Genomic DNA, 57,671 nt, shown 5'->3' with positions numbered 1-57,671 from the left:
GATACCGCAATGACCATGTTGGCAGAGCCAGCCGGGGTGAATTTTACCCTCCGTGCGGTCGCGCGGCGCGCCGGCGTGAGCCATTCGGCCCCTTATAAACATTTTGAGGATAAGGCTGCGCTCCTTACAGAAATGGCACTTGTTGGGTTTGATCAATTGACGGCGGCGCTCGACAATAGTGTGCAAGTTGCGCCCGAAGGTTTTAGATCAAAGTTCTTTGCAGCGGCGGCGGCTTATATCGACTTTGCGCGGCAAAATCCGTCACTTTACCGTCTCATGTTTGGCGGGGAATTCGGCACAATTTCGGCCCACCTTGATCCTCGGGCGCTGAAAACATTCGACTTTGCAGTCAAATTAATCGAACAGGGCCAACAAGAGGGTCAAGTACGAGAGCGACCTTTAAAGGGTCAAGCCACAGCTTGTTGGGCACAAATTCATGGTTTGACGATGCTCGAATTAAACAGTTTGCTCCAACCAGAGAAGGTCGGCGAGAACGTTATTGAACAGGCAATAGTCGCGCTCCATGAAGGTCTGAATATTTAAACTAGGCTTTTCGCGGTGTCGTTAATAAACGCCCCTAAAATAAACCAATTTTACATCAAGCGTGGCGGCAATATTTTGACCAAAATTTTACATAATCTACATTATAAAATAAATCTGAATGGCTAAGGGTGCGGTGACACAGATGTGATGTTGCCGTAGCGTCGTTGGTCAGTTTGACATCGTGACTTCTAAACTGACAGGTTTAGTTTCCAGCGAAATAAATTTCGTCATAGGACTAAACAATGGCCACTACTGGAAAACAACTTTTTACCACTTTGGAAGCGAACGGCACTTTGACTGTTGAATTGGAGGATGTGCAGTTTGCGGATCCTGTCGGTAATCAGGTGCTGGTTCGGATGGAGGCAGCGCCGATTAATCCGTCTGACCTTGCGATCCTTGTTGGTGGCGCGGATATGGAATCTGCGGTTTACACACCGGGCAAGTTCGTTGCGCAAATGCCTGCGCCCGTGAATGCGGCAATGAAATCGCGTCATGGTCTAAAATTGCCCGCGGGTAACGAAGGTGCGGGCACTGTTATTGCGGCGGGTGAAAGTGATGCTGCGCAGGCGTTAGTTGGAACGCGAGTGTCTTGTGTGCCAGGCAATGCGTATAGCCAATACTGTCTGGTTGATGCACAGATGTGTTTGCCGCTGGGTGACTATACTGCTGAGCAAGGTGCCAGCGCCTTTGTGAATCCGATGACGGCCCTAGGCTTTGTCGAGAATGCAAAGGCCGACGGTCAAAGCGCGATATTGCATACGGTTGGCGCCTCGAACCTAGGTCAAATGCTGACCCGCATTTGCAAAGAGGATGATATCGGGCTGGTGAATATCGTCCGCAATGATGAACACGTTGATCTGCTCAAGGGGCTGGGCGCGACACATGTGGTCAACTCTGCTGGTGATAATTTCATGGGGCAATTGACCGAAGCGATCCGCGAAACTGGCGCCTTTTATGGGTTTGATCCCATTGGCGGCGGGCAATCCGTTGATACAGCTTTCAAAGCTATGGAGCGCGTCGCAATCGAACAAATGACCGAGTTTTCGCGCTATGGATCGAACCAGCAAAAACGCATGTTCATTTATGGACGACTTGATACTGGCGCGACGATTTTGACGCCCAGCTATGGGTTCGGTTGGACCCTGTCCGGCTGGCTGTTGTTCCCATTCCTTCAGTCAGTGGGTCAGGAAACGGTCATGCGGATGCGTCAACGCGTACGCGATGGCCTAACAACCACTTTTGCGAGCCATTACAAAGAACGTGTTAACCTTGAGGAAATGCTCAGTAAGGATGCGGTGATGGATTACAAAACCATGCGCACCGGTGAAAAATACCTCGTTACGCCATGGGATTGAGCATAGTTCAGGGAACCGCCCTACCCTGATTTCATTGAGCTTTTAGAACGTGAACACCCGCCGTCTTGGTGTGGTGTTCACTATTTTCTTGCCAACTGGGATACTAGTCGACAATTATCAGCTCTGGAGAGGAACATCAGGGAGGATGTTGAGTTGAAGTTGTATCCACTTTTGGGGGCTGTGCTGGGTTGTACCATCGCGTCCCCGTCATTTGCGCAAAGCTGCGACAACGTTAGAAATCTGACGATCGTGTCCGCGACTGACGAAGGTTTCTACGAAGAAACCCATGGTCCAGAGAACACTATAGATGGTGATTTCGATCCGGATTCCCGCTGGTCAAGTGAATCACAGGGGGCGCCAAGATCGATCGTATTGGACCTAGGCGCGCAGCAGACTGTATCCGCATTGGACGTGGCTTGGTACAAAGGGGACAGCCGCAAAAGCACGTTTTCTATCGAAATGTCCGAAGATGGACAAAGCTATACTGCTGTACGCCCTTTTGGGGAAACAAGCGGTCAGACCTTGGAATTTGAACGTTACGATCTGTCCCCGATGGTCGCGCAATATGTGCGCATATTGGGCGACGGAAATGAATCCAACGCGTGGAATTCGATTGTTGAAATCAATGTGGTTGGCTGTGGAGAATCCGTTGAAGCACCCATTACACCAGTTCTGACACCGCGCCGCAGTGCAGGCGGTATGTTCGGCCTAGACCCTACTGTTGCGCCTGCAATGAATTTTGATCTGACAGGTTGGTATGTCACCACACCCGCAGATGATAACGCCGATGGAAAATCGGACAGTGTCTATGAAAACGAACTGGCCGCTGGTTGGACGGATCCGCGCTATTTCTTTACGGACCCTGCGACGGGCGGAATGGTTTTTATTTCAACGACAAACGGCGCGAAAACATCGGCGAACACAAACTATTCCCGAACGGAACTGCGCGGTATGCTGCGCGCTGGCGACGAAACGATCGCAACCCGTGTCGATGGGGGCTATCCAAATCAAAACAACTGGGTTTTCTCTTCTGCTCCGATCGAAGCGCAGGCTGCAGCGGGCGGTGTTGATGGCGTGATGAGAGCGACTTTGTCCGTTAATCAAGTTACCCGTCAGGGCATCGATAGCCAAATTGGACGGGTGATTATCGGCCAGATCCACGCAAAAGACGATGAACCCATTCGGTTGTACTATCGCAAGCTGCCTCAGAATAAATTTGGTTCGATTTACTTTGCGCATGAACCTGCAACTGGGCCAGAACAGTGGGTGGAAATCATCGGGTCGCGTGCAAATTGGGCCCCAAATCCAGATGACGGAATCGCGCTGGATGAAGTGTTCTCTTATGAAATCAAAGTTGACGGCTTAGCCGAAGGCGATGCCATTATTCCGATGCTATACGTGAAAATCATCCGCGATGACGGGTCGGTTGTTGAATCCGAGCCGTTCGATATGCGCAACAGTGGGTTTAGCGTCGCTGATGAGTTCATGTTCTTTAAGGCCGGTGCCTATTCGCAAAACAACTCGAGCCCCGATCCGGCACGTGATTTTGATCGGGTGACGTTCTTTGCGCTGGACTACGAACACGACGAACCACCTGCACATGAAGGTGGGGCTGAACCGATCAATAGCGCACCAGTTGACGTGCCGATGGCGACGGCTGGGGTCATTTTTGACGATAGCTTTACGGATGGCGGCCGCGACGATGGTGCCGATGCAACTGATGTGAATTGGTGGACAACGACGACCAGCGCTGCAATCGAAGTTGGGCAAGACAGTCTGGGTTTGGTGTCTGGTACGTCGGGGCGCGGCATTCGAACGGTGTTTGAACCTCAAAGACTGGCCGTTGGGCAAACACTTCAATCCCGTTTTGATTTTGTGACACCAGAAACAATAGGCACCGACCGCGACTCTGCGTTTCGTATTGGATTGTTTGATACCTTGGGGCGCGAGCAACTGCGCGCGGATTTGTCGGCGTCGTCCAGCCGACCCCAACCATTATACGATGGTTTGCCTGGCTACATGATCGCGTTCGATGTTGGCATGACCGATGCGACGCAATCAGCAATTTCTGTGCTGCGACACAACGTGGATACCCAAGGTCGGCTTTTGGGTACGACCAAAGGCTATAGTAAAATTGGACGCGGTGGTGATCCATACGAGTTCCGTCCCAATACCGCCTACACAGGGGTCATTTCGGTGACGCGCGATGATGATGGCCTGACGGTCGCTGGTGAACTGTACCAAGATGGCGTTTTGGTATCGACCTTTGCGGTCGCTGACCCTGATACCGGTTTGGAAAATATCGGAATGCTGGCGTTCCATGTGAATTCCAAAACCTTTGGTTCGTCCAAGGATCCCAATACTGCGGACAACGGGATTGATTTTACAAATGTCCGCATCGACGTGATCGAAAATTAACAAAACCTGCCCGCGCATGTTGGTGTGAGGGCAGGTTTTTTGGTTTTTTCAATTTAGGAACTGAAGATGAAACAAACGTGGCGTTGGTTCGGTCCGAACGATCCCGTTTCGATCGACGATATGGTGCAAGCGGGCGTTCAGGGCGTTGTGACCGCCCTGCACCATTTGCCACCCGGAGCGACGTGGCCGATTGATGAAATTCGCAAACGACAACAGCAGATCGCAGTGATGCAAAATGGCGATCCGTCTGGATTGTCTTGGGATGTAGTCGAAAGCCTGCCTGTATCCGAAGATATCAAAAGACAGTCAGGCAATTTTCGCGCCCATATTCGTGCGTATTGTGAAAGCCTTCAGAACTTGAAAACCGCAGGGATCGAAACGGTCTGTTATAATTTCATGCCGGTTTTGGATTGGACCCGTACGGATCTGAATTACCGCCTAAAAACCGGTGCGACCTGCATGCGGTTTGATTTGATCGATTTCGCTGCGTTCGATCTGTTTATCTTGCAGCGCGACGCGGCGACCGACGATTTCGATGATACGGTCTATCATCAGGCCGGCGAACGGTTTCAATCAATGTCCGACGTGCAACGCAAACAGCTCTCCTCTAGCATTGTGACTGGCCTGCCTGGGGCGGCAGAAAACCTGACGTTGGATGATGTTCGTGAACGGCTAGCGACCTACGACGGGATTTCTGCGGATAAACTCCGTTCGCACTTGATCGATTTCCTGTCCGAGGTCGCGCCATTCGCCAAAAAGGTCGGCGTGCGTTTGTGCTGTCATCCTGATGATCCACCGTTTCCGCTGCTGGGATTGCCTCGTGTCATGTCGACCGAGGCAGACTATGCACATATTATGAATGCGGTTGATCTGCGGTCCAATGGAATAACGTTATGTTCTGGGTCGTTGGGCGCGCGTTCAGACAATGATGTGATTGGAATGATGGACCGATGGGGCGATCGGGTTCATTTCCTACATCTGCGAAATGTCCAATTGGAAACGACGGACATCGTCGGCAGTTTTCATGAGGCAGAACATTTGACCGGCGGCACTGATATGGTCGGATTAATGGCGGCCGTCGCAAGGCAGGAAAGTCAACGTATCGCTGCTGGCCGTTGTGATTGGTCAATTCCGTATCGGCCTGATCATGGGCAGAACATTTTGGATGATCATGGTCGCCCTACTCAGCCGGGTTATCCCGCAATCGGTCGACTAAAAGGGTTGGCAGAGTTGCGCGGGATACAGGCCGCGCTGACACATTCGCAATTTGGGAAAATGGGGTGATCATTCGATCACCCCACCTTGTTCCGATGCGGCTAGACAATTCGCATCGAAACAATTCAGCGTTTGGATACGGGTGTCCAATTGAACTTTTGCATCACTTCATCGACGGGTGTTTGGGCCACATGATTGGTGTAGTTGCTCATGACCTTTTGAGCGAGGCCCAGAATAATATCCAACACATGGCGTTGTTCGTAACCCGCAGCAAAAAACGCATCAAACGCGGCTTCGGTCGGGTTTCCGCGGGTGTCCAGCATTGCCAACGTAAAGGTGCGCAGCGCTTCTAGTTTTTCAGTCGGCAAAGGTGTTTCATCACGCAGTGCGTTGGAAATTTCATCGCTAACGCCCATCATCTTTGCGATTCCGGTATGGGCAGGCACGCAGTAGTGGCATTCGTGATAAACGTTAATTGTCTGCCAAACGACGGTCTTTTCGTCTGCATCGAATGCGGTTTTTTCCGCAAACAGACCATGCAGCACTTGATAGCCTTCTAGTAGGGCTGGCGATCCGGCCATCACGGCGTGCAGACCAGGTAGTCGGCCAAAGGCTTTTTCTGATTTCTCAATCAAAGGTAGCGCGTCGGCTGGTGCGGTCGTTGCGTCAAAGCGTTCGAATTTTGTCATCTGTATGGTCCTTTGAAAACAGTGTTCGGACTTCATATGACAATTATTGAGTGATCACTCAAATAATAAAAAAGTGATCGCTCAAAAATGCATTGAGCTTTGCATTAGAGTGGAGGATGCCGATATATGTCCTATGGCTCGGACGGTAGAATATGATCGTGATGCTGCGTTGGATGCGGCGATGACCTTGTTTTGGGTCAAAGGGTATCACGCGACATCGTTAAAGGATTTAGAGAACGCGCTGCAGATGCGCCCGGGCTCCATCTATGCGGCCTTTCGCAGCAAAGAGGCGTTGTTCAACGAGGCGCTAGATCAATACGCGACACGTATGGCTGCAGATTTGCGGAAACGGATCGATACTGCGGCATCGCCTCTTGGTGCTTTGGCGGACTATATTAATGAACTGTCCGATTTGGCGCCCTGTGATCGGCCTTCGACGGCCTGCATGCTGGTCAAATCGGTATTAGAGCTGCCCGCCAACACCGAAATCCGTAATGTGGTCGTCGCACATCTGGGCGAAATTGAACAACAACTGGTTTACGCACTGGGGCGCGCAGTCGAAAAATCAGAACTGCCAGCGAACACCGATACCGCGCGGATCGCCCGCCGTTTGCAGACATATATTTTTGGTTTAAAAATTCAGGCTCAGCGTATGACAAACGCAGATCATATGCGCGAACTTTGCAGTGATCTAGCCGCGGATATTCGGGCGCTAGCGGCCTAAAGTAGTCGGCCCGAACGCCAGTCACTATATAGAAACCGTCTGTGAAACAGCGGAAATTTCATCACCTCTTCGATCAGTTGGATCGACAGTACCCACACGGCGTTTAAATCCCAAACTAGTATAAACAGCGCCGTCGCGGGCACGCGAAATAACCATTGCGACCAGACAAAGATGTGCATGACCGCGATCGTATCGCCCGCTGCGCGCAGCGTGTTGCCGCACATCGCGTTTGAACCTTTGGGAAACGGTAGCAGGACTAGAATTGGTAGAAAGGCGATCAGCAGACGGAGCGTTTCTTCGGTCAGACTGGGGTAAAAAACGTCTACCAACAGACACATACCCCCAAACGTAAGCGCCACAAAGATTGCACACCCCGCAGCGCCAAACCATGCCTGTTTCAAGAAACGGTTCAGGTCATCGGCATCTGCGCCCTGCCCCAACATATGCGCGACAATTATGCCAGAAGCTTGGGCCCATTGCATCCCGATGGTGCCCGCGACCATGATCCAAGGTGAAATGATGGCAAGAGCGGCGAAATCATTCAGGGCCATTTTTGCATATATCAGCGTGCAAATATGAGTGGCAAAGGCGGCGCTGACAAAGGTTACGACAATCGGCAAAGCAAATTTCATGTGTCGCGATAATGCGTTGGCGACGCTACCGTGATGCCAAACATCTGGCAGAGAAGTCTGAGATCTATAGGCGCAGATTGCTAAAAATATGGCTTGGGCGCTGACCGCGATTGCACTGCCGATTGCCGCGCCCTTGATCCCGAATTCAGGTACAAACCCGACCCCGTGAATGAAAATCAGGCTTGCGATGATGTTCACGGGCACAGACAATAAATAGCTGAACATTGGCAATCGAGTGTTGCCCAGCCCGTTGAAATAACTGGACAGCGCTTGCCCTAATGCTTCGCCTAGGATCACGATGACGAAGATCGATAGGTAGTCGTTCGCCATGGCGTTCAAATCTGGGACTTGCGCCATGATATGTATAACGTCGTCGCCAAATATCAGAATGGTGAGGAGGCCGGATAGGCCGACGCAGATATTGATGCCAATCCCAATCCAGAATGTGCTTCTGATGAAATTCTGATCGGCCGTTCCTTTCGCCTGCGCAACGCGAATTTGTAGTGCATTCGCGATCGCAAGGATGATGCCCAGAACAAACCCTGCCACGGCGGTGGCTAGGGCCATCGCGGCCAATGCAGCTTCGCCCAAAGGCGCGACAAGCAAAGTATCAATGACAACAGTGCCATGTAGCATGATGGCTTTGACCGTCATGGGCCATGCCAAGTTTAAAACATCTTTGTTTTTCGGGGTCTGATTTGGACCGGCCATAGGGACACCATCACGGCAAAATCAGCCGTTCCTGCAGCCCATTGAGACTGCGAATTTAAGAAATACAAAAAGCTGAAATTGACGTTTATTCGTAAGGTTCGAAATAATTTGCGTTCTTTTTCTGGATGGCCTCGATGGTTTCATCCAAACGCGACAGGTGTTTCATGCCGAACTCTACCGCACGATCAGGATCGTTGGCTTTGATGGCCTCGGCTATGGAGGAATGATCGCTCAACAGTTCTGGCATTCTGTCTTCTTTCGACAAACCTAGAACGCATAGGCGATCAACTTTGGATTTTTCCGCTTGGATCACATCAAAGGCAAAATCAGCGTTTGCGATATCGCAGATCAATTTGTGGAAATCGTAATCCAACTGGCCAAATTTATCAAAATCACCGCCATCCATGCAGCGTGTCTGTTCGGCGATTGCAGCATCTAACTGGTCCGCGTGTGTAGCATTGCACAAAGCGGCCGCACGGCGAAGCACCTCTTTTTCAATGGCGGACCGGACAAAGCGCGATTTCGTAATTTCACGTACGGAAAACCGTTTGACCACAGTGGCACGTTGCGGACGAACGACGATCAAATCTTTAATCGCCAAACGGCTAAAGGCATCGCGCACAGGTTGACGCGAAACGCCGAAACTGGCGGCGACTTCAGCTTCGGACAGTTTGTCCCCTGGTAGCAGTCGCAGCGACAGAATTTCGTCGTTCAGATAATCAAAAATTTCGTCAACGCTGGTTCGTCGTTCACTCATCTGATGTTGCTGGGCCATTTGCGTCGTCCTCCTCGACATGCGCGCAAGTGGCATCGCGGCATGTTTTTAACTGATCCGGTGCAGGGCTAACCTTGGCCCATTCCGGATCAATCAATGGTTTATTTTCTGAATCTGACCCTGGGTCAAGAACTCCTCGGATATGCAATAGCATAATTTAAACTGGTATACCAGATATATTACTAGTATACCAGTTTGCGGGAGAAACGAATCAATCAAACATTTTGCAGCCGCTATCGCGCCTGCGCATTTGGGGAGGGGCCATGTCGGGCGTAAATCTCGAGGGCATTACGAAAGCTTATGGTGGTTTTCAGGTTGTCCACGGCATTGATCTAGAGGTTCAAGAAAAAGAATTTGTCGTTCTAGTCGGCCCATCGGGCTGCGGAAAATCGACAACCTTGCGGATGATCGCAGGACTAGAGGAAATCTCTGGTGGGTCGCTGAAAATCGACGACCGCGTCGTAAACCGCATTGCGCCAAAAGACCGCGATGTGGCGATGGTTTTCCAAAACTACGCGCTGTATCCGCATTTGAACGTCGAAGATAACATTGGTTTTGGTCTGCGCATTCGGAAAGAAAGCAAAGAAAAAATCGCATCTTCGGTCGAAGAAGTCGCAGGCATCTTGGGTCTGACCGATTATCTAAAGCGCCGTCCAGCGGATTTGTCGGGTGGCCAACGCCAACGTGTCGCAATGGGCCGCGCGATTGTGCGTCAGCCAAAGGTTTTCCTATTCGACGAACCGTTGTCGAACCTAGACGCTAAATTGCGCACGCAAATGCGCGCTGAAATCAAACGTTTGCACAAACGTTTGGGCGTAACCTCTATCTACGTGACCCACGATCAAGTCGAGGCGATGACGCTGGCGGACCGGATTGTTGTTATGCACGACGGCCGTATCGAACAGGTCGGCACCCCGATGGAGCTGTTCCAATATCCTGCAAATACATTCGTGGCCGAATTTTTGGGATCGCCCCCAATGAATATGGTCGAGGCGACAGTAGGTGCCTCTGACTCTGGTCCGATTGCTATTGTTGGGTCTGCGCAGGTTCCGCTGCGACGACTGCCTGAGCTGCAAAACTGTGTCGGTGAAAAAATTATCATTGGCATCCGTCCTGAATTTGCGGTTCCACAGCCAACAGGCACCAAAGGCGCAGTGCCGATCACTGTTGATTTGATCGAAACTTTGGGGTCGGAGGCGTTGTTACACGCCACGCTACAAGACAAGCCATTTGTCATTCGCACTGAGACGATGACGTCGTCCAACCGTTTGGAAAATGTCGGCGCGTTTACGGTCCCACCTGAAATGATCCGTGTGTTCGACGCAGAATCCGGCCGCGCGTTGTTAGGCCAGGGCAAAGCCCAATGAGCAGCGATTTCGACACCGCCGGATCGCCTGCAACAGAAACACTGGTTGTAAACGCGAAAGAGTCTGTGCGCGAACGTCGCGCCGCACAAATCCAGCGCGTTGGTGATCACCTGAAACGCGAATGGCAGCTGTATATCATGCTGCTGCCAATGGTCGTTTGGCTGATCGTGTTTCTGTACAAACCTATGTACGGCCTGCAGATAGCGTTCAAAGACTATTCGATTTTCAAAGGCGTCGCGAACAGCCCTTGGATCGGCTTTGAACATTTCCAGACGCTTTTCAGCAATGATCAATTCCTACGTGCGGTGAAAAACACGCTGATCATTAGTGCCTATGGGCTGTTGTTTGGATTTCCGGTGCCCATTTTGCTGGCGCTAATGTTCAACGAAGTCTTGAGCCAAAAGTTCAAAAAGACCACGCAGACGATCGTGTATCTGCCGCATTTCATCTCTTCGGTGATTATCGCAGGTATCGTCATAACCGCATTTTCGCCGTCGGCAGGTATCGTGAATACGATCCTTGGATGGTTCGGCGTGGATTCCGTGTATTTCCTAACGCGCCCCGAATGGTTCCGTCCGATCTTTATCGGAACAGGCATTTGGCAAGAGGCAGGTTTCCAATCAATCGTCTATCTGGCCGCGATCGCGGGCGTTTCGCCCACGCTGTATGAAAGCGCTGTCGTCGATGGTGCGTCTCGTTGGCAAATGATGTGGAAAATCACGCTGCCGTCGATCCTGCCGACCATCATCATCATGCTGATCATCCGCATCGGTAACATCCTAGAGGTGTCGTTCGAGATGATCATCCTGCTGTACCAGCCAGCGACCTATTCGACCGCAGATGTCGTGAACACCTTTATCTACCGCCAAGGTCTGCAAGGTGGCCAATACGATTTCGCAGCTGCCGCAGGTCTATTCAATGCTGTCGTTGCTTTCATTCTGGTTATGACCGCCAACGCAATTTCCAAACGCTTCTCGCGTACGTCGCTTTGGTAAGGGGGGCACATCATGGCAAACATGAATCTGTATTCGCGCGGTGACAAACTATTCGTCATCACCAACATGGTCCTGATCGGATTGTTCGCACTGTCGACGCTCTATCCGTTCATCTACATCACTTCGTTGTCGATGAGCGCAGGTTTCGAAGCCAGAGCAGGCAACGTCATCTTGACGCCGGTTGGCTTTACTCTGGAAGCCTATTCCAAAGTGCTAAGCGAGCCGCAGTTCTGGATCAGCTACAAAAACACGTTCATCTATACCATCTTTGGTACCCTGATGAGTCTGATCCTGATCATTCCAGGTGCCTATGCGTTGTCGCGTCCGCAACTGTATGGTCGCAGGTTTTGGAACCTGATGGTCGCTTTTACGATGTGGTTCCACGCAGGTTTGATCCCGTTCTTTTTGAACATGCGGGATCTGGGTCTGCTGGACAGCTATTTCGGCATCATCATCGGCTTTGCCGTAAGTGGTTTCAACATCATCCTGTTGCGCAACTTTTTCGAAGGTATTCCGCAAAGTTTCGAAGAAGCCGCGCGGATGGATGGCGCAAATGAATTTCAGGTTCTGTGGCGCGTCTATGTGCCTCTGTCGAAACCTGCGATCGCAACTGTCGCGTTGTTCTGTATCGTATCGCGTTGGAACGGGTTCTTTTGGGCCATGGTTCTGCTGCAAGACGAAGAAAAAATTCCGCTGCAGGTATACCTACGCAAGGTGATTGCTGAACTGTCAGATGACGAAGAATTCGCAACATCTCTACTGAACGCGTCCTATTCGGTCGAAACCGTCACCGCGTCGATCATCGTCTGTTCGATCATACCGATCGTCCTGATTTACCCATTCCTACAAAAATATTTCAGCAAGGGCATCCTGCTGGGAGGAGTGAAGGAATGAACCTCAACATTCGCAACAGGGAGGAAACTATGCGAATTTTGACTTTACCAATGGCCATGCTGGCGACGACAGCAATGACCGCGCCTGTCATGGCGCAAGATTTGCCAATCGTTGACGAACCACTGGAACTAACGGTTCACATGCACTGGCCGCGCGCGCAAGGCTATGGCCCAGGTGGTGACACATCCGTGCTGTACCCGGTCGAGGAATTCGCCCGCGAACGCACCAACATTCATCTGATTGACCAAACTTCGGGTCGCAACACCAAAGACAACAACGAAGCCATGAACCTGTTGCTGGCCAGTGGTGATTTGCCTGACATCGTTGGTGGCAACCGTATCAAACAACCGGTCAACCAATACGGTCCAGAGGGCGCGTTTGTGCCGCTGAATGATCTGGTTGCTGAACATGCACCAAACATTCAACGTTTCTGGGATGAACACCCTGGGCTTCAGGCTGCGATTTCCGCCTATGACGGCAATTACTATTACATCCCGTACCTGCCAGACGGCAAATATGGCCGTGCGTGGTTCGTTCGTCAGGACTGGCTGGATGCGCTGGGTCTGGAAACGCCAAACAACGTTGACGAACTATATAATGTTCTAGTCGCTTTCCGTGACAACGATCCGAACGGCAACGGTCAGGCAGACGAAGTGCCCTACTTTGCCCGAGATTGGGAAGAAGTGCTGCGCCTGATGACCCTGTGGGATGCCCGTACCTCGGGTTCGGATACGTACCACGATTTCTTTATCACCGCGGAAAACACCATTGCGCACCCCTATGCCCAAGATGCCTATCGTAACGGTATGGCCAATCTGGCGAAATGGTATGCCGAAGGCCTGATCGACGCCGAAATTTTCACGCGTGGATCATCGTCGCGTGACTATTTGTTGGGTGAAAACCTAGGCGGTATGACCCACGATTGGTTCGCATCGACATCTGGTTATAACGCGGCGCTTGCGGACAAGGTCGACGGTTTCAACTTTATTCCGTTCCTACCGCCTGAATCCGCTGGTGGCGTCCGCATGGAAGAACATCGCCGCATTCCAATCAAACCAGATGGCTGGGCGATCACCTATGCCAATGAAAACCCTGTCGAAACCATCAAATACTTCGACTATTTCTTCTCAGAAGAAGGAGCGCTGCTGGCAAACTTTGGTGTCGAAGGCAAAACCTGGAACATGGTCGACGGAGAGCCGGTCTTTACGGACGAGGTTCTGAATTCTGACACGGCTGTGAACAGCCAAATGTATCTGGAAGGCGCACAAATCTATCGTGGTTACCCACAAGATTACCGTTACGAATGGCAGTGGACTGCCCAAGCCGCGCGTGACGGCATTGAACTATATGACACCCAAGATTTGTTGGTGGATCAGTTCCTAGGCGTCGCCTTTACCAAAGACGAACAAGAAATCTACGACCGCTATTGGCCAACGATCCAGACCTACATGCTGGAACGTCAACAGGCGTGGATTTTGGGTTCTGGTGATATCGAACAGGATTGGTCCGACTACATCGAGACATTGAACAACATGGGCTACCAGAAAGTCCTTGAAGTCATGAACTCGGCGTACGCGCGCCAATACGGCTGATCAACGGATTAGCCACGTGCGTGGCCGAGTCCATCCTCGGCCACGCATTTTCTGACATTTTTGCATTAGGACGACCTATGCTCGCCGATACTTTGTACAAACTAGATGAACCCAAAGCTGGTCGTCTAACGATCGATTATAGCCCGACCAAAGACACCGATGTCGCAGAAAACCCACCTAGGTTTACATGGTTGCCGGTGATCGATGACGACGCGCTGTATGTCCTACGTGTGTCGTCAGATCCAGAATTTGCGCCTGCAAAGACGCAGGAATTTTCAAAACTGCCTTTGAATTTCTTCACACCAGACCAGTATTTCAAAGACGGGGTTCATTATTGGTCATATGCCGTTTGTGATGATGCGGGCGAACCGACCACTGAATGGAGCCAGACACGTAGTTTTGAAATCACGCCAGGTTTGCCCCAAACTCCGCTGGTTGGGCGCGACAAACGTTTTGAAAACGCTTCGACGGCGCATCCCCGCTTGTGGATGACCTCTGACCGATTGGACGGATTCACCGAAACCGTTAGCAATGATCCAGAGGCCTATAGTTGGTCGACGTTCTACGAAAAATCGGTTTTGCCGTGGATGGATCGCGATGTGATGCGGGAACCCGCAGGATATCCAAATCACCAACGCGTCGCGCCAGTCTGGCGGCAAACCTATATCGATCTGCAAGAAGCATGGTACGCCGTCCGTCACCTAGCCATTGGTGGGCGCGTGACCAGCAATGCGGACATGACCCAGCGCGCCAAGGAATGGTTGTTAGAAATCGCATCATGGGATCCGATGGGCGTAACTTCTCGGTCTTATACCGATGAATGGGCCTATCGCGTGACAAATGCCCTATCCTGGGGATTTGACTGGCTATACGACGAACTATCGGATGATGAACGCACCAAGGTTCGCGACGTCCTGCTGACCCGCACCCGCGATATCGCAGAGCACGCCATCGTTAATGCGAAAATTCACCTCTTTCCGTACGACAGCCATGCTGTTCGTTCCGTATCCTTAACGATCGTGCCTGCGTGCATTGCTTTGTTGGGTGAAGATGAAAACGACGAAGTTCGCGATTGGCTGAATTACTGCATCGAGTTTCTATCGACGGTCTATTCGCCTTGGGGCGATGCAGACGGTGGTTGGGCCGAAGGCACCAACTATTGGATGATGGGCATGGCCTATCTGATCGATGCCGCCAACCGTTTGAAATCCTACACAGGTATCAATCTGTACGATCGTCCGTTTTTTCAAAATACGGGTGATTTCCCACTGTTCTGCAAGGCGCCAAACACACGCCGCGCGACATTTGGCGATGACAGCACACAGGGCGATCTGCCGTGCATCAAAACCGGTCTCAACATGCGCCAGTTTGCAGGTGTGACGGGCAAAGGTGAATATCAGTGGTATTGCGATGAAAACCTGCGCCTGAATCCGGGCACTGAAATGGCTTTCTACAATTGGGGCTGGTGGGACACGAATTTCGACGAAATGGTATTCCAAACCGATTTCCCTGTCGTCGAAGCTACCCAACCGTCGGGCGGACTGCGCCATTTCCGCGGTATCGGCTGGGTCGGTATTCAGCACGCAATGGCAGACCCTGATAACCACATTCAGTTTGTGTTCAAATCATCTCAGTACGGGTCGATCAGTCACAGTCACGGCGACCAAAACGCGTTTTGTTTGGCGGCATACGGCGAAGATCTGGCGATCCAATCTGGTCACTATGTTGCGTTCAATTCGTCCATGCACCGTCAGTGGCGTCGTCAGACTCGTTCCAAAAACGCCATTTTGATCAATGGCAAAGGCCAATATGCTGAGAAAGACAAATCTCGGGCTATGCGCGCCACAGGTAAAATTTTGGCCGCCGAAGAATTTGCCGATCACAGCTATATCCGTGGGGACGCAACAGCCGCTTACCAAAGCCTGTCCCCCGAAGTCACATTGGCCGAGCGCGAAATCTATTTCGTTAGAAACAGCTACTTTGTCATCGTCGACAAAATCGACGCCGAAACTCCGGTGACCATCGACTGGTTGCTGCACGCAAATAATCGGTTCGAGCTGGGTAAAACGTCGTTCAAAAACGCGGGCGAACGGGCGGGTTTCTATGGCCAATGCGTCTGGTCAGAGGCTGGCAAACCAGAGTTCACGCAATTCACCGGTTTTCCTGATGTGAACCCCGACGAAATCCAAGACCTGCCACAAAGTACATGCATGGTGGCCCGCTACCCTGCATCAACACGGCATCGCATCGCGACATTACTGGTGCCGTATAAATTGGAAACGCCAAAGCGGATTTTCCATTTCATGGACGACCAGGGCTATGACGCCGACCTGTATTTCACCGACCCCGAAGAACACACCTTCAAAGTGGTCATGAAAAAACTGGCAAACACTTAAAACGGTTAAAAAGGAACGATTATGCTAAAGGGTAAAACTGCAATCGTCACAGGTGGCGGCCGCGATATTGGGCGGGCCTGTGCAGTCGAATTGGCCCGCTTGGGTGCCAATGTCATCATCAATTATTTTTCCAGCGCCGCATCTGCGCATGATACCATCGGTGAAGTCGCCAAATTCGGCGGGCAAGCTATTGCGGTTCAAGCTGACCTGAATACGCAAGAAGGCGTGGACAAGGTTGTTAATTTGGCCGTCAAAGAATTCGGTTCCATCGATGTTTTGGTGAACAATACTGGCGGCCTTGTTGCGCGCCAAAAGATCACTGAAATGTCGCTAGAACATTGGAACACGGTGATGGATCTGAATTTGACCAGCATGTTCCTGATGACTCGCGCCTGCCTATCGCACATGAAAACCGGCACCATCGTTAATATCGCGAGCCAAGCCGGCCGCGATGGCGGCGGACCTGGTGCTGTACCCTATGCCACATCCAAAGGTGCGGTCATGGCGATGACACGTGGCTTGGCCAAAGAACTGGGGCCAGAAATTCGTGTAAACGGCATTTGCCCCGGCATGATCGATACCGATTTTCACAATGTACACACAAAAGACGAAGTGCGTCGCAACGTCGAAGCAGCAACGCCTTTGAAACGCCAAGGTGTCCCACAGGATATCGCAAATTTGGTTGCGTTCTTAGCAACCGATCAGTCCGGTTTTATGACTGGTACAAATATCGACATAAACGGCGGTACGCTGTTTTCATAAGACAAAGAGAAAACGAATGGCTCAATTCCCAATTATTCCAACGTCCCAAGATGTGACCCGTCAGGTGCTGTCGGATCATCCTGATTTGATGGTGGTTGAATTCCGTTTCGAAGAATCCGGCGCAGAGGGCGCGCTGCACGACCATCCACATGTCCAATCGACCTACGTCAAAAGCGGCAAGTTCCGTTTCACTTTGGGCAAAGAGGAAAAGATCGTCGCGGCTGGAGATAGCTTTGTTATTCCGTCAGGAATGACCCACGGTTGTATCTGCCTAGAGCCTGGTGTGCTGATCGATTCATTCACGCCGCGCCGCGACGATTTTCTATGACCAGCCCCCTGCCCCAAAACCGATTTTTAGCAATCGGCGAATGTATGGCTGAATTATCGCCAACAGCCCAAGACGGTGAATATCGTCTAGGCTTTGCGGGTGATGCGTTTAACACATCTTGGTATCTGGCGCGTTTGTCGCCGGATACGGATGTTTCGTTTTTGACGGCGATTGGTGACGACAGCCTAAGCCGCCAGATGATGGACCTGTTTGCGCAGTCCGGCATCAAAGAAAACTATGTGCAGCATTTGGAAAACCAGACTATCGGCATGTACATGATTTCGCTGCAAAACGGTGAACGCAGTTTTCATTACTGGCGTGGCCAATCCGCGGCGAAAAAGCTCGCAGACGATCCACAAAAACTGGCGACGGCATTTTCTGAAAACGATGTCATCTATTTTTCAGGAATTACGCTAGCGATCTTGCCCGACAAATCGCGGCAGGGTTTTCTGGCGGCTTTGAAAACGGCCAAAGAGGCAGGCAAAACAATTGTATTTGACCCGAATTTGCGGCCTCGGTTGTGGGAAACGGCTGATGCAATGACATCGGCTATCATGCAAGGCGCAGCGGTTAGCACGATCGTTTTGCCATCTTTCGAAGACGAGGCCGAATGGTTTCACGACGAAAACCCAATGGCTACGCTGAACCGTTACAAGGCACTGGGCATTCCGACTGTCATCGTGAAAAATGGACCTGATCCTGTTTTATTTGAACACAATGGGCACAGCGGGGAATACCCCGTCGCACCGATCACCGAAGTCACAGATACCACCGCCGCAGGCGACAGTTTTAACGCTGGGTTTTTGGCGCGATTTGGATCTGGGGACATCGAATGGGCAATCAAAGGCGGTGCCGAATTGGCTGCGCGGGTTGTTCAGTCGCGCGGCGCATTGGTGGCGAAAGCGACCGAGATGGATTGAATCCATTCCTGAAATGCGGCCAGTTCCGGATTTTGGGAAACGCCATCGCGGGACACCAGATAATAATTGTCGTCGATCGGAAAAGACAGATCGGCGGCAACAACCAATTCGCCGCGATCAATGAACGGCTGTGCCAAGCTTTCGAAAATCAGGGCGGTTCCTTGGCCGAACACTACGGATTGCAACGCAACCAGCGATGAATCCACCTTCATCAAAATAGGTAGATTAGGCATATCTATTTCATGATGGTCGATCAGACGGCCCCATTCGGTTTCGGAGCCAATAATTTGCACGACCCCCGCCCCCAGCTGCGCCGCCAACGCGACCCCTGTGTCGTGTCCATCAATTTTGTTCTGTGGGCTGCACACCAACACTGCGTTCTCTTGACCTAGTGAAATTATGTCAGCCTCGAGCCATTGGCCGCGGCCGTACCTGACATCGAAATCTATGCCATCAACATCCATGCGGTCGGACCAAACGGCGGTGGTCAGTTCGATTTCGATGTCGGGATACATCGCCCGAAATTCATGTAGCCTCGGCGCAAGGATCAAGGTCGCGTAACTGATAGAGGCGCGGATACGGATTTTTCGTTGTCTGCGAACCGTGAACAACGACTCTGTTGCGCTTTGCATGTCGGTAAATGACCTGCGGATGGGCAACGCATAGGCCTGCCCCAAGTCTGTCAATTCAACACCTCGCGGCAAACGTTTGAACAGTTGAACGCCCAGATGCTGTTCCAAAAGACGGATTTGTTGACTGACAGCCGCAGGTGTCAGGTGCAATTCGCCAGCGGCATCGGAAAAACTGCTGTGTCGTGCGGCTGCTTCGAATGCGCGCAACCATGCTAGATGTGGCAAACGCACGGGGGCCTCCTGTTTCGCGCAACGGTCACGTTACAATGGGCAGTGATCCCCATCGGGGCAAGCCTGAAGCGTTTCAAAGTTATCTGACCCTTAGGTGCAAATCCTATTGATTGTGGTTCGGCCACGGCTTTGTTGACATGGCCGCGTACTAATACGGGCCCAATTCGATCATGGCACAATTTGATTTTATCGTTGTCGGCGCTGGTTCCGCCGGTTGTGCCGTCGCCGAGGGTTTGTCCCGCAGCGGCAAATACAGCGTTCTGTTGGTCGAGGCTGGGAAACAGGATCGCAACCTATGGATCAAAGTGCCCATAGGCTATGCCGTTAATTTTCAGAACAAAAAGCTGAATTGGAATTATCACACCGAACCTGACGACGGTCTGCACGGCCGGTCGATCTATTGGCCCCGTGGGCGCGTCATTGGCGGTTCCAGTTCCATCAACGCGATGGCCTATATGCGCGGTTTGCCCGTTGATTACGACGGCTGGGCACAGTCAGGCGCAACCGGTTGGGCCTGGTCCGATGTCGAACCTGCCTTTGCCAAGATGGAAAAACGGATCGCAGAGCATACAGATAATCCGGTCTGTGTTTCGAACCTAAGCGATCAGATGAATCCGTTTTCCAAAACCTTTTTGACGGCAGCGACCCACATGGGATGGCCCATCGTCGAAGACCCCAGCACGCTGACAAGCGAAGGTATTGGTTTTTATCAGTCGACCGTCAAAAACGGGTTTCGGTTTTCCGCCGCTGATGCGTTTTTGCGTCCGGCGTTGAAACGTCCAAATATCACCTGTGTCGCTAATGCGATTGTTGAGCGGATCGTCATTTCAAACGGGCGGGCAAAAGGGATTGAATACCGCGTCGGGGCGCAAACATTCCGTGCCCGCGCGAATTCGGAAATTGTGCTATCCGCTGGGGCCGTGAATTCGCCCAAACTTCTGATGCTGTCGGGGGTCGGACCGGCCGATCAAATCAAAGATAAAGGGATCAAACTGATCCATGACCAACCAAATGTCGGTCAAAATCTACAGGACCATTTGGCAATAAATTATCAATTCAGGGCAAAGTCACCGACGCTCAACAATATCTTGGGCCAGATCGCTCCACGGGTGTTCGAGGCGGCAAAATATGTTGTTCGACGCAACGGCGCCTTGTCCGTGCCCGTCAATCAAGTCGGCGGATACGTCAAATCGGATCAGTCCCTAGATTGGCCCGATATGCAGATTTACTGTAATCCAATGTCCTATTCGATCGGACCCAACGGCAAACTAAAGGTCGACGGAAAGCCGGGCTATTTAATAAGCGCGCAACAATGTCGCCCCCAAAGCCGTGGCCAGATCAGGTTGGTTTCATCTGATCCGGCAACGGCTCCGAAAATTTTGCCGCATTCTTTGTCGTCGGATACGGATCAAACGGCAGCAGTCAAAGCTGTGTCTATCATACGAAAAATTGCAGATGTGCGTCCGTTGCTGGATGTCACAACTGCGCCCATCGACAGATTGCCCGAAACTGATGCGGAGGCGCTGGATGATTTCAGAAACCGTGCGTCCACCGTTTTTCATCCGACATCGACCTGCCGCATGGGAACGGATCCGCGTACTTCGGTCATTGACCCGCGGTGCCGCGTTCATGGGGTGCGCGGTCTGCGCGTGATTGATGCATCTGTTTTTCCGTCTGTAACCTCAGGCAATACAAATGGCCCGACGATGATGGTTGCGATGCGCGCCACTGAAATGATGTTGGCCGACCAAATCTAAAAGGATCGCAAATGCAGTTAGAGACGATCGAAACTTTTGTATTCGGAAATCCCCCACCGCGACACGGTGGACGGTATTTCATCTTTGTGCGCCTCACGACCCGCTGCGGAATTACGGGCGTTGGCGAGATATATAACGCAACCTTTGGCCCCGATATCGTCTGCGCCATGGCCAAAGATATGTTTGGCCGCCATTTTCATGATGCGGACCCACATCATATCGAAAAGCTGTGGCACCGCGCCTATGGCGCAGGGTTTACACAGCGGCCCGATGTCACTGTCATGGGTGTTCTTAGCGGGTTGGAAATGGCCTGTTGGGACATCATTGGCAAAGCTGCAGATCAACCCGTATATCAGCTGATCGGTGGCCGCGTGCATGATCGTCTGCGCAGCTACACGTATTTATATCCCGCCCAAGGCGACGTGTATCCCGACCCTGATGCGCCAAATGTTTACAATGATGCTGATCTGGCCGCCGAAGCTGCGCTATTGGCCGTTGATCAAGGCTTTACCGCCGTCAAATTCGACCCTGCTGGTCCGTACTCTGTTTATGATGGTCATCAACCCCGCTTAGAGGATCTGGATCGTTCTGAACAATTCTGCAAACGTATCCGAGAGGCAGTCGGCAACCGCGCTGACCTATTATTCGGGACCCATGGCCAATTCACAGTGTCGGGCGCCAAACGTATGGCCCGCCGGTTAGAGCCATATGACCCACTGTGGTTCGAAGAACCGACAACACCCGAAAACCCAGCGGACATGGCCGAGATTGCGCGGTTTACATCTGTTCCGATTGCGGCTGGCGAACGGCTGTGCACCAAACATGAATTTGCGCGTTTGATCGAAACCGGTGGCGCGTCAATCATCCAGATGAATCTGGGACGCGTGGGCGGCATATTAGAAGCCCGCAAAATCGCCGGTATCGCTCAAACAAGGCAGGCGCAAATAGCACCCCATTTGTACTGCGGACCAGTAGTCGCAGCGGCCAATATTCACGTCGCAACCGCAAGCCCCAATTTCCTGATTTTGGAAAGCATCGGGACGTTCACAGGGGCTTATATGTCCTGCCTGAAAACCAGCATTGAATGGGAAAACGGATATGTCATCCCGTCCGATGCGCCGGGTTTGGGCGTTGAACTGGACGACGATGCAATCGCTGCAAACCCATACACAGGGGATGAACTGCACCTCACCATGTCCCCTGATCCCGTAATCCCCTAAAGCACAGTGAACAGATAGATGAATATAGACAAATTTTACATCGGCGGCGAATGGGTCAAACCGATTGGTGATGACACAATGCCCATCATGAACCCTGCGCATAATTCGCAAATCGGCACTTTGTACATGGGGCAAATCGGGGATGTCGACCGCGCCGTTGCAGCGGCAAAGCAAGCCTTTGAAACATTTTCAATGACGACGAAAGAGGAACGTTTGGCCCTATTGGACAATCTTTTGTCCGAAACAAAACGGCGTCAGCAGGACTTGGCAGATGCAATCACCGCAGAAATGGGCGCCCCTACGACCATGTCGTATGATGTACAGGCAGATAGCGGCATCGGACATCTGCAATCGTTCATCGCAGCGCTTAAGGATCAGGCCGAACAACAAACTTTGCCGAATGGTGATATCCTGTCGCGCGAACCCATTGGTGTCATTGGCATGATCACGCCATGGAATTGGCCGATTAATCAGATCGCGCTTAAGGTTGTTCCTGCTTTGGCGACGGGATCGACCTGCGTCCTAAAACCATCCGAACACACGCCTCTTTCTGCACAAATCTATGCCGAAATTGTGGATGCCGCTGGGTATCCTGCTGGCGTCTTTAACTTGGTTCACGGCGATGGTCCGACAGTGGGCGCCGCGATGTCCCGCCATCCGGATATTGCGATGATGTCCTTTACAGGTTCCACCCGCGCAGGCGTTCAAGTGTCTAAAGACGCCGCCGACACAATCAAAAAGGTGACTTTGGAATTGGGCGGCAAATCACCTAATCTGGTGTTTGCGGATTGTGATTTGGAAAAACGTATCGCCGAAAGCGTCACTAATTGTTTCGACAATTCGGGGCAGTCATGCAACGCGCCGACGCGCCTTTTGGTCGAACGCAGCTGCTATGATCAGGTTCTGGATTTGGCCAAAGCTGCCGCCGATGCGCAAAAGGTGGATGACCCGTCCCTGCCCGGCGACCACATTGGCCCCGTGTTCGATCAAATCCAATATGACCGCATTCAAAAGATGATTCAGATCGGCATTGACGAAGGCGCGACTTTGCTTGCTGGCGGTTTGGGAAAACCAACAGGGCTAGAAAACGGATGGTATGTCCGCCCGACGATTTTTTCTGACGTGACAAACGACATGCGTATCGCGCGCGAAGAAATCTTTGGTCCGGTTTTGGTTATCATTCCTTTTGATACTGAAGAGGACGCAATCCAGATCGCGAACGACACAGAATATGGTTTGGCCGCTTATATTCAGACAGGCGACGCTGAGCGTGCCGAACGCGTGGCGCGACGTTTGCGGGCGGGCGTCATTGCGATCAACGGCCGCGGGTCCGATTACGGATCCCCCTTTGGCGGATATAAAAAATCAGGGATCGGACGCGAAGGCGGCATTTACGGCCTTGAGGACTATCAAGAACTCAAGGTCCGCGCTCCGTTCCAAAAATAAACAAAAAACGCCGTCCGAAACAGGGCGGCGTTTTTATATTTAGGCGTATGAACCTGCCGAATAGGTCAATTCATAGCTGTGGCTATACAATTCAAAGATATTTCCAAACGGATCTTCGACGTAGACCATCCGATATGGTTTTTCGCCTGGAAAATATTCACGAATAGGCATCCGCTGTTTGCCACCTGCGGCGACAATTTTTTCGACTAAGGCTTCGGGATTTGGGTCCTGAATGGCAAAATGGAAAGTGCCGTGGCGACGAAAGGCAAAGTTTTCATCGGGCGCAAAATTGTCATTAAATTCAAATAATTCGATCCCGATGCCGTCACCTGTCGAAAGATGGGCAATCGACAGTTTTTTCCAGTTAGGGCCGAACACATCCGTACACATTTGACCAATCGCGCTATCGTCTTCGGTCACGACGCTGGGGGGCATGAGAACGTAAAACCCCATAACGTCTGCATAGAATTTAACGGCGGCCTCTACATCTGGGACAGACAGGCCGATGTGCGAAAATGTTCGCGGGAATTGGGTCATAGTTAGCTCCATTCATTTTATGAATTGGGTGTAGACCTGACCTGTAAGAATATGAAATTATCATATGTACTGAATTACATAACAATACGTTATCACCGTGCTGAACGCGACTTGGATCGAAACCTTTACTGTATTGGCCGAAGAAGGCCATTTTACTCGCGCCGCAGAGCGTCTGAACATGACCCAACCGGGTGTGTCCCAACAGTTGCGCAAATTAGAACAGCAGCTGGGTCAGCGCTTGATCGTCCAAGATGGAAAATCGTTTATTTTAACCCCAGCGGGGGTTGCGGTGCATGAAATGGGCATCAAACGCCGGCTGCAGGAAACTCAGCTACGTGAAATGATCGGTATGGATGATCCCGATATCGGTCGGGTACAGCTGGCCTGCTCGGGCAGTTTTGCCATGCTTGCTTATCCACGCGCGATACATTTGATGCAGGCGGCGCCCCAATTGTCGATCGAAATTGAGGCAGCGCCCGAAAACGCAATTCTAATAGGTGTTTTGGACGACACATTTGACATGGGGATCGTCGCATCCCCGATTGAACACCCAAGGCTACATTCCAAAATCATAGGCACCGAAGAATTGTGCCTGATCGTCCCACATGACTGCAGCCCAACCCCCACTTTTGCCGAGTTAGAGAGCATCGGCATCATCGAACACCCTGACGCCCAACGGTACGCGGACATGCTGTTTATGCAGAATTTTGCGGATGAATATGCGGGGGCAGATCGGCTCAACAAACGCAGCTACATAAATCAGATTGGCCAAATCCTCATGCCAGTGGCCGCGGGTATTGGTTACACAATTCTTCCGCGCAGTGGAGTCATGGCCTATGCGCAATTGGACCGAATTCGGATTGCGAATGTAGTAAAACCTATATTCCGTGAACTTCGGCTGATTACGCGCAAAAACAAAATCATTTCCGCCCGCATGACCAAGGTTATGCAGGCGGTCAGCGATATCGCAGAAACGCTGTCACATTAGGGTGCCGTTATACGGATTGGTTTTGACTGGCCAATTTCCGCGCCAGAACACGATAGGTACTGCGCAATGCACCGCGATCAGTATAGCACCCGCGCATATGCCGTTTTCCGCTATCAGCAACGTATCCTTCGCGGCCGTGGACAATTCGGTGGTTATCAAAAATCACGCAGTTTCCAGCCTGAGATTTAAATCGGATTAGGAACCGGTCCTCTTGCAGCAGCTTTAGAAACTTAATGAACGCGGGATAGTAATAATCCAGAACATGCTGGGGCAGATCGAAATTGTCCTGCAAGTGCTGAGATATCGTGACCCCCGTTACGCGACCTGCGGTATCCAATTCGATCACGCGCTGATGTGCGCGGTAGTCCCAATTGTTATGTCGATAAAAAAACGGGATGTCATAGGTGGACAGGATATCAAACGCGTCAGGGTCTTCGGCGCGCAAGGTTTCGGCAGCAGCGGCGCCGTCTAGGAACAACGATAATCCGCCTTCGACGGAATTTGCCATGCAGTGCAAAAATTGCACCCCGGGGGCCGTTTCTTCGCCGGGCAAATCGGTGTGCATTTCCAATGGCCCCGCCGTAAACGCAAGGTTTGTCGGGTCAATCTCGACCTGTACATCGAAAAACAGACCTTCGGCAGACGGGGTGATTGGGCCAATCGCATTCACCAGCCGGGGCAAACTGTCGTCATCGTTATCCATTTCGGTGACGATTGAGATGCCATCTTCGATCAGGGCACGGCACAATTCGGCCCGCGCGGCATCATCCGATAGCACATCACTTTGGCGGAACTGTTTGATACGCGGTAGAAAATCACCATACCACAGGTTTTTCGGCAAGGCCGCCGGATCGGTCGCCTCGGCTCCGTTCAATTGGCTGAAAGAGATTTTAGAAATCAGGTCTTCGGCAGCCCAGTCGACATACAGAAAGTTTCCATCGACCCAAGCCTCTTTTGCGGTTGGTAGCTGTTCTAACGAAGCGACGTCAAAAATACGTTCGCGCGTTTGCGGATCGATGCAGCTGCTACAGGCATCACGTAGCCAGCAATAGTTTAGATAAAACTCGCCATCGGGTGACGTTAATGTCAGTCCCTTTGGTCCAAGAGTTACAGAAATATCAGGCATGTTAGTCACCTATTTGACGAAACTAAGTCGCATAGTTCGAGTGTTCAGAATCCAAGATCTGGCAAATAGCAGCCAAATGTGCGTCGGCTTGCCCTGGATAATTTTCCAGTTCCAGCGCGGTCGCTTCGGCAACGTCATCGGGTATGATGCGCAGGGGTTGCCCTGTTTGCAGCGCGCGAATGTAGGTTTCCGCGGCGCGTTCAAAATAATACAAACGGTTGAACGCATCGGCCACGCTATCGCCCAAAACCATTACGCCGTGATTGCCCATCACCATGACTTTGGCTTTCGGATCCGTCAAAAGCGCGGCGCAGCGTTCGCCTTCGTCCTCTAGCGCTAAACCGCCAAAGTTTTCGTCGACAACCAGTCGATTGAAAAACGTAGCCGTGTTCTGGTCGATTGGTGGCAAACGACTGTCCGCAAGACAGGCCAATACCGTTGAAAACATGGAATGCACATGCATAACGCATCGCGCATGCGGGCAACGTCGATGAATGGCCCCATGTAGCCCCCAAGCGGTCAAATCAGGTGCATCGGGGCGGTTCAAAACATCTGGATCATGCGCGTCCAGCAGCAACAAATCAGACGCTTTGATCGTCGCAAAGTGCTTTTGGTTAGGGTTGATCAGAAATTGGGACCCATCATCGTTGACTACCAAACTGAAATGATTTGCCACCGCTTCGTGCATATTCAGGCGGGCGGTCCATTGAAACGCCGCAGCCATTTCAACCCGTTCGGCCCAGTGTTCGATATTCGCTGCCGGCAATTTCATAAGACCGCTGCCTTACCTTGTGGAACGACCTCGTAGCCTTGTTCCTCGGGTTCGTCATCGATCATTTCGGGCGGGAAGCCTGGGGCTCGAATGTCTAATCCAGTCGCATCTTCTAGCCTGCGAATGATGTTAGGCGATAGTTCACGCGGGCCGTACCGTTCCTGTCCATCTTTGAAAATTTGGTTCAGCAGCGGTGAAATTTCCAACGGCACGTTGGCCGCATCGGCAATGGATTGAAACAGGCCAATGTCTTTTGCGACCAAATCCATCGTGAATGAAATGTCGCGCGATCCATTCAAAATTACCTGCGATTCCGTTTCATGGACAAAGGATGTCCCTGATGAAATTTTGATCGCCTCGTAGGCGACGTTCATGTCCATACCAGCGGCTTTGGATGTGACCAAGGCTTCGCAGACGGACACCAAATTGGCGGTCGCAAGGTAGTTTGTCACGACTTTCAAAATCGATGCCGTACCAACATCACCTGTGTGCAAGACGCGGCGACCCAACGTTTTCAAAATTGGCAGAACAGTTTCGAATGTTCCGCGGTCACATCCGGCAAAAATTGAAATATTGCCGGTATCCGCACGGTGACAGCCGCCAGAAACGGGACAATCGACGGCCAATCCGCCGCGTTCTTGGACCATTTTCGCGTGCTCCATCATCGCCGCGTGGTCGGTTGTCGACATTTCCAGCCAGATTTTGCCCGGCGTAACTGTCGGCAACATATCAGTCAAAACAGCCTTGCACGCCGCCGGTGATGGCAGACAGGTGATCACGACATCACACCGATCCATCAACTCTGCCGGAGTTGAAACAGCTGTTGCACCTTTGGCCACGAATTCCGCAACAAGAGCAGGATTCAGGTCTAACACACTGACATCATTACCATTGCGCAACAAACTGCCACACAGTTTGCCACCAACATTTCCCAGCCCTACGAAACCGATCTTCATAACGTGTCCCAAAATTTTCTGCGTTAGGACGACCGTCGCAAATCCGACCTGCAATGAGAAACGATGCAAATATGTGCTGAGGCTAAGCTGAGATTGAAGGTACGAAAGTTAGCAAATTTTAGGTATTGACTTAACTGGTATACTAGTAACCTTATGTGCCCAGATTGGTGAAAATTCCACCATGACCGGCTGATGTAGCACAATCGATAAGGAGAAGTTGAGCGTGCTATGGCGTTTCGTCAATTGGCCGATTTCGACACATAGGGAGGATGATATGTCGATTAAAATGAAATTCGTGATGGCATCTGCAACCGCCGCGCTACTGATGGGTACAGCTGCTGGCGCTGAAACTTGGCGCGCATGGAACATCCATAGCGATGGCCACCCGAACACCGCCGCAATGGACCGTTTTGCCGAACTCGCCGCCGAGGCGACTGGCGGCGAGCTGGAAATCTCTGTTTATCATGGCGGCGTTTTGGGATCCCAGCCTGACGCACTGGAACAGGTTCAATTGGGCGCGATCGATGTTGGCAACTTTAACTTGGGCCCGATTGGTCCGATCGTGAAAGAAGCAAACCTGGTATCGCTGCCTTTCATCTTTAAAGACGTCCCGCACATGTTCCGCGTTTTGGACGGCGAAGCTGGTGAAATCGTCTCGGCCGCGATGGCGGACGCGGGTATTTTGCCACTGGCATATTTCGATGCTGGCGCGCGTTCCTTTTACACCCAAAAAGAAATTAACGCGCCCGAAGACGTTGCTGGCCTAAAGATCCGCGTGATGAACAATGATCTTTACACAGCAATGATTTCCGCGATGGGCGGCAACCCTTCTCCGATGGCGTTTGGCGAGGTGTATCAATCCCTGAAAACCGGCGTTGTAGACGGTGCGGAAAACAATTTCCCTTCGTTCAAAAACGTCGCCCACTACGAAGTTACGTCCAACTATTCGCTGTCGGAACACCTGATCATTCCTGAATGCATCTGCGTTAACACCGCGAACTTCAACGCCTTATCGCCAGAGATGCAGGACGCCGTCCGCGGTGCCGCAGAAGAGGCCGCCATGTACCAGCGCGAACTGTGGGCCGTCCAATCCGCAGAGGCCCGCGCAGAGGTAGAAGCCGCTGGTGTTGCGGTGAATGAAATCGCAGACAAAGGCCCGTTTCAGGCTGCAATGGTGTCTGTTTACGATGACTATCTAGCTGCAAATCCAGACATGCGTACATTGGTCGAAATCGCGCAAGCGACTGAATAACCATTGACCGGTCGGCACTGCCTGTAACCTCGGCAGTGCCGATTATGAAAGGATAAATCATGGTAGATAAATCAGACGTGCCAGCGGCACTATCGGCCATGGACAAACTATTTGACGGCATCGTGTGGATTTGCCGCGTCGTAACGGGTGTCGCCCTAGTATTGATGACAATCATGTTCGGGTGGCTGGTTTTTGGCCGCTACGTATTGAATGCGACGCCGACATGGGTCGAACAATATTCGCTACTACTCATCATGTTGATCGCGTTTCTAGGCGCGGCCGTTGGTGTCCGCGAACATACGCATCTGTCAGTGGTGGCATTTCGCTTTGTCGTACCAACGCAGGTTCGCACAGTTATGGTGCTACTGACCGACACAATGATGGCTGTGTTTGGCGTGGTTTTGGTGGTCTATGGCGCCCAACTTACGATGTTCAAATGGAACACCATGATCCCCTTGATCGGCATTAGCGAAGGTTACCGTTCGCTGCCTCTAACCATCATGGGCGGGCTGATTTTACTGTTTTCTATCGGTCACATAATCCGAGTCCTCATCGGTCGTGACGAGCGTGCAGACAGCATCGAATAAGGAAGAATAAAATGGGACTAGCAGTTCTGTTAGGGATATTCGCATTCGCGGTTATCTTAGGCACGCCAGTTGCCTTTGCTCTTGGCATCGCGTCTCTTGCGGCGTTCTGGTTCGAAGGCCTGCCCCTTATGGTCGGCGTTCAACGGATCATTTCAGGCATCAACGTGTTTTCGCTAATGGCGATTCCGTTTTTTATTTTTGCGGGCGAACTGATGTTCCATGGCGGCATCGCCGCGCGGTTGGTTCGGTTTGCTTCGGCTGCAGTCGGCGCTGTGCGCGGTGGATTGGGCATTGTGAATGTATTTTCATCAATGTTGTTCGGCGGCATATCCGGTTCCGCGATTGCGGACATCTCTGCGTTGGGGTCGATCCTTGTTCCTGTAATGAAGGACAAAGGGTATGACGCGGACTATGCGGTGAACGTGACAGTCACATCGTCGATTGCGGGCATCATTATTCCGCCCAGCCACAACATGATCATTTTCGCAATCGCGGCAGGTGGTGGCATTTCCGTGTCCAAACTGTTCTTGGCAGGCGTGGTGCCAGGCATTTTGATGTGCGTCTGTTTGGCCATCGTGTCATACATCATCGCCGTCCGCCGCGGTTATCAAGCGGAACAATTCCCAGGCTGGACCGCGCTGGCCATAGCGTTTTTCGGCGCAATTCCGGGCCTTTTGACCGCTGTGATTATCGTGGGCGGTGTTCTGTCCGGCATCTTTACCGTTACGGAATCCGGTGCATTTGGCGCAATCTATGCATTCATCGTCACCTTGGTCGTTTATCGCGCTCTTACGTGGGAAAGTTTCAAAATCGCGGTGAAATCTTCGGTTAAAACCACGTCGATGGTGATGGTTCTGATCGCCTGCGCGGGTGCGTTTGCCTATATGCTGACATTCTATCAGGTGCCTTCGTTAATGATCGAAACCATGACGGGCATCAGCAGCAACCCCATCATGATCCTGTTGATGATCAACATCGTCTTACTGGTGCTGGGTATGATCATGGATATGGCTGCGTTGATCTTGATCTGCACTCCGATCTTTTTACCAGTAGCCGTTGGCATCGGCGTCGATCCACTACAATTCGGTATGATCTTGTTGGTGAACCTTGGGCTTGGTTTATGCACGCCGCCAGTTGGTTCGTGTCTGTTCGTTGGCTGTGCGGTCGGCAATTTGCCGATGGAAAAAGCCGTCAGAACAATCTGGCCATTCTACCTAGCGATCTTTGCAGCGTTGATGCTCATCACTTTCGTACCTGCAATTTCTCTCACTCTACCAAATCTGTTGGGCGGTTAAGCCGCCTGACATCAAAGGAGTAGTCATGAAAACCATCCAACGGGCCGATATCGACGACGCCCGCACAATCCTTGCGGCCGCACGTCAGGCAGCAACCGAAATGAATGTGCCTGTGTGCATTGCGATTTGCGATGAGGCGGGCGACCTGATCGCATTCGAACGCATGGAGGGCGCCAAAGCGTCCAGCGCCGAAATCGCGATCGACAAAGCCTTCACCGCCGCCAGCACCCGCAAAGGAACCCATGAATTAGCCAACGCGGCCCAACCCGGGCAACCCGCCTATGGGGTTTGGACGGCTGCGAATGGCCGTTTCATGATCATCGCAGGCGGCATTCCTATTTTCCACGCGGACACCGTGATCGGCGCAATCGGAGTCAGCTCTGGCACGCCGGACCAAGATCGCGAAATCGCACAAACAGCAGCCCGCGAATGGGCCGCACAAAACCCCTAAGTATCGTTACGAGGAGACACAAAATGGCCCCCACAAAAATCGGCTTTATCGGCCTTGGCCTAATGGGCAGCAACATGGTCGAATGCCTACAGAAAAACGGTTTCAAACCGGTAGTGATGGATCTGAATGCTGACGCTGTTGCAGCTGTGGTCGCTCGCGGCGCAACCGAGGCGAAATCCCCAAAAGATCTGGCAGAACAGTGCAATATCATCATGTTGTGCCTAACAACGTCCGAAGTAGTCGAAAGCATCATGTATGCCGACGATGGCATCTTGGCCGGTGTTCAACCGGGCAGTGTTGTGATCGACTTTGGCACCTCTATTCCGGCGTCCACGCGCAAAATTGGCGCTGATCTGACGGCCAAAGGTGCAGGCATGGTAGACGCCCCTCTGGGCCGCACGCCAGCCCACGCAAAGGACGGTCTGCTGAACATCATGGCCGCCGGTGATGATGCCGATTTTGCCAAAGTGAAACCCGTTCTGGATATCCTTGGCGAAAATGTTTTCTACCTTGGTGAATTGGGCGCAGGTCACACAACCAAGCTGATCAATAACTTTATGGGTATGACAACAGTCTGCACCATGTCCCAAGCTTTTGCCGTGGCCGAGAAAGCAGGCGTTGACCGCAGACAGCTATTTCAGATTATGTCCACCGGTCCATCGAATTCGCCGTTCATGCAGTTTTGCAAAAACTACGCGGTCGATGGCGTAAGTGATTTGGGCTTTTCCATCGCAAACGCAAACAAAGATCTGCGTTACTTTGTTGAAATGACCAAAGATCTAGAAACACGTTCAACAATCGCCGAAGCCACGTCAAACAATCTGCAAAACGCATTTGATGCCGGCATGGGCCAAGGCAACGTTCCAGAAATCTACGACTTGTTCCTGAAATCGTAAAATAACGCAGGGCGGCGCCCATCTGCGCCGCCCTTTAATCACTGCGGTGGTATCAAAACAAATTTGCCAACATGGGATTTCGCGCTGAAGTCCTTTTGCGCCTGCACAATATCCTGCAGCGGATAAGTGGCCGCAACCAGTGGCCGAATTTCACCCGCCTCAATATACGAGATGAGATTGGGAAAAACCGCGGCATCCCATCCCGTGCACCCGATCAGCGTGATATCTTTGAGGTACATATCACGCATGTCTAGCTCTACGATGGGACCAGCAATTGCGCCCGAGGTCGCGTATCGTCCGCCGCGTTTCAACACTTTGAGCATGTTTGGAAAGCCCGCGCCGCCGACATTGTCGATGACAACATCGGCTTTGCCTTCTCCTAGCGTTGCCAACAGATCATCGTCGCGCGTTAACACCAAATCAGCGCCCAAGTTACGAATATCCGTGATTTTTTCACGGCTCGTAATCGCGATAGCCTTCGCCCCGCGCCGTTTGACCAATTGAATGATCGCGGACCCAACGCCGCCTGACGCGCCAGGGACCAACACAGTCATGCCCTGCCGAACGCCTGCGCGTTCAACCATGTTTTCCGCTGTTCCATACGCGCATGGAATCGAGGCAAGCTCGGCATCGGTCCAGTCACACTGAACTGCGAACGCTTCGGTTGCGGGAACGGCCACATATTGTGCGAACGCACCGTCGAAATCTGAACCTAACCAGATATTGTCGGGCTGTTCAAAACCATTTGGACGCATACAAGATCGGACGATGACCCGTTCCCCAATTCGTCCCTGATCCACCGCAGATCCGGCCATTACGATTTCGCCGCAGCAGTCGGTGCCTTGAATAAACGGGAAAGGAGTCGCAGCGTTCCAGCCGCCATCGGACCGCGTTTGAATATCTGAGGTATCGCTTGTCGCGTCTCTGACCGACGACGAATACCAGCCTAAACGCGTATTGATTTCGGTATTGTTCACGCCAGCAGCAGTCACACGAATTAGAACATCGCCGATGCCAACATCGGGTAATGGCACCTCGCGCCATTCTAGTTTGTCGTAGCCACCGTTTCCTGTGGTGACGATAGCTTTCATGGTTTTTTGCATAGCAATCAGTTTTCGTGGTTTTCCGCTATTTCAGTAACAACGGGGATTGCTTACAACCCTTCAGCCGCCAAATGACGCGAGGAAATTCCAAAGTTCGCCTATAACTTGACTGCCACCCGAATAGCTCTGCGTGGATTAGGTCTCAATCGCACCCAGAATATACGCACACCATCATTTCTGCGACGCCCTGTTCACGCAGTGTACTAAGGTATTGATCCGCAAAAAGGCCCAAATGCCGCCGCAAAAAGGATTAGACGCTTTGCCTATCTCCCCTAATTTGATTACGGAACTGAGACCAAGACAACGGGTCCAAAATCGGCCACATTCGCATCCATGTTTTTGATTTTTGAAAATCTAAATCCCTCATGGGTTTTCGTGCTGATCATGATCACCTTTAGCGCAGGCATTTACCTGTTCAATCGCAACCGAGCTGAGGCCTCGCCCCAATCGAAAAATACAAATTGGGAAACTAGCATCGGGCAAATCGAAATAGGCGACGATGGCGGCCTGTATTTACCAATTCTGAACGCGACTAACGATGATTTGGACATCACGGTAAACCGCTATCTGCGCTATCGACTGGCTGATGAAAGCGGCTCTAGCGGTGTTTTGCTGGCCAAATCCATTCGAACACACGTCAAAACGCACGATTTCACCCGAGTGACCGTAGCCGACGACACCAAAGTGACATTGGAACGCGACGAACACCTGTATCACCCACAAATTTTGCCGATCATCGAAAAATCGGGCAACCTGCTGACCCTGTTGAAAAACGAACCAGACCTTTATTCCATCGAATGTCGGGTCTGGACGTTAGGGCATGCCACGACGCGCAGTTTCCGTTTCGGTTCAGACTAGTCATCAAAATAAAAATCAAAGCGCGCGTCGAATTCAGACAAAGTGACAAAATGACCTAATCGCACCAGAACCAACGATTGGGGGCAGATTTCAATTGCTACACCCTTGGTTTGCCCTATCTCCACCCGAGCACAGTCATGTCAAATTGGAGAATAAGCCGTGTGCGTCGTTATTATTCTCGGTTCCGGACCCGGAGCGCTCAAGTCGATCGAGTGGCGCCGCAATCCGTCCCACAACATCGTTGCGATCAACAATGCATGGCGCGTACGACCCGATTGGGACTATCTTATTCACCCCGAGGATTTCCCCATAGATCGGCGCCCAAGGGTGTTTAAAACCGATCAAAAAATTGTCGGAGCAAAGGATTATGTGCCGTTGCAGAACCAAGTCGGTGGGTTTGTTTATGCCGGAGGCACAATGGCCTTTACCGCAGCTTACTGGGCACTCGCCGCGCTCAAGCCACGCGTCATAGCTATGATCGGATGTGATATGATTTATCCCAGCACGGGACCTACACATTTCTATGGCAAAGGTACGGCTGACCCACTGCGCCAAGACATCACACTTCGATCGCTAGAAGCTAAATCGGCGCGACTTTTGGCACTCGCTGCTCAGTCGAACTGCGCAATGGTGAATCTATCGGATGCGCCTAGCAGTCGTCTTATCTATCCGCGCGCGACCTACAAAAACCTAAACTCTGTACGACCGATGGAATTTCAAAGCAGCCTCATCGAACGCGCGCTAAATGCTGAAGCATCTGCAAACTACATGGTTCCAGATGGACGTTACTGGAAGGTTGAGCACCAATTTGACCAGAGGGTAATAGATCAAATCGATCAGCTTTGGCTGGACGTTGCTGAACATACGACAGTGAACAACGACCTTTCGGAAGCCGTATAAATTTCTGAGGGGTTCGCTCCTCGCTTTAGTTCCAGCATCGAGGTTAAAACCCTAATGCCTGCGATTGGATATGCGCGGGAATAAATTAGCGGGGCGGATAGCAAAAAGCCGCCCTCTAATTCCCGACAAAAATACTCTTGAATCTTCCCCGGCTCGACTGTAGTCCATACCCGACTAAATAAATCAGAAATGGACTCCTCCCATGTCTCGCTCATCACTTTTCGCTGCGGCTACGACGGCTGTTATGCTATCCGTCACAGCTGCCTTGGCTACAGATTACCCGCTGACCATTGAAAACTGCGGCCAAATCGTAACCTTTGAACAGGCGCCACAAAACGCAGTCGCACTAGGCCAGAACAGTGCGGAAATCATGCTGCTGTTGGGTCTAGAAGATCGCATGGCAGCTAGTGCATTTTGGCCGAACGCCGTTCTAGACGACCTGAAAGAAGCAAACGACAAGGTTGAGGTACTAACCGTCGAATTCCCAACGCTAGAAAGCGTTCTTTCGAAACAACCGGATTTTGTTGCAGCAATGCTGACCACATTGCTTGGCCCCGACAGCAAAGTGGCGAAGCGTTCGGATTTCGAAGACCTTGGCATTCCCACCTACCTGTCGCCTTCGGCGTGTTCGACCACTCTAGATGGCGGCGATGCTTATGGGTCTCGTGACGAGCTGTGGAGCATGGACCTGCTGTATCAAGAGATCGACGATCTTTCCCGCATTTTCGACGTTGCGGATCGTGGACAAGCCTTAATCGAAGACTTCAAAGCACGCGAAGCCGCTCTGCGCGCAGAATTTGGCCAAGACGAAGACCTGACTTTTGTTTTCTGGTTCTCGAGCCCATCGCCAGAAGATGACGCCTATCTGGGCGGCGGCAAAGGACCATCTGGTTACATCGCAGACCTGCTGGGCGGCTCTAACGCTATCCAGACCGATGCAGATTGGCCCGCACTGGGATGGGAAGGCATCATGGCTACTAACCCAACTATTTTCGTTGCCGCGCAAGTTGATCGTAACCGCTGGGATCTGGACACCGCGGAAAACAAAATCGAGTTCCTAACATCCGATGAAACCGTCAGCCAAATGGATGCGATCAAAAACGGCCGCATCGCTGTTATGGCGGGTGCATCGATGAACCCAAGCATTCGTACCATCTACGGCGCTGAACAAGTGGCCGAACAAATCAAGGCAATGGACCTGGAATAATGTCATCCAATGCGATGGAGGGTGGGGCTTCGCGCCTCGCCCTCTTTTTGTTTATCAGCGTAATCGTCCTGATGTTCGCCGTTGCTGCCGCAGCGGCGATTGGCGATTATAATATTCCCGTAAAAACCGTCTTTTTGTCAGTCACTAATGAACTTGGCCTGACCAAGGCAGAGATCCCCCCAATTGAACAAAGCGTGGTTTGGAATCTTCGACTAAGCCGTGCACTGATCGCTGCGCTTGCGGGCGCTGGCCTTGCGCTGTGTGGTGCTATCTTGCAGGCGCTATTGCGAAACGCGTTGGCTGAACCGTTTGTATTGGGTGTCTCTGCGGGCGCATCAACGGGCGCTGTTTGTGTGATCGTTTTGGGTATAGGCGCGGGCAGCCTGTCTCTGTCGCTAGGCGCATTTGCAGGGGCTTTTGCCGCGTTTGCCTTGGTTGCGCTGTTGTCAAACGGCGCAACCAGCGGGCCAAACCATACGATCCTTGCAGGGGTAGCCGCATCGCAATTATTCAATGCGCTGACCTCTTACATCGTGACCACATCGGGAAACGCCCAACAGGCGCGCGACGTTATGTTCTGGCTTTTGGGCAGTTTTGGAGGCGTCCGCTGGCCCGATTTTTACCTACTGGGCATCGTTGTTATCGTATGCCTGACCATTTGCATTCTTATGGCGCGATCACTTGACGCTTTCACATTTGGCGACGAAGACGCAGCTGCATTGGGCGTGCCTGTCGCGCGTATCCGTTTGGTTCTATTTGGCGTCACAGCGCTGTTGACCGCCACGATCGTCAGCATGGTTGGTGCCATCGGCTTTGTCGGTTTGGTTGTGCCCCATGCAGCGCGCTACGTCGTCGGCCCGATGCATATGCGGTTATTGCCCGCCAGCGCCATGATCGGCGCCGTTTTTATGGTTATCGCTGACATCGCGTCGCGGATGATTGCGACCCAACAAACCGTTCCGATCGGGGTCGTCACGGCGCTTGTCGGCGTGCCCTTCTTTGCGATCATCCTCTACCGCGCGAGGCCGCAGATATGACGGTAAAAGCGCAAAACCTAATTTGGGGCGTAAAGCGCAAACCCATTGTCCGCGATGTGTCCCTGCATGTCGCCAAGGGTGAAACCGTTGGACTGATCGGTCCAAATGGATCAGGTAAATCATCCCTTCTGCGTCTGTTGGCGGGTTTGAAAAAACCAGCGTCTGGCACGGTCGAAATCAACGGCAAAAACATTGCACAGATTCCACGCAAGGCGTTGTCGCGTGAATTGGCGTTCGTACAGCAAAGCGCGGCAACCGATACCAACGTCACCGTGAATGATGTGATAAGACTGGGGCGCACACCGCACCGCTCCGCTCTTGCCGGTTGGACAGAGGCCGACGACAACGCCGTTAATCAGGCGCTGGACAGGGTCGATATGGCAACGCGGCGCAGGCAGCCGTGGCAAACGCTATCGGGCGGCGAACGTCAGCGGGTTCATATTGCCCGCGCGCTGGCCCAAGAACCACAGGTCATGTTTCTGGATGAACCTACAAATCATCTAGACATTCACCATCAAATCGAAATTCTGCGGATGGTCCGCGCATTGGACCTGACATCGATTATCGCACTGCATGATCTGAACCTCGCCGCGATGTTTTGCGATCGGATCGTGGTGTTGGAAAGCGGTGAAATTCGGGCCTGCGGCACACCAGCAGAGGTACTTACACCGGCGCTATTAAGGGACGTATTTCGGGTATCAGCAGAAATCACGATGGGCGCAGAGGACGCGGCGCCGCATATCCGCTTTGCAGCGCAATAGGCAGGCGACCTCATTGGGAAACGAACGGCTTGGAATTCTTTTGCGCATCGCCTCGACGCTTGCTTTTGCGTTGATGGCGGTCTGCATCAAAGCCATCGGGACAAAAGTGCCACTGGGTGAAATCGTATTTTTTCGATCCGCTGTGGCACTCATCCCGCTGGTCGCCTTTTTGTGGTGGCAAGGCGCATGGCCAGACGGGTTAAATACCAATCGTCCCTTAGGATATTTTTGGCGCTGCTTGGCTGGTGTGGGCGCTATGTTCACGGCCTTTGCGACGATCCGTATATTGCCCTTGGCAGAGGCGAATATGCTATCGTACCTCGCACCCGTGATCCTTGCGCTATTGGCATGGTGGGTGCTGGGCGAAAAGCTAACACAACGACGGATCGCAGCCGTTACACTCGGCCTTTCTGGTGCCGCCGTATTCTGCGTTCCCGCGTTTGTCGGCGTTTTCCCATCATCGACGATTTTCGGTATCGCATTTGGAATAGCCAGCGCGATCCTAACGGCGATTGCGTTGATCTTTGTACGCAGGCTAACTAACGCAGGCGAAAGGGCCGGAACAGTCGCATTCTGGTTCGCTGTCTCGTGCACAGTAGCTGGGCTGATCACATGGCCATTTGGTTGGGTTTGGCCGGACTTCGACATACTGGTTTTGCTTATTGGCGCGGGACTATTGGGTGGGGTTGCTCAGATTTTGATGACGATGTCCTTTGGTCACGCTGACGCGGCCGCACTGGCACCGTTCGAATACCTATCTATTTTTTGGGCAGTCATCTTGGGTTTCCTTGTGTTCGCAGAAATCCCGACATGGTCTTTTGTGTTCGCTGTGCCTTTGATTCTAACTGGGGCAATCGTGGCAAGACCGAAGCGTGGATCACTTAGCAAAACTCGCTAACCCAGTCTAATGCCCAGAAGGCTAAGACTGACGGCGGCGATTACAATACCCGAACACATTTGGACACCAGGCATGATCAACCCCCACCGCGGATGATGGCCTATCGACAGCACGGCAAGGTTTCGGGCGAAGACGCTGGATACAGCAACGATGGATGTCAACGTTGCTGTACCCAAACCCATTGCAATAACGGCAACCGCACCTGCCATGGCAAGTTCCATCTGCCATGCAATCACGAGCAAGAAAATCGCGCCCGTACAGGGCCGAATGGCAATACTGATTACCAACCCTATCGCTTCGCGGATCGATTGAACGCCGTTGACCTGATCAGGCGTCGGGCCATGCGCTGCGCAATTGCAATGTTGTTCACAGGCGTGTTCGTGTTGATCGTGGCGCGTCAAACCCACCTGCCAAGCTGTTTTTAAACCCCGCCAGATAAACACCACCCCTATACCCGCAATAGCAAGGTAACTGATAGGTGCCAGATACTCCTCTGCCATTGTGGTCAATTGCTGCGCAGAGGCTTTGACAATCGCAAACCCTCCGAATACCAGAACGATAGCCCAAACGCTCTGCGCCAGGCTGGAGACCGTCGCCAAGCCGATCAATTTTGACATTGGAACAGATGACCCGAGCCCCACCCCACCAATTAGATATTTTCCGTGACCGGGACCCAATGCATGCACAAAACCATATGCAGCGGGCGCGCCGCATAGCGTAGCATAAGCACCCACTTCGCCAGACTTTAGCGCACGGATCGCGCCCGCCATTTGGTTTTGGAACGCTCGCTGTGCATCAATCGCCCAATACGACAACCGCGCCAGATCAACAAAATGGATCGTACTGATTGCCACGACAACAACAGCAATTAGAAACAGGGCTAATCGCATTTCAATTCGATCCTGTCTGCGAATAACGCGCCGACGTTAGCTATCGAAGATGTTTCTTCGCGGCTCAATTTCGCTAGCGCCGCCTGCACCTGTTCATCTTGTTCAGTAGGATCGTGCTTTATAACCTCGGCGGAACACGCGCTGCTACTACCAAAAATTTCCGGCGTTTGCGTGATGGAAAAGGCAAAAAAGTAGGTGGATTCATAGAATGCAACGCTGGCCGCCAAGTCTGACGCCGGAACCGTCTGTTGCAATTCGCGGGTAAAGGTAATCTTTAACCGACCATCCAATACATCCGCCTTTAGTCCTGTCGGCCATTGTAACGCAATCTGTTGGTTGTCGATTTTCAAATGCGCTGACCCATCAAAATCACTAGGCCAATCACTGCGATATTGCTCTAGTGCGGCTCGATCTTCTTCGCCTAGACCGCCGTTCAAATTCAGCGATAGATCATGCGATGACAAAATGTATAGCGTTTCAAATTCGTCGTAGACCCACGTTACACGCAAAGCCGCAAGTTGATCGTTTTCGACGACAAAGTCGACGCCGCCATCGACAAAGACATGCGGGTGCGCAACCACAGGACCAGCAAACGTAGCTGCGACCAGACACATCAACGGTCCATAGATCGCCATGCGGGCACGGTGTGTGAGTCCATGTATCATACGCCGTTATTCGCTTTCTTGACCCAACAGATTTGCCAATGTTTTCATGGCGATTTTTACAGCAAATCCCGACCAGTCACAGCCCCCATTTAGTCCTTTTGCGAACTAACGCCGATATGACGTCGGCTCGTCACAAGCCGATTATGACTTGGCGGCTAATAATGATGCGGTCGAATGTTTGTCCTTGGTCAATGTCCGCGCTTCAGCTTCGCCCAGCACGACAATCACATCATCATCCGATAACCCCTTGGCCCTAGATTTCGACCAAATACGTCGAACAGAAGCCGGCGACCAAGGGAGCGCCGCTTGAGATACCCAATGGCGCACCGGTGCCGGCAACGCGTCAAAGCTGCTCATGGGGTCGCCGTTGCGCCGTCTGCGGCGCAGGCTGGTTTGCCCTAAATTCCGGTTCATGCTGCATTCCTCCATCCTGGGAATGGGTCAGGCAAGTCCAAGGGCAACGCCTTTGGTCCGGCGGCCACAACCAAAGGAACAAGGCACGCGTCTAGCCGTGCTTTCAGTGCGGGCCAATCAATGCCAGATCCGATAAACACCAATTCCTGACGTCGGTCGCCCCATGGTTCTACCCAATGTTGTTTGAGATAATCACCAGCAGATTCATGGTCTGGCCATCGATCTTTGGGGACAGAAGCCCACCATGTACCGATGGGTTTGACACTAGATAACGCGCCAGCCAGTGAAAATTCTGCGACCCATTCGGGTCGCGTCGCGATCCAGAAATGTCCTTTTGCACGGATTACACCAGGCATGTCGTCGTTCAGAACCGCCAGTATCTTTTCTGGGATAAATGGCTGCCGCCCACGATACACATAGGACGCCACACCATATTCTTCGGTTTCAGGAACATGATCCGCAAATCCATATAGTTCCTTTGCCCACATCGGATGCTCATGCGCCTTTTCAAAATCAAACAGACCCGTATTCAGAACCTGTTGAGGGTCAACATCGGAATGGTTTGTCTGGATGATTTTGGCATCGGCATTCAGACTACGGATGATTTTTAGGGCCGCATCCACTTGTGCGTTTGTCGCATTAGCAACCTTGTTCAGGATCACCACATCGGCAAATTCAATTTGATCGGTTAGCAAATGAACCAAAGTGCGTTCATCCTCTTCGCCCAAAACTTCGCCGCGGTCGCGCAGAAAATCGTGGCTAGAATAGTCGCGCAGTAGGTTGGCAGCATCAACCACAGTCACCATGGTATCCAATCGGGCAACGTCAGACAGGCTTTGTCCATATTCATCACGGAAATCAAAAGTCGCCGCGACGGGCAGTGGTTCCGAAATGCCAGTGCTTTCGATCAAAAGGTAATCAAAACGCCGCTCGGCAGCGAGCCGGCGCACTTCGGACAATAAATCATCGCGCAATGTGCAGCAGATACATCCATTCGACATTTCAACGAGCGTTTCGTCCGTTCTGGACAGTTCGGTATCTGCGCGCACCAGATCGGCGTCAATGTTCACCTCTGACATGTCATTGACAATGACCGCAACACGCAGCCCCGCACGGTTATTTAGAACGCGGTTCAGTAGCGTCGTCTTTCCGGCACCTAAAAAGCCGGACAGGACGGTAACGGGCAATCGATTATCTGACATCCAGAATCTCCAACTGGCAAAGCAACGTTCACGCAACTTACGTAGTTACTAGATTAATGCAACTATCAATGTTACATTTATTTCGACAATAGATAGAGCCCGACATGAAGCGAAACAGCCGCCTTTCACTTGCCCTTCATACGCTTGGCCATATGGCCAGCGACCCCAATTCCATGCGCACGTCTGCCGATATTGCCGATCACGCAGGAACGAACCCTGTCGTTGTGCGCAGGGTGTTAGGAAAGTTGCGCGAAGCAGGTCTACTATCGTCTGAAAAGGGTCATTCTGGCGGCTGGAGATTGGCCAAGCCTGCTGAATCCATCACACTGGCTGACGTTTATTTGGCATTAGAAGAACGCATCGTTGCGGGAAATACGGACGGTTATCAGACCGCGCAGTGCCATGTCGAAGAAGGCCTACAATCGCGCGTTACCGAAGTTTTGGATGATATCGAAACAAACCTTGTTGAACGATTGCGTGAAACCACAATCGCAGACGTTCACCCAAAATCCTGCAGCCACTGCCAAAATCACCACAGCTAGTCTAAAACTATGAAACCTTAAAAACTGTCGGTCGCAAATTTTTCTTCGATCATTTGCTGCAGTTTATATGCGGACTCTGCCTTGTTGATTATCGGTACATCAAGCGCCCGAATTGACGGCAGCATGTGAGGATCCGCTTTGGTAAACACGACAATGGGGGTATCCGGCAAATTCGCTTTGGCCCATGCGACAACATCGTAACCTGATTTTTCTTCGGCCAGATCAAAGTCCGTAATCAAAAAATCAACGCGAATATTCGGTAGGTTCGCCAAAGCGTCCGAGGCTTTGGTATAGTGAACAAAATTGATACCCAACCGTTGGCAACCACGTTTAAAAGGCGCCGCGATGTAGTCGTGATCCTCGACCAATACCAACGTCTCCTCGCGACTAGGAGCGTATTGATCTAATTGTTCTGACGGATCGATCGCAGCTGGCAAATTCAAAGAAATCGTTGCGCCGCCGCTGTCATTATTTTTCACCTCATATTGCCCAGCCATTTCAGCAGCCAACGCTTTGACCACTTGCAGACCCACTCCAAACCCGCCAGTTTTTGTGGTTTTTCCAACGCTGTTAGACGACAGTAATTCAGGTGGGAAACCTTCACCGTTATCCGCCACGACAATATTCCAAGACGGCGAACCAAAAATCGTTGTCGACAACGTCACACTGATGCGCACCAAACCATCGGTTTTCGACGTTCGTTCAAACTCTTGCTGCGCATTAACAACGAGGTTGATCAAAGCAGCCAACAAAGAGTTGTAGTTGCCCGAGATGCGGGCGTCAGGGAACGGATTGTCTAGAACAATCACTCCATGCCCTTCCAAAATCTGAGCGCCCATTTTTTCTAGCTCACTCAGTAGCGTCGCCAGACCAAACGTATCTCTTTCGCCGTAGCCACCGGATTTTGAAAAGTTCAACAATCGGTCAGCCAAGCCGGAACCCACATCCAACGCTTCGCGCGCATTTTCAATCATTTCCCTAGTATCGGTATCATCAATTCGACGTTCGATAGATTTCAAAGAAATCCGCAAAATACCGATTACGTTTCTGAAATCATGCACGATACCTCGGGCCAGATGACCGATCGTATATACCATACGCGTACGCTGATTGGCCTGTTCGGACGAAACAATCGATGTAATATCCGTTAGCTGGACAATTGTTGTGTCTGCGCCATCCATGCCTGCAATCGGCGCGGAAAATATGCGCAGGTGACGAAAGCTCCCATCAGGAAAGTTATACGACACGACCTGATCATGAACCGCCCCACCAGAGAACGCAGTCCACATGCCATCGCCGACTTTTACATCGGGAATACTTAGCAAAATTGCTTCTTCGGCGGTCATGTCATCGTCAATCAGGAAACCGAAATCCGTTTTGGCTTTTTCGTTGGCCAAAATCACATTCCCCTGTGAATCTAACTGCAAAATTGCAGAACCTGTACGTTCAATCAACAAGCCCGCAATGGCGTTCATCCGCGCCGTATAGCGGAAGAAATTTCGCCGATTTCGGAATTGAAAATACTGCGCGCCAGTCAAAAAGATCATCACAACGACCAGCGTCACAAAACTGAGGTACAAGGTGTTGGATCTAGAGACCAACTCTTCATAAGCAGCCTGTGTATGTTTTCGACGCTGTTCTAACAGCACAAGCAAAGATGAAATCGCATCATCATCGGACACGCGCACCAGACGGTCAGCAACCAGAGGGTCTGAATAATCTAAGTTCGACAACAATTCTGCATTTTCTGCATATTCATTTAGGGTGGCGACCAAATCGACAAGTGGCTGCTCCAACTCAGGAAAATTCGCCTCTAGACGTGCGATTGCCTGCATAATTTGGTCAACATTAAACGTAAGGTCGGCCAAGTATCTGTCTTTCTCAGAAGGCCTAAGGACAGCGTTTTTAAAATTATGGATGAATCCACCATAACCTAGCTGATTTTGCAGATCGATAACCGCATCATCGATTTGGGTAATCTCGGTCGAAAATAAACGGCGTTGGTTATCATTTTCATGCATTGCAAAAAGCACAACTAGACCAATCGCTGACGCAAGGCCGATACCCAATAGATATAGCCACCAATCGCGAACGACCTTTTTGGTTTTATGCGTCATCATACCTGACATTTAACGCGATCCTTGTAATGATAGAAACGTCGCAAAAATGGGTCAAACAACCCCGGGCTTCAGCAAAACGGCCAGTAAATATACTTTTGTATATATAGATCACCGAAAGAGTCAGCTTGATACTTCAATCGATCATTGAAACTTTCCAGCAGCAATTCAAGTATCATTAGAGTAATCTAATGCTGCCATTTGGGCATTTTCTGTCAAGCAGGGGTCAACTGACTTCAATTTAGTGTGGCATATGCCGCAAATCAAAAACGCTAAGATTGCAAATCGAGGAGACTCATGAATCTTGGATTGAGCAAAATGTACGTAAACAATCGACGCTCGGAAATGAGCATCGAGAACATTTTGCTGGGCTATGAATCGCCGGCTGCCATTATTGTTGATCGGCGTATGCGCGTTCTGGAAGCACATGGAACAATTATCCAGCTTTGGAGGAATGACGCCCCCTCGCTCCCTTGTCCACTAGACCAGTTTTTAAACAGCAGCACAGCAACCTTCGTTCAAGAAATGGCCACTAACGCCTTCAAAGGTCACTCGGCAACGCAGCAATTCGCTAATACATTCCTTAAGGCCCGAAAAATCTCCTCGTTGCCAGATGAACGCGTTTTGGTGACGTTTCGACAGATCGCCCAGTGGCATATGGATACGATCCCTGCAGGCAAAGATGATCAACCCACTCTCGAGCGATTATATTTTCTAGTAATACACGTAGATCAAGATCACACGGTTACATCCGTCACTGGCTCTTCAATGCTAGAAAAAACCTATGCCAAATTATTAACGAATAGCCGCCTGACCGAGAATAATTCAGACCGGCTAGGCCCCGATCTGCTGGCTGACCTCGACCGTGTGCAAAAAGGAAACCGTTCGATAACACGCCGCATTCCCATGCAGGGCACGCAGTTTATTCGACAGATCGAACAAAAAGATGACGGCTTTTCCATCTTTTTGAAAATGGACGTTACAGCCGCGCAGAACGAAATAGAGCGACAACAGTTTCTCGCTGCTCACGCTGAGCTGGCCAAGAGTTATGCCATGATCGGCCTAAGCGATAACCCAACCGCAGCCCTGCAAAGCATCTGCGACTATTTGGGAACAATGTTTTCCGATTGTCGGGTTGGTATCGTTCTATTCGATCAGGACCAAAAACGCGGCATTTTAGCAGCAGGCACAAAATGGCCAGAAGGGGTTATTGGTAAAAGCCGTGCCTATGGTATCGGACAAACAGAACTAACAGCTGCCAACCATTCCTATACAGTGGTCAAGGTAAACCCTGACAACGATACGATAGAAAGCCCTTCAAATTTCTGGACTTCGGCAGCAGAAGAACACTGTTTTGTCTGCCGGATAGGACGCAAAAGTGCGGTACGTGGCGCTATTGTCATGTACTCTAAAACTTTGAAAACCGTCCTCCCGACCCAGATCAGCGCAATAGAAGGCATGGCCGCTATCGCGGGCACCGCTCTACGTACCGCTATGGTTCAGGCAGAGTTGGCAGAAAATGAACGCCATTATCGCGACCTAGTCGGCGGCCTACCCATATTGGTTGGGATTACCGATGAAAACTTTACGTTTCTTCAGGTGAACGAAGCTTTTGAACAACTCGGGGTGAACCAGTTAGATGTTGGTGAAACCAGTGTCTCAGACATCTTTGGGCATGAAGCGGCTGCCCGTTTGCGCCGCAACCTGTTTTATAATGATGACACCACAACGTCTTGCGAAGCGTTGATCCCCGTTCCCGGAGGCGAGGACAATTATTACTTGCTCCAGGCGAACCGTCGCCAAGATGGACATCCTGGTTTTTATATCGTCGCCCTAAATATCGACGAACGCAAAAAAACCGAGGTGTTGAACAAAACCATTTCCGAAGAATTAGATCACCGCGTCAAAAACATCATTGCGCTTATCAACTCGATTGCATTCCTAACCAGTCAGCATACCGACAATATCGATGATTTCTTAGATACGTTTGAAGACCGGTTAAGTATGTTGGGCCGTACCCATTCGATACTGGCTGGTACGAAATGGAATGGGGCAACAGTCTACGATATAGTTGCAGCAGAAATTTCGCCTTTTGCGGATGTAAATTCCGATCGCATCAGGATTGATCAAACCCGTTTTGATCTGGACGTTAAAGGCGTTCAAGTGATTGCCCTCGTTATCCACGAACTAACCACCAACGCGATCAAATACGGCGCGCTCAGTGTTCAGAGCGGCATTCTAAATGTAAACTGGTCACAAACGTCCGATGACCTGATCATTAACTGGACTGAATCAAATGTCATCGGAACCAAAGACTCCGATCACAAAGGCGCTGGAACACAAGTGATCCATTCAACTATCGAACGACAACTTGGTGGACGTGTAGAACGGAATTTCACTGACGACGGCATTTCGTATCAATTCGTCATTCCACTAATAAAGATAACGAAGCAATCAGACGATTAACAAGTATCGCATCGAACACCAATCAAGGAGGGGTTGATCAATGCAGAGTGTACTAATTTTAGAAGACGAAGCCCTAATCGCAGACCTATTAGAAGCGACCTTGGTTCGCGCAGGTTTTCATGTTGTTGGTACAGCCGCAACACAAGATCAGGCGCGGTCGCTTTTGGCCAAGGACAAACCCTCAATAGCGCTGTTAGACATCAATCTGGGGGCAACAGAACGGTCCTATGATTTCGCCCGCGAAATCAGGAAACTAGACATTCCGTATGTCTTTTTCACTGGATATGAAACCACCACTTTGCCTGACGATTTGGCAGGATCACATGTTATGCCAAAAACAACACCACGTCGTCAGATTGCAAAGGTTGTTGAAACGATCTTATCGACCCAAACTGCCAAACCATATGCATGAAGCCTGTTCGGCCTCAAAGGCCAAGAAAGTGCTAGGCTTACGTTTCGGCTGATGCCGCCGGCGAAATCAAATCTTCTAGCAAGATTTGCAATTCACCTGGGTCTATATCCTTGCTGATCTTGGCATCTGCCGAACGCATACCGACTTCCATAATCGGGGAAGACAGCAACTCCGCTTGGCCTGTACAGACGACGATCTTTGTATCAGGCGATGCCGCTTTGGTTCGGTGTGTGAGCTGGACCCCACCACCATGTGGCATGATCATATCAATGATTGCGATATCGTAAAATTGCTGTGTGAGTTCAGCGATAAAATCATCGCTTTTCTCATAACACTGAACACCAAACCCCATGTCTTTCAGGCTTCCTGACATAACCTTTAAAAACAAAGGATTATCATCACAGACTAAAATTTTTGCCATGCCGGATGGTCCCCCTGAACCGTTCGCAATCGCGCAGCTCTAAACTACCGCCTTTTCCGTCATATACCTATCGAAAAACGCCTTACGGGTCTAGATAATGAACAACAGTTTCATTGCTTATTACCGTTAAAATTGGCATAATCTTCAAAACATAATCATTGGGTGGAACGCATGGTTGCGGTTGTAGCAATTGGTACGTCAGCAGGCGGATTAAAACCGCTTGAACACTTCTTTCATGGCATGGAGCCAGACACAAAAAATTGCTATGTCATCATCCAACACTTGTCACCTGGCTACAACTCGCTGATGGACGAACTTTTGGGCCGTCAATCAGCGCTAAAAATCAAAAAGATCCAAGATGGTGACAGGTTAGAGCCCGGCACGATCTACCTCAATTCACCATCCTTCCATATCGAATTGATTGATGATTGCTTCAAATTGGTGCCATACACGCAAAACGATGATATCCCCAGGTTACCAATTGATCATTTCTTTCGGTCCCTTGCTTACAGCGGCAATCGACCTGCGGTCGGGGTAATATTGTCGGGCACAGGGTCAGATGGATCAAAAGGCGCAGCCGTTTTGCAAAAATCTGGCGGCATTATTTTCACGCAAACTCCTAAAGAAGCCGAATTCGACGCTATGCCACAAGCGACGTTGAAAGAATGCCCTACGGCCATCACTGGTTCTGCAAACGAATTGCCTGCATTGATCGACAGTGGTATCGAAAAACTTCAAAATCAAGATTTGGCTGCAACCAACGTCAATCCACTGAAAGAGATCTTCAACTTAATCGAAACTGAGCACGGGATAGATTTTTCCCACTACAAAGAACGTACAATTCTTCGCCGCATTCAACGCCGGCGTGAAATTACCGGCGCCAAAGATGATAATGAGTTGCTTTTGCAACTAAAAAAAGATCCCATTGCGCTGCGTGATTTATACAGCGATCTGTTAATTGGCGTAACGGAATTCTTCCGCGATCCTGAATGTTTCGATCTGCTAAAAGAAATTGTTTACCCATCTTTAGTTGAAAAAATTAAGTCCGGAGAAGATATCCGGATCTGGGTTCCGGCCTGCGCAACCGGCGAAGAAGCGTACTCTATAGCAATTGATTTTGCCGAAACGCTTCATGAAAACAAAGCGCCTTTGAATTTCCGCATAATCGCAACAGATATTTTCCAGCCTGCGATCGATATTGCATCGGCAGGTTCGTATTCAAAAAAACAGTTAAAAAAATTACCCAAAGAAATTCGCCAACGGTATTTCGACGAAACGAATTCTGGATTCACGATCAAAAACGCGATTAGACAAAAAATCATTTTTTCACGACACAATGCAATTAGTAATGCGCCCTTCATGCGGATAGATTTGATATCATGCCGCAACATGATGATTTATCTTGGATCAACCGCTCAAGAGCAACTGCTGTCTAGGTTTACCTTCGGTTTGGAAAAGAACGGTTTTCTATTGTTAGGACCGTCCGAAAATCTGAGCACCTATTCTGGTGAGTTCGACGAACTGAGTAGCAAATGGCGCATATTCCGAAAAAATAGTGACAACCGCCGCCGCAGCAGCACCCTATTTTCCAATTCAGGACCTGCATTTAAAGCTATGCAAGTCAATGAACGCAGTAGGAACCAGCATATTCAACAACGCGCCTTGGCATCACGTCCAGCGCCTGTTGAAAATGAATACCGTGTTGACGCCGCATCACGCGAATACACTCGAAACAAACTGATCGCCGGCTATGACGCGCTTTTAAAACGCTATGCGCCATCGTCGATCCTTGTCGATACGGACGGTGACGTGCTGACGTGGTTTGGTTCGGCAGGCATGTATATCGACACCAAAAGCAATCTGGCAAATTGGCGTGTGTCTGAAATCGTTCACCCCGATTTGCAGTATTTCATCAACATCGCGTTGGAGCGAATTCGTAAGCACGATTTGGAACCATACCGCCGTAGAATTCAGCTCACGAATGAAGAAGGTGTTGCAAGCGATTTTAACCTAACAATTGAAGCCTTAGGAACGACCACTCAGTCCTCGCGCCCCGTTCTAGCGACGTTTAGCCTCACGTCGGAAACAGAAGAAGCAGATGATCAAAAACATCACGTTGAACATCTTTCTTCTGCGGAAGCTGATCGTGATATTCTAAACGCCCGCATCAACGAATTGACCCGCGATCTGCGACTAACCGAAGAGAGCCTACAGTTCGTCACCGAAAGGCTAGAAACAAACGCAGAGGAACTCCAAGCGTCGAATGAAGAACTGCAAGCATCCAACGAGGAATTGCAGGCATCGAACGAAGAGCTGCAAGCGTCCAACGAAGAACTACAAGCGGTCAACGAAGAGCTGCTGTCTGTCTCGGCAGAGCATGAACGTAAGATTGAATTAATCATCGAAGCCGCGCAGGACACAGAGATCCTATTAGAAATTATTGGCGCTGCCTGTTTGTTTACAGACGAAGATCACAACATCATTCGGTTCAGTGGACGCATGGGCCAACTGATGGGGTTCGAACCACAGGATGTGAATCGCCCAATCGCTAACGTCGGTCAAAAATTGGACTTCGTATCGTTGGAAGATTTGGCAAACCAAGCGCGGATTACTGAAACCGATTGCGTGGCAAAGGGCGAACTCAAAGGCAAACAGTTGGAAATAAAGTGTCGCTATATTCACAAATCGACACAGTCAGAATCCAACCGCTTTAGCTATATTTTCGCAGGGGAAGCCATCGAAAGTATAACGTAAGTCAATCACTTAAACCTGATTCACCCTTATGACAGACGACAGCATGAACGCCAGCCATCGATAGCCACGCATGCAATCTAGCGTGCGTGCGCCTTTTGGTTTTGCGACCGAAGTTTGTAATAGATGACGCGCCGTCGGCTGACTTGTCATAAAACTTTCATTTGGCATTTTCATCATATTTCATTAATTCGTGAAATATGGAAAAAGATTATCCCAGCCAACTGACAACACTTGGTCATCCTCAAAGATTAGCAATCTTTCGATTGCTGATGCGGAGGTATCCTGACCATGTTCCAGCTGGCGAAATCGCATCGGCCTTGGGGATAAAAGCCAGTACCGCCTCTACCTATCTTTCGGCTTTGATGCGGACGGGGCTCGTGATCCAACAACGGGCTGGAACATCGCTGCTATACGCGGTCGATATGACAACAGCGCGACATCTATTCGATTATCTTTTCAGCGATTGCTGCCGTGGTCGCGCTGATATCTGCCTCCCGTTTTTAGAGGAAAACGCTCTGCCTAAGCAGCGCAAATTTAACGTGCTATTTGTCTGCACAGGCAATTCAGCGCGTTCCATATTTGCGGAATCTATTCTGCGAAACACCCAGGCTGATAGGTTCAACGTTTACTCAGCCGGAACTCAGCCCAAATCGCAGATCAATCCTATTGCACTGAAAGTCCTACGCGATAAAGGGCACGACATTATCAGTCTAAAACCCAATCATATCAGCGACTTGACCGAAGATAAGGCGTTAAAATTCGATTTTATTTTCACCGTCTGCGATCACGCCGCAAATGAAGAATGCCGCGCCTGGAACGGCAATCCAATCACTGGACATTGGGGCCTGCCCGACCCTGTAAAAGACGCCGAAGGCGACGCCTTCTATCAAACCTATGACGCGATCAAGCATCGCATCGAACATTTCACAGCTATTGATCTAGAAAACCTTGGCCGTGTCGCGATCCAAAGATCAATCGACGATATTGGCCGCATCAGCCAAGAGGCGCGAACATGACTACCTACGCATTGAACGGATTGGGACGAATTGGCAAACTCGCCCTAAAACCCCTTATCGAAAGCGGTGCCAAAATCGCATGGATCAACGATGCCGTTGGCGATCCGGAAATACATGCGCATCTATTGGAATTCGACACTGTTCATGGCCGTTGGGATGCCGAATTTGCACATGACGCAGACAGCGTGACGATCAATGGGACGCGGCTACCGTTTGTGGGCACGAAAAACATTTCAGACCTGCCACTGGATAGTGTCGATGTTGTGATCGACTGCACCGGTGTCTTCAAAACCGAGGCCGCGATCGCCCCGTATTTCGACGCAGGCGTGAAAAAGGTTGTGGTCTCTGCTCCCGTCAAAGATGGGAACGCAGCCAACATCGTTTATGGCGTAAACCATGACATTTACGATCCAGCCGCCCATCGCATCGTCACTGCTGCATCGTGTACGACCAACTGCATTGCTCCTGTGGTCAAGGTTATTCACGAAACCTTTGGGATCAAACACGGATCGATTACGACCATCCATGATGTCACCAACACCCAGACCATCGTAGATCGCCCAGCCAAGGATTTGCGCCGCGCCCGCTCTGCCCTCAATTCGCTAATCCCAACAACAACGGGATCCGCAACAGCGATTACGTTGATCTATCCCGAACTAAAGGGCCGTCTGAACGGTCACGCTGTGCGTGTGCCGTTGCTGAATGCATCGCTGACAGACTGCGTTTTTGAATTAGATCGTCCCGTGACAGTCGAAGACGTAAATGCGGCGTTCGAAACTGCCGCCAATGGCACACTCAAGGGTATCTTGGGCTATGAAACGCGGCCATTGGTGTCGACTGATTACACGAACGATGCACGATCATCGATTATCGACGCGCTATCAACAATGGTGATCAATGGCACCCAGCTAAAGGTTTACGCGTGGTACGATAACGAATGGGGCTACGCACATCGTTTGATCGACGTGGCACGCATGGTTGGGGCATCGCTGTGACAACCCAACCCCAAGGAATGTCCGCCTACATCGCGGTCACTGCCGCCTATTGGGCGTTTATGCTGACTGATGGTGCGCTGCGGATGCTGGTTTTGCTGCATTTTCACACGCTGGGTTTCAGCGCGGTGCAATTGGCATATCTGTTTATCCTATACGAAATCGCAGGGATGGTGACCAACCTAACAGCCGGCTGGATCGCACAGCGGTTTGGCCTGACGTCGACACTCTATGCAGGCCTAGGGTTACAAGTCATCGCGCTTGTCGCGCTGGCCCAATTAGACCCCAGTTGGACTATTGCCGCATCGGTCGCATTCGTAATGTGTGTTCAGGGTCTATCGGGGGTCGCCAAAGATCTAGCAAAGATGTCGTCGAAATCAGCCGTAAAGCTTTTGGCTCCATCAGCCGATGGCGGGCTATTTCGCTGGGTCGCTATCCTGACGGGTTCAAAAAACGCAGTCAAAGGGTTTGGTTTTTTAATCGGGGCCGCACTGTTGGCTGTGGCAGGATTTGACGGGGCCGTTTTAACAATGGCCATCGCGGCAGGGGCAATCCTCATCGCTGTCGTCCTGTTCATGCCACCCGGTCTGCCAAAGGGCAAAAAGGGCACAAAATTTTCGGACGTTTTTTCGAAGTCCGCGAATGTAAACTGGCTTTCCGCAGCCCGCGTATTCCTGTTCGGCGCACGAGACGTTTGGTTTGTCGTCGGTATCCCGATCTATTTCTACGCGGTTTTGTCTAATGGGTCCGAGGCAGGCAATCGCACTGCTTTTTTCATGATCGGCACATTTATGGCAGTTTGGATCATACTCTATGGAGTTGTACAGGCAGCAGCGCCTAAAATCCTACGCGCAGCCCAAAGGCCTGAAACCGAATTGATCCGTGCCGCAAGAGCGTGGGCATTCGCACTGTTTTTCGTACCTGCCGCGCTAACAATCGCACTCGCGCTATCCCCTGCCCCACAAATGTGGCTGACGGTGACATTGGTTTTTGGATTGCTGGTATTTGGCGCAATTTTCGCCGTCAATTCGTCGCTTCATTCCTATCTAATTCTCGCATTTTCAAAATCAGAACGTGTAACGATGGACGTCGGTTTTTACTACATGGCCAACGCAGGTGGGCGCCTTATCGGCACACTGTTGTCTGGTTTGACCTACCAAATCGGCGGGCTGACATTGGTCATGGCAACAGCGGCTATCATGGTACTACTGGCGGCCCTCACATCGGGCCGCCTGTCGGCTCAAGACCCAATCATAGAGTGAACGCCGCAACAAACACATCCAGGGCGGCATCACTGTCATTTGCGGCCCAGGCCTCCATCGCGACCGGGCCAGTATAACCCATTTTATGCAAAGCGCGCGCAACACCGGCATAATTGATCTCTCCGGTGCCCGGCTCGCATCGCCCCGGATTATCGGCAACCTGTATTTCCCCGATCCAAGGCAAACAGGCTTCGCACCAGCGAGTTAGATCGCCTTCGCCGATTTGCGTGTGATATAGATCCAGATTAATCCGCAATTGCGGACGATTCACGGTGGAAACCAATTCCAAGACATCAGCAGTGGACCCGAACGGACATCCTGGGTGATCCCATGGGTTCAGGTTTTCGAGCGTAAACACGACGCCCTCTTCCTCGGCCATATCGCAAATGCGGTGCAACGTATCACGGGCACGTTGCATCATCCCTGGGGCAAAAACACCATGCTGAGGGATCGGGATACCCCCATCACCCAGACCCGTGCCGTGCAGATTCAGTCGGTCCACTCCCAATCGTTTACCGACCTGCGCAGTTTCACGTGCAGATGCGATCAATGTTTCGGCGCCCTCTGCATCCGTTAAACGGCCCTGCAGATATCCGTTCATGATAGTATAATTCGCGCCAACAGCCTCTAGCGAGGATAGATCATGATCAGGGTAGTTCCACAGCCCGACGCCCAAACCACGTTCGGTTAGTCGCGCCGCACGCCATTCAATTGGTTTGTCCTGCCACAGCATTTCCGCGCAGGCCGCTAATTGGAAAGATTGAGTCATTTGTATTCCACTTTTGGTTTACATCAAATGTTCGACTTCAGGGGCGGCGATGAAACGCCATTTGCGCAGAGGTCCTGCCATGACGTTTAGATAGTACATCTCGAACCCGTGAGGGGCTCCGCAGGGGTGGTGACCACGCGGGACGCAGACGACGTCGCCGTCATAAACGGCCATGGTTTCGTTCAGGGTCAGATCGTCGGTGTAGACGCGCTGAATGCCCCACCCCCCCTCGGCGTTGATCCGATGGTAATAGGTTTCTTCCAGATAGGTGATGTTTGGGAAATCATCTTCGTCATGGCGGTGGCTTGGGAACGACGACCAGTGACCAGCGGGGGTGAAGACTTCGGTCACCAGAAGGCTGTCGCAATAATCTTCATTTTCCATCGCAATGTTGTTGATGTAGCGCGTGTTCACGCCTTCGCCGCGCTGGGTCAGGGTGATGCCGTCGGGTCCGATTTTGCGGGCCTTGTGGCCGGATTTCCCAGGGGCCAGACAGACCGCGATGGTGCAATCCGTGGTCGCTGTCGCATCCCAGTTTTCGTCATTTGGCACATATAGGCAGTGCGGCGGCGTCTTTTCAAAGACGTTCATCCGCTCGCCCAATTCGCCCCAGTTTTCACCAGCTGCGTTGATCGTGGCTTTGCCTTCGACCATGACCAAAATGGCCTCGTTCGAACCAGTTGCCTCGGCAATGGTTTCACCTGCGCGCAAACGGTACAGCGAAAATCCAACATAGCGCCACCCCGCAGACTGCGGGGTGATTTCGTGGACTTTGCCATGTGTACCGAACGGGTTTTTCAGAAGATCTGCCATAACTGATCCGATCAAGCAGGGATCAACCCGACATCGCGGGCGATCCGTTTCAATGTGTGCAGGCCCAGCGTCTGATACATCAGCGGGTTGCGGATGTCGGGGTCCTGTTCGGCCTCGATTACAATCCAACCGTCATAGCCCGCATCCTTGAGGATCTGCAAAAGCGGCGTGAACTCGACCCCGCCCTCTTGGTCGCCAGGCACGGTGAACACCGACCCACGAACGCCGTCCATGAACGACCAGCCTTCGTCCTCAACGCGGGCGCGAACGGCAGGGCGCACATTTTTCGCGTGGAAATGGCGCACGCGGTCTACATGTTTGCGCAGCACGGTTTCGGGATCGCCACCGCCAAAATAACAATGGCCCGCATCAAACAGCAGTTTGGTTTTGCCGCCCGCTACGGCCGTGGCTGCCATAAAGGCGTCTATATCTTCGGGGCTTTGCACGACCGTGCCCATGTGATGGTGATAGACCAGATCGATGCCCTGATCGGCGCAATAGGCGGCGATTTCCTCGACGCGGTTCGCAAAATCAGTCATCCCCGCCGCGTCCAAAACTGGGCGTTCGGACAGAGGTTTTGGCTGGCCCTGAATGGTGTTGGATGTCTCACAGGCGATGCAAACGGTGCAACCGTTGTGTTTCAATTTATCCAGATGCGACTGGATCGCGGCCTTCTCATCGTCAATCGAATTGGCCAGTACATTCAACGAATGCCACCCCGAGATAAATTTCAGATCATAATCTGCCAGGAGGCTGCGCAGGGCTTCGGGGTCGTCCTGCGGCCAGCGGTGACCGTTCTCGATCCCGTCAAAACCGATCAGGTGGCCCGCCTCTTTTAGAATGCGAGACGTCGGTATATCCGCGCCGATGGATTGGTCGTCGTCATTGGCCCATGCAATGGGGTTTGTGCCGAATTGGATCATGGGTCTGTCCTTAATTAGCCAGCGATTGATTAGAGATTTGGTTTAGGTATTCGGCGAAGCGGTCGCGTTGTTTTTGACGTTCGGAGACTTGTGGTACGGCGACGTCCCAGAAGTATCCGTGTTCGCCTGCGGTGGTTTCGATACCGGTGCCGGGGAAGTCTTTGGCGATTGTGTCGATGACGATCACGGTTGGGATGTTGCGGGTCCGCGCCGCCTTGATCTCGGCCTCGAGCTGGTCGGTGTTCGCCGCTTTGACCGCATGCGCGCCCATCGATGCAGCGTGCATGACATAGTCGATTTCTGGCTGAACCTCGACGTTGCAATCAACGTACATGTTGTTGAACGGCTCGCCGCCGCAGCCCATGGTTTGCAGGCGGTTGATACAGCCGTAACCGCGGTTGTCGGTCAGAACGACGGTGAACGGAATGCGGCGCATGACGGCCGTCGCCAGTTCCGCATTCGCCATCATATACGATCCATCCCCGACAAAGCAGATCACGTCACGCTCTGGCGCGGCCAGTTTGATGCCCAATGCGCCAGCGACCTCGTAGCCCATGCAGCTATAGCCGTATTCCATGTGGTATCCGCCTTGGCTGGGCTGCCACAGCAGTTTCAATGCGCCTGGCATGGTGCCCGCTGCGCACATGGCAATCGCGCTGTCGTCGGTCGCGCGTTGAACGGCGCCGATCACCTGACCGTCGGTCGGTTTGGCGTCCTGATCATCAGGGCGTGCGCAATAGGCATCCACCGCGCGCAGCCAATCGATCCGCTGTTCAGGATCACAGGC

54 protein-coding genes (1 of these 54 running past the window's edge) are annotated in these 57,671 nt (G+C 51.5%); 35 read left to right on the top strand and 19 right to left on the bottom strand.

Translation table 11 applies throughout. The features are described 5' to 3' along the window. The 4 genes from BVC71_RS12960 to uxuA form a co-directional block, all read left to right on the top strand. A protein-coding gene (locus BVC71_RS12960) for a TetR/AcrR family transcriptional regulator (protein WP_086452270.1) crosses the window boundary here: on the top strand, nucleotides 1–543 show its 3' portion. Its footprint begins 57 nt before the window's first position; only the last 543 of its 600 coding nucleotides appear in the window; its start codon lies beyond the left edge, outside the window; its stop codon occupies nucleotides 541–543. Nucleotides 544–785: 242 nt separating this feature from the next. Continuing rightward, nucleotides 786–1,898 carry a zinc-binding dehydrogenase gene (locus tag BVC71_RS12955; protein ID WP_086452118.1) on the top strand — a complete coding sequence of 371 codons (1,113 nt, stop codon included), beginning with the start codon at nucleotides 786–788 and terminating at the stop codon, nucleotides 1,896–1,898. A gap of 153 nt (nucleotides 1,899–2,051) precedes the next feature. Then, complete coding sequence (locus BVC71_RS12950) at nucleotides 2,052–4,316, top strand: polysaccharide lyase family 7 protein (protein ID WP_086452117.1); 2,265 nt, start codon at nucleotides 2,052–2,054, stop codon at nucleotides 4,314–4,316. Nucleotides 4,317–4,382: 66 nt separating this feature from the next. Next, the gene (uxuA, locus tag BVC71_RS12945; protein WP_086452116.1) at nucleotides 4,383–5,600 is read left to right on the top strand and encodes a mannonate dehydratase; all 1,218 of its coding nucleotides are present in this window, start codon (nucleotides 4,383–4,385) and stop codon (nucleotides 5,598–5,600) included. Nucleotides 5,601–5,656: 56 nt separating this feature from the next. Here uxuA and BVC71_RS12940 read toward each other — a convergent pair whose 3' ends face one another. Next, nucleotides 5,657–6,220 carry a carboxymuconolactone decarboxylase family protein gene (locus tag BVC71_RS12940; RefSeq protein WP_086452115.1) on the bottom strand — a complete coding sequence of 188 codons (564 nt, stop codon included), beginning with the start codon at nucleotides 6,218–6,220 and terminating at the stop codon, nucleotides 5,657–5,659. Nucleotides 6,221–6,353: 133 nt separating this feature from the next. On the opposite strand from BVC71_RS12940, the gene BVC71_RS12935 reads away from it, so the two are divergent. Then, the gene (locus BVC71_RS12935; RefSeq protein WP_086452114.1) at nucleotides 6,354–6,944 is read left to right on the top strand and encodes a TetR/AcrR family transcriptional regulator; all 591 of its coding nucleotides are present in this window, start codon (nucleotides 6,354–6,356) and stop codon (nucleotides 6,942–6,944) included. Here the strand turns inward: BVC71_RS12935 and BVC71_RS12930 are convergent. Next, a complete protein-coding gene (locus tag BVC71_RS12930; protein ID WP_086452113.1) occupies nucleotides 6,941–8,287 on the bottom strand; it encodes an MATE family efflux transporter in 1,347 nt (448 codons plus the stop codon). The genes BVC71_RS12935 and BVC71_RS12930 overlap by 4 nt on opposite strands. Nucleotides 8,288–8,372: 85 nt before the next feature. Beyond that, nucleotides 8,373–9,044 carry a GntR family transcriptional regulator gene (locus tag BVC71_RS12925; protein WP_240516857.1) on the bottom strand — a complete coding sequence of 224 codons (672 nt, stop codon included), beginning with the start codon at nucleotides 9,042–9,044 and terminating at the stop codon, nucleotides 8,373–8,375. 281 nt (nucleotides 9,045–9,325) lie between these two features. On the opposite strand from BVC71_RS12925, the gene BVC71_RS12920 reads away from it, so the two are divergent. The 8 genes from BVC71_RS12920 to BVC71_RS12885 all read left to right on the top strand — a co-directional run bounded on the left by BVC71_RS12920 (nucleotide 9,326) and on the right by BVC71_RS12885 (nucleotide 18,316). Further along, nucleotides 9,326–10,429, top strand: coding sequence for an ABC transporter ATP-binding protein (locus tag BVC71_RS12920; protein WP_086452111.1), 1,104 nt, complete (start codon nucleotides 9,326–9,328; stop codon nucleotides 10,427–10,429). After that, nucleotides 10,426–11,424, top strand: a complete 999-nt coding sequence (locus BVC71_RS12915; protein ID WP_086452110.1) for an ABC transporter permease — start codon at nucleotides 10,426–10,428, stop codon at nucleotides 11,422–11,424. The genes BVC71_RS12920 and BVC71_RS12915 overlap by 4 nt, the downstream gene beginning before the upstream one ends. A gap of 12 nt (nucleotides 11,425–11,436) precedes the next feature. After that, entirely contained in the window at nucleotides 11,437–12,318 is an 882-nt protein-coding gene (locus BVC71_RS12910) for a carbohydrate ABC transporter permease (RefSeq protein WP_086452109.1), read from the top strand. Between the two features lie 29 nt (nucleotides 12,319–12,347). Then, entirely contained in the window at nucleotides 12,348–13,910 is a 1,563-nt protein-coding gene (locus BVC71_RS12905) for an extracellular solute-binding protein (protein ID WP_240516856.1), read from the top strand. Between the two features lie 77 nt (nucleotides 13,911–13,987). Then, nucleotides 13,988–16,306 carry a DUF4962 domain-containing protein gene (locus tag BVC71_RS12900; protein WP_086452108.1) on the top strand — a complete coding sequence of 773 codons (2,319 nt, stop codon included), beginning with the start codon at nucleotides 13,988–13,990 and terminating at the stop codon, nucleotides 16,304–16,306. A gap of 21 nt (nucleotides 16,307–16,327) precedes the next feature. Beyond that, a complete protein-coding gene (locus BVC71_RS12895; protein WP_240516855.1) occupies nucleotides 16,328–17,068 on the top strand; it encodes an SDR family NAD(P)-dependent oxidoreductase in 741 nt (246 codons plus the stop codon). 16 nt (nucleotides 17,069–17,084) lie between these two features. Then, nucleotides 17,085–17,396, top strand: a complete 312-nt coding sequence (locus tag BVC71_RS12890) for a cupin domain-containing protein (protein WP_086452106.1) — start codon at nucleotides 17,085–17,087, stop codon at nucleotides 17,394–17,396. A gap of 44 nt (nucleotides 17,397–17,440) precedes the next feature. Next, the gene (locus BVC71_RS12885; protein ID WP_240516854.1) at nucleotides 17,441–18,316 is read left to right on the top strand and encodes a sugar kinase; all 876 of its coding nucleotides are present in this window, start codon (nucleotides 17,441–17,443) and stop codon (nucleotides 18,314–18,316) included. On the opposite strand, the gene BVC71_RS12880 is transcribed toward BVC71_RS12885, so the two are convergent. Next, nucleotides 18,271–19,179, bottom strand: coding sequence for a LysR family transcriptional regulator (locus tag BVC71_RS12880; RefSeq protein WP_086452104.1), 909 nt, complete (start codon nucleotides 19,177–19,179; stop codon nucleotides 18,271–18,273). The two genes, BVC71_RS12885 and BVC71_RS12880, sit on opposite strands and share 46 nt — an antisense overlap. A 170-nt stretch (nucleotides 19,180–19,349) precedes the next feature. Here BVC71_RS12880 and BVC71_RS12875 point away from each other — a divergent pair, with 170 nt between their 5' ends. From BVC71_RS12875 to BVC71_RS12865, 3 genes are read left to right on the top strand one after another with little or no spacing between them, the layout of a single operon-like run. Then, nucleotides 19,350–20,936 carry a GMC family oxidoreductase gene (locus tag BVC71_RS12875; RefSeq protein ID WP_086452103.1) on the top strand — a complete coding sequence of 529 codons (1,587 nt, stop codon included), beginning with the start codon at nucleotides 19,350–19,352 and terminating at the stop codon, nucleotides 20,934–20,936. An 11-nt stretch (nucleotides 20,937–20,947) separates the two neighbouring features. Beyond that, the gene (locus tag BVC71_RS12870; RefSeq protein WP_086452102.1) at nucleotides 20,948–22,156 is read left to right on the top strand and encodes a mandelate racemase/muconate lactonizing enzyme family protein; all 1,209 of its coding nucleotides are present in this window, start codon (nucleotides 20,948–20,950) and stop codon (nucleotides 22,154–22,156) included. An 18-nt stretch (nucleotides 22,157–22,174) separates the two neighbouring features. Then, entirely contained in the window at nucleotides 22,175–23,602 is a 1,428-nt protein-coding gene (locus BVC71_RS12865) for an aldehyde dehydrogenase family protein (protein WP_086452101.1), read from the top strand. Nucleotides 23,603–23,641: 39 nt separating this feature from the next. Here the strand turns inward: BVC71_RS12865 and BVC71_RS12860 are convergent, their stop codons facing one another. After that, nucleotides 23,642–24,139, bottom strand: a complete 498-nt coding sequence (locus BVC71_RS12860; protein ID WP_086452100.1) for a lactoylglutathione lyase family protein — start codon at nucleotides 24,137–24,139, stop codon at nucleotides 23,642–23,644. A 97-nt stretch (nucleotides 24,140–24,236) separates the two neighbouring features. Here BVC71_RS12860 and BVC71_RS12855 point away from each other — a divergent pair, with 97 nt between their 5' ends. After that, a complete protein-coding gene (locus BVC71_RS12855) occupies nucleotides 24,237–25,127 on the top strand; it encodes a LysR family transcriptional regulator (RefSeq protein WP_086452099.1) in 891 nt (296 codons plus the stop codon). Nucleotides 25,128–25,134: 7 nt separating this feature from the next. Here BVC71_RS12855 and BVC71_RS12850 read toward each other — a convergent pair whose 3' ends face one another. Genes BVC71_RS12850 through BVC71_RS12840 form a run of 3 tightly spaced genes read right to left on the bottom strand, consistent with a single transcriptional unit; the run spans nucleotide 25,135 to nucleotide 27,981 of the window. Continuing rightward, the gene (locus BVC71_RS12850) at nucleotides 25,135–26,253 is read right to left on the bottom strand and encodes a TauD/TfdA family dioxygenase (protein WP_086452098.1); all 1,119 of its coding nucleotides are present in this window, start codon (nucleotides 26,251–26,253) and stop codon (nucleotides 25,135–25,137) included. 22 nt (nucleotides 26,254–26,275) lie between these two features. Beyond that, complete coding sequence (locus BVC71_RS12845) at nucleotides 26,276–27,025, bottom strand: class II aldolase and adducin N-terminal domain-containing protein (protein WP_086452097.1); 750 nt, start codon at nucleotides 27,023–27,025, stop codon at nucleotides 26,276–26,278. Further along, on the bottom strand, nucleotides 27,022–27,981 hold the full coding sequence (locus BVC71_RS12840) for an NAD(P)-dependent oxidoreductase (protein WP_086452268.1): 960 nt from the start codon (nucleotides 27,979–27,981) through the stop codon (nucleotides 27,022–27,024). Before BVC71_RS12840 ends, BVC71_RS12845 begins: the two co-directional genes overlap by 4 nt. Nucleotides 27,982–28,255: 274 nt before the next feature. On the opposite strand from BVC71_RS12840, the gene BVC71_RS12835 reads away from it, so the two are divergent. The 5 genes from BVC71_RS12835 to BVC71_RS12815 are packed head-to-tail and all read left to right on the top strand — an operon-like array spanning nucleotide 28,256 to nucleotide 32,462. After that, entirely contained in the window at nucleotides 28,256–29,233 is a 978-nt protein-coding gene (locus tag BVC71_RS12835) for a TRAP transporter substrate-binding protein (RefSeq protein WP_086452096.1), read from the top strand. A 59-nt stretch (nucleotides 29,234–29,292) separates the two neighbouring features. After that, a complete protein-coding gene (locus tag BVC71_RS12830) occupies nucleotides 29,293–29,820 on the top strand; it encodes a TRAP transporter small permease (RefSeq protein ID WP_086452095.1) in 528 nt (175 codons plus the stop codon). 11 nt (nucleotides 29,821–29,831) lie between these two features. After that, nucleotides 29,832–31,115 carry a TRAP transporter large permease gene (locus BVC71_RS12825; protein ID WP_086452094.1) on the top strand — a complete coding sequence of 428 codons (1,284 nt, stop codon included), beginning with the start codon at nucleotides 29,832–29,834 and terminating at the stop codon, nucleotides 31,113–31,115. Between the two features lie 25 nt (nucleotides 31,116–31,140). Next, on the top strand, nucleotides 31,141–31,566 hold the full coding sequence (locus BVC71_RS12820) for a GlcG/HbpS family heme-binding protein (protein ID WP_086452093.1): 426 nt from the start codon (nucleotides 31,141–31,143) through the stop codon (nucleotides 31,564–31,566). A 23-nt stretch (nucleotides 31,567–31,589) separates the two neighbouring features. Continuing rightward, on the top strand, nucleotides 31,590–32,462 hold the full coding sequence (locus BVC71_RS12815; protein ID WP_086452092.1) for an NAD(P)-dependent oxidoreductase: 873 nt from the start codon (nucleotides 31,590–31,592) through the stop codon (nucleotides 32,460–32,462). A 38-nt stretch (nucleotides 32,463–32,500) separates the two neighbouring features. On the opposite strand, the gene BVC71_RS12810 is transcribed toward BVC71_RS12815, so the two are convergent. Continuing rightward, a complete protein-coding gene (locus BVC71_RS12810) occupies nucleotides 32,501–33,553 on the bottom strand; it encodes an alcohol dehydrogenase family protein (RefSeq protein ID WP_086452267.1) in 1,053 nt (350 codons plus the stop codon). A gap of 387 nt (nucleotides 33,554–33,940) precedes the next feature. On the opposite strand from BVC71_RS12810, the gene BVC71_RS12800 reads away from it, so the two are divergent. The 6 genes from BVC71_RS12800 (at nucleotide 33,941) to BVC71_RS12775 (ending at nucleotide 39,226) form a co-directional block, all read left to right on the top strand. Further along, nucleotides 33,941–34,423 (top strand): hypothetical protein, encoded by a 483-nt coding sequence (locus tag BVC71_RS12800; protein WP_133064541.1) that lies wholly within the window; start codon nucleotides 33,941–33,943, stop codon nucleotides 34,421–34,423. Between the two features lie 159 nt (nucleotides 34,424–34,582). After that, complete coding sequence (locus BVC71_RS12795; RefSeq protein ID WP_086452090.1) at nucleotides 34,583–35,323, top strand: hypothetical protein; 741 nt, start codon at nucleotides 34,583–34,585, stop codon at nucleotides 35,321–35,323. A gap of 202 nt (nucleotides 35,324–35,525) precedes the next feature. Next, nucleotides 35,526–36,530, top strand: coding sequence for an ABC transporter substrate-binding protein (locus BVC71_RS12790; RefSeq protein WP_086452089.1), 1,005 nt, complete (start codon nucleotides 35,526–35,528; stop codon nucleotides 36,528–36,530). After that, nucleotides 36,530–37,567, top strand: a complete 1,038-nt coding sequence (locus BVC71_RS12785) for a FecCD family ABC transporter permease (protein WP_095531950.1) — start codon at nucleotides 36,530–36,532, stop codon at nucleotides 37,565–37,567. The genes BVC71_RS12790 and BVC71_RS12785 overlap by 1 nt, the downstream gene beginning before the upstream one ends. Beyond that, the gene (locus BVC71_RS12780) at nucleotides 37,564–38,328 is read left to right on the top strand and encodes an ABC transporter ATP-binding protein (protein ID WP_086452088.1); all 765 of its coding nucleotides are present in this window, start codon (nucleotides 37,564–37,566) and stop codon (nucleotides 38,326–38,328) included. Before BVC71_RS12785 ends, BVC71_RS12780 begins: the two co-directional genes overlap by 4 nt. A 40-nt stretch (nucleotides 38,329–38,368) precedes the next feature. Then, the gene (locus BVC71_RS12775; RefSeq protein WP_240516853.1) at nucleotides 38,369–39,226 is read left to right on the top strand and encodes a DMT family transporter; all 858 of its coding nucleotides are present in this window, start codon (nucleotides 38,369–38,371) and stop codon (nucleotides 39,224–39,226) included. Here BVC71_RS12775 and BVC71_RS12770 read toward each other — a convergent pair. The 4 genes from BVC71_RS12770 to BVC71_RS12755 all read right to left on the bottom strand — a co-directional run bounded on the left by BVC71_RS12770 (nucleotide 39,223) and on the right by BVC71_RS12755 (nucleotide 42,397). Then, nucleotides 39,223–40,116 (bottom strand): nickel/cobalt transporter, encoded by an 894-nt coding sequence (locus tag BVC71_RS12770; protein ID WP_086452086.1) that lies wholly within the window; start codon nucleotides 40,114–40,116, stop codon nucleotides 39,223–39,225. The two genes, BVC71_RS12775 and BVC71_RS12770, sit on opposite strands and share 4 nt — an antisense overlap. Then, nucleotides 40,107–40,781: a DUF1007 family protein gene (locus BVC71_RS12765; RefSeq protein ID WP_086452085.1), complete on the bottom strand. Its 675-nt coding sequence runs from the start codon at nucleotides 40,779–40,781 to the stop codon at nucleotides 40,107–40,109. Before BVC71_RS12765 ends, BVC71_RS12770 begins: the two co-directional genes overlap by 10 nt. A gap of 141 nt (nucleotides 40,782–40,922) precedes the next feature. Further along, a complete protein-coding gene (locus BVC71_RS12760) occupies nucleotides 40,923–41,195 on the bottom strand; it encodes a DUF6525 family protein (protein ID WP_086452084.1) in 273 nt (90 codons plus the stop codon). Further along, entirely contained in the window at nucleotides 41,192–42,397 is a 1,206-nt protein-coding gene (locus BVC71_RS12755; RefSeq protein ID WP_086452083.1) for a GTP-binding protein, read from the bottom strand. The genes BVC71_RS12760 and BVC71_RS12755 overlap by 4 nt, the downstream gene beginning before the upstream one ends. A 104-nt stretch (nucleotides 42,398–42,501) precedes the next feature. Here BVC71_RS12755 and BVC71_RS12750 point away from each other — a divergent pair, with 104 nt between their 5' ends. Beyond that, on the top strand, nucleotides 42,502–42,939 hold the full coding sequence (locus BVC71_RS12750; RefSeq protein WP_086452082.1) for an Rrf2 family transcriptional regulator: 438 nt from the start codon (nucleotides 42,502–42,504) through the stop codon (nucleotides 42,937–42,939). A gap of 17 nt (nucleotides 42,940–42,956) precedes the next feature. Here the strand turns inward: BVC71_RS12750 and BVC71_RS12745 are convergent, their stop codons facing one another. Beyond that, nucleotides 42,957–45,068 carry an ATP-binding protein gene (locus BVC71_RS12745; RefSeq protein WP_086452081.1) on the bottom strand — a complete coding sequence of 704 codons (2,112 nt, stop codon included), beginning with the start codon at nucleotides 45,066–45,068 and terminating at the stop codon, nucleotides 42,957–42,959. Nucleotides 45,069–45,353: 285 nt separating this feature from the next. Between BVC71_RS12745 and BVC71_RS12740 the strand changes: the two genes are divergently transcribed. Next, the gene (locus BVC71_RS12740) at nucleotides 45,354–47,522 is read left to right on the top strand and encodes an HWE histidine kinase domain-containing protein (RefSeq protein WP_086452080.1); all 2,169 of its coding nucleotides are present in this window, start codon (nucleotides 45,354–45,356) and stop codon (nucleotides 47,520–47,522) included. A gap of 40 nt (nucleotides 47,523–47,562) precedes the next feature. After that, a complete protein-coding gene (locus BVC71_RS12735; RefSeq protein ID WP_086452079.1) occupies nucleotides 47,563–47,934 on the top strand; it encodes a response regulator in 372 nt (123 codons plus the stop codon). Nucleotides 47,935–47,971: 37 nt separating this feature from the next. Here the strand turns inward: BVC71_RS12735 and BVC71_RS12730 are convergent, their stop codons facing one another. After that, entirely contained in the window at nucleotides 47,972–48,355 is a 384-nt protein-coding gene (locus tag BVC71_RS12730) for a response regulator (RefSeq protein ID WP_086452078.1), read from the bottom strand. Nucleotides 48,356–48,526: 171 nt separating this feature from the next. Between BVC71_RS12730 and BVC71_RS12725 the strand changes: the two genes are divergently transcribed. The 4 genes from BVC71_RS12725 (at nucleotide 48,527) to arsJ (ending at nucleotide 54,379) form a co-directional block, all read left to right on the top strand. Then, entirely contained in the window at nucleotides 48,527–51,109 is a 2,583-nt protein-coding gene (locus tag BVC71_RS12725; protein WP_133064540.1) for a CheR family methyltransferase, read from the top strand. Nucleotides 51,110–51,306: 197 nt separating this feature from the next. Continuing rightward, nucleotides 51,307–52,125, top strand: a complete 819-nt coding sequence (locus BVC71_RS12720) for an arsenate reductase/protein-tyrosine-phosphatase family protein (RefSeq protein ID WP_086452076.1) — start codon at nucleotides 51,307–51,309, stop codon at nucleotides 52,123–52,125. Next, entirely contained in the window at nucleotides 52,122–53,120 is a 999-nt protein-coding gene (locus BVC71_RS12715) for an ArsJ-associated glyceraldehyde-3-phosphate dehydrogenase (protein WP_086452075.1), read from the top strand. The genes BVC71_RS12720 and BVC71_RS12715 overlap by 4 nt, the downstream gene beginning before the upstream one ends. Nucleotides 53,121–53,137: 17 nt before the next feature. Next, nucleotides 53,138–54,379: an organoarsenical effux MFS transporter ArsJ gene (gene arsJ, locus BVC71_RS12710; protein WP_086452074.1), complete on the top strand. Its 1,242-nt coding sequence runs from the start codon at nucleotides 53,138–53,140 to the stop codon at nucleotides 54,377–54,379. Here the strand turns inward: arsJ and BVC71_RS12705 are convergent. The 4 genes from BVC71_RS12705 to BVC71_RS12690 form a co-directional block, all read right to left on the bottom strand. Next, nucleotides 54,369–55,148, bottom strand: a complete 780-nt coding sequence (locus BVC71_RS12705; protein ID WP_086452073.1) for a TIM barrel protein — start codon at nucleotides 55,146–55,148, stop codon at nucleotides 54,369–54,371. The genes arsJ and BVC71_RS12705 overlap by 11 nt on opposite strands. Nucleotides 55,149–55,166: 18 nt before the next feature. Continuing rightward, nucleotides 55,167–55,961 carry a 5-deoxy-glucuronate isomerase gene (gene iolB / locus BVC71_RS12700; RefSeq protein WP_086452072.1) on the bottom strand — a complete coding sequence of 265 codons (795 nt, stop codon included), beginning with the start codon at nucleotides 55,959–55,961 and terminating at the stop codon, nucleotides 55,167–55,169. 11 nt (nucleotides 55,962–55,972) lie between these two features. Next, entirely contained in the window at nucleotides 55,973–56,884 is a 912-nt protein-coding gene (gene iolE / locus BVC71_RS12695; protein ID WP_086452071.1) for a myo-inosose-2 dehydratase, read from the bottom strand. A 10-nt stretch (nucleotides 56,885–56,894) separates the two neighbouring features. Then, nucleotides 56,895–57,671 (bottom strand): thiamine pyrophosphate-dependent enzyme (locus BVC71_RS12690; RefSeq protein ID WP_240516852.1); only part of this gene is annotated, 777 nt, incomplete at its 5' end.

It is taken from the genome of Marivivens niveibacter (assembly GCF_002150005.2).
GTDB classification, from domain to species: Bacteria; Pseudomonadota; Alphaproteobacteria; order Rhodobacterales; family Rhodobacteraceae; genus Marivivens; species Marivivens niveibacter.
Note: the sequence above shows the minus strand (reverse complement) of the source record. Positions and strands in the feature narration are given on the sequence as shown.

What these genes read in the sequence shown, in the direction of transcription:
- BVC71_RS12730 (WP_086452078.1), bottom strand. Translation starts at nt 48,355, where the DNA reads ATGGCAAAAATTTTAGTCTGTGATGATAATCCTTTGTTTTTAAAGGTT.
- BVC71_RS12935 (WP_086452114.1), top strand. Translation starts at nt 6,354, where the DNA reads ATGGCTCGGACGGTAGAATATGATCGTGATGCTGCGTTGGATGCGGCG.
- BVC71_RS12765 (WP_086452085.1), bottom strand. Translation starts at nt 40,781, where the DNA reads ATGATACATGGACTCACACACCGTGCCCGCATGGCGATCTATGGACCG.
- BVC71_RS12725 (WP_133064540.1), top strand. Translation starts at nt 48,527, where the DNA reads ATGGTTGCGGTTGTAGCAATTGGTACGTCAGCAGGCGGATTAAAACCG.
- BVC71_RS12815 (WP_086452092.1), top strand. Translation starts at nt 31,590, where the DNA reads ATGGCCCCCACAAAAATCGGCTTTATCGGCCTTGGCCTAATGGGCAGC.
- uxuA (WP_086452116.1), top strand. Translation starts at nt 4,383, where the DNA reads ATGAAACAAACGTGGCGTTGGTTCGGTCCGAACGATCCCGTTTCGATC.
- BVC71_RS12860 (WP_086452100.1), bottom strand. Translation starts at nt 24,139, where the DNA reads ATGACCCAATTCCCGCGAACATTTTCGCACATCGGCCTGTCTGTCCCA.
- iolB (WP_086452072.1), bottom strand. Translation starts at nt 55,961, where the DNA reads ATGGCAGATCTTCTGAAAAACCCGTTCGGTACACATGGCAAAGTCCAC.
- BVC71_RS12925 (WP_240516857.1), bottom strand. Translation starts at nt 9,044, where the DNA reads ATGAGTGAACGACGAACCAGCGTTGACGAAATTTTTGATTATCTGAAC.
- BVC71_RS12755 (WP_086452083.1), bottom strand. Translation starts at nt 42,397, where the DNA reads ATGTCAGATAATCGATTGCCCGTTACCGTCCTGTCCGGCTTTTTAGGT.
- BVC71_RS12780 (WP_086452088.1), top strand. Translation starts at nt 37,564, where the DNA reads ATGACGGTAAAAGCGCAAAACCTAATTTGGGGCGTAAAGCGCAAACCC.
- BVC71_RS12920 (WP_086452111.1), top strand. Translation starts at nt 9,326, where the DNA reads ATGTCGGGCGTAAATCTCGAGGGCATTACGAAAGCTTATGGTGGTTTT.
- BVC71_RS12865 (WP_086452101.1), top strand. Translation starts at nt 22,175, where the DNA reads ATGAATATAGACAAATTTTACATCGGCGGCGAATGGGTCAAACCGATT.
- BVC71_RS12900 (WP_086452108.1), top strand. Translation starts at nt 13,988, where the DNA reads ATGCTCGCCGATACTTTGTACAAACTAGATGAACCCAAAGCTGGTCGT.
- BVC71_RS12930 (WP_086452113.1), bottom strand. Translation starts at nt 8,287, where the DNA reads ATGGCCGGTCCAAATCAGACCCCGAAAAACAAAGATGTTTTAAACTTG.
- BVC71_RS12940 (WP_086452115.1), bottom strand. Translation starts at nt 6,220, where the DNA reads ATGACAAAATTCGAACGCTTTGACGCAACGACCGCACCAGCCGACGCG.
- BVC71_RS12820 (WP_086452093.1), top strand. Translation starts at nt 31,141, where the DNA reads ATGAAAACCATCCAACGGGCCGATATCGACGACGCCCGCACAATCCTT.
- BVC71_RS12825 (WP_086452094.1), top strand. Translation starts at nt 29,832, where the DNA reads ATGGGACTAGCAGTTCTGTTAGGGATATTCGCATTCGCGGTTATCTTA.
- arsJ (WP_086452074.1), top strand. Translation starts at nt 53,138, where the DNA reads ATGTCCGCCTACATCGCGGTCACTGCCGCCTATTGGGCGTTTATGCTG.
- BVC71_RS12720 (WP_086452076.1), top strand. Translation starts at nt 51,307, where the DNA reads ATGGAAAAAGATTATCCCAGCCAACTGACAACACTTGGTCATCCTCAA.
- BVC71_RS12835 (WP_086452096.1), top strand. Translation starts at nt 28,256, where the DNA reads ATGTCGATTAAAATGAAATTCGTGATGGCATCTGCAACCGCCGCGCTA.
- BVC71_RS12715 (WP_086452075.1), top strand. Translation starts at nt 52,122, where the DNA reads ATGACTACCTACGCATTGAACGGATTGGGACGAATTGGCAAACTCGCC.
- BVC71_RS12705 (WP_086452073.1), bottom strand. Translation starts at nt 55,148, where the DNA reads ATGACTCAATCTTTCCAATTAGCGGCCTGCGCGGAAATGCTGTGGCAG.
- BVC71_RS12895 (WP_240516855.1), top strand. Translation starts at nt 16,328, where the DNA reads ATGCTAAAGGGTAAAACTGCAATCGTCACAGGTGGCGGCCGCGATATT.
- BVC71_RS12740 (WP_086452080.1), top strand. Translation starts at nt 45,354, where the DNA reads ATGAATCTTGGATTGAGCAAAATGTACGTAAACAATCGACGCTCGGAA.
- BVC71_RS12850 (WP_086452098.1), bottom strand. Translation starts at nt 26,253, where the DNA reads ATGCCTGATATTTCTGTAACTCTTGGACCAAAGGGACTGACATTAACG.
- BVC71_RS12885 (WP_240516854.1), top strand. Translation starts at nt 17,441, where the DNA reads ATGGCTGAATTATCGCCAACAGCCCAAGACGGTGAATATCGTCTAGGC.
- BVC71_RS12905 (WP_240516856.1), top strand. Translation starts at nt 12,348, where the DNA reads ATGCGAATTTTGACTTTACCAATGGCCATGCTGGCGACGACAGCAATG.
- BVC71_RS12770 (WP_086452086.1), bottom strand. Translation starts at nt 40,116, where the DNA reads ATGCGATTAGCCCTGTTTCTAATTGCTGTTGTTGTCGTGGCAATCAGT.
- BVC71_RS12955 (WP_086452118.1), top strand. Translation starts at nt 786, where the DNA reads ATGGCCACTACTGGAAAACAACTTTTTACCACTTTGGAAGCGAACGGC.
- BVC71_RS12735 (WP_086452079.1), top strand. Translation starts at nt 47,563, where the DNA reads ATGCAGAGTGTACTAATTTTAGAAGACGAAGCCCTAATCGCAGACCTA.
- BVC71_RS12760 (WP_086452084.1), bottom strand. Translation starts at nt 41,195, where the DNA reads ATGAACCGGAATTTAGGGCAAACCAGCCTGCGCCGCAGACGGCGCAAC.
- BVC71_RS12870 (WP_086452102.1), top strand. Translation starts at nt 20,948, where the DNA reads ATGCAGTTAGAGACGATCGAAACTTTTGTATTCGGAAATCCCCCACCG.
- iolE (WP_086452071.1), bottom strand. Translation starts at nt 56,884, where the DNA reads ATGATCCAATTCGGCACAAACCCCATTGCATGGGCCAATGACGACGAC.
- BVC71_RS12915 (WP_086452110.1), top strand. Translation starts at nt 10,426, where the DNA reads ATGAGCAGCGATTTCGACACCGCCGGATCGCCTGCAACAGAAACACTG.
- BVC71_RS12910 (WP_086452109.1), top strand. Translation starts at nt 11,437, where the DNA reads ATGGCAAACATGAATCTGTATTCGCGCGGTGACAAACTATTCGTCATC.
- BVC71_RS12790 (WP_086452089.1), top strand. Translation starts at nt 35,526, where the DNA reads ATGTCTCGCTCATCACTTTTCGCTGCGGCTACGACGGCTGTTATGCTA.
- BVC71_RS12890 (WP_086452106.1), top strand. Translation starts at nt 17,085, where the DNA reads ATGGCTCAATTCCCAATTATTCCAACGTCCCAAGATGTGACCCGTCAG.
- BVC71_RS12845 (WP_086452097.1), bottom strand. Translation starts at nt 27,025, where the DNA reads ATGAAATTGCCGGCAGCGAATATCGAACACTGGGCCGAACGGGTTGAA.
- BVC71_RS12785 (WP_095531950.1), top strand. Translation starts at nt 36,530, where the DNA reads ATGTCATCCAATGCGATGGAGGGTGGGGCTTCGCGCCTCGCCCTCTTT.
- BVC71_RS12840 (WP_086452268.1), bottom strand. Translation starts at nt 27,981, where the DNA reads ATGAAGATCGGTTTCGTAGGGCTGGGAAATGTTGGTGGCAAACTGTGT.
- BVC71_RS12745 (WP_086452081.1), bottom strand. Translation starts at nt 45,068, where the DNA reads ATGTCAGGTATGATGACGCATAAAACCAAAAAGGTCGTTCGCGATTGG.
- BVC71_RS12810 (WP_086452267.1), bottom strand. Translation starts at nt 33,553, where the DNA reads ATGAAAGCTATCGTCACCACAGGAAACGGTGGCTACGACAAACTAGAA.
- BVC71_RS12830 (WP_086452095.1), top strand. Translation starts at nt 29,293, where the DNA reads ATGGTAGATAAATCAGACGTGCCAGCGGCACTATCGGCCATGGACAAA.
- BVC71_RS12875 (WP_086452103.1), top strand. Translation starts at nt 19,350, where the DNA reads ATGGCACAATTTGATTTTATCGTTGTCGGCGCTGGTTCCGCCGGTTGT.
- BVC71_RS12750 (WP_086452082.1), top strand. Translation starts at nt 42,502, where the DNA reads ATGAAGCGAAACAGCCGCCTTTCACTTGCCCTTCATACGCTTGGCCAT.